33 protein-coding genes are annotated in these 42,833 nt (G+C 48.7%); 22 read left to right on the top strand and 11 right to left on the bottom strand.

What is annotated here, in order from left to right; translation table 11 throughout:
• On the bottom strand, window positions 1–919 hold a 919-nt coding region (locus KDD36_04855), incomplete at its 3' end, for a T9SS C-terminal target domain-containing protein (GenBank protein ID MCB0395956.1).
• A 693-nt stretch (window positions 920–1,612) separates the two neighbouring features.
• Between KDD36_04855 and KDD36_04850 the strand changes: the two genes are divergently transcribed.
• The 4 genes from KDD36_04850 (at window position 1,613) to KDD36_04835 (ending at window position 4,598) form a co-directional block, all read left to right on the top strand.
• Entirely contained in the window at window positions 1,613–2,251 is a 639-nt protein-coding gene (locus tag KDD36_04850; GenBank protein ID MCB0395955.1) for a hypothetical protein, read from the top strand.
• A gap of 507 nt (window positions 2,252–2,758) precedes the next feature.
• A complete protein-coding gene (locus tag KDD36_04845; protein ID MCB0395954.1) occupies window positions 2,759–3,361 on the top strand; it encodes a LemA family protein in 603 nt (200 codons plus the stop codon).
• Window positions 3,362–3,363: 2 nt separating this feature from the next.
• Window positions 3,364–3,807 (top strand): TPM domain-containing protein, encoded by a 444-nt coding sequence (locus KDD36_04840; protein MCB0395953.1) that lies wholly within the window; start codon window positions 3,364–3,366, stop codon window positions 3,805–3,807.
• A complete protein-coding gene (locus KDD36_04835) occupies window positions 3,804–4,598 on the top strand; it encodes a TPM domain-containing protein (GenBank protein MCB0395952.1) in 795 nt (264 codons plus the stop codon). The genes KDD36_04840 and KDD36_04835 overlap by 4 nt, the downstream gene beginning before the upstream one ends.
• A gap of 43 nt (window positions 4,599–4,641) precedes the next feature.
• Here KDD36_04835 and KDD36_04830 read toward each other — a convergent pair whose 3' ends face one another.
• Together KDD36_04830 and KDD36_04825 are read right to left on the bottom strand one after the other, a co-directional pair.
• Window positions 4,642–5,169, bottom strand: coding sequence for a hypothetical protein (locus KDD36_04830; GenBank protein MCB0395951.1), 528 nt, complete (start codon window positions 5,167–5,169; stop codon window positions 4,642–4,644).
• 6 nt (window positions 5,170–5,175) lie between these two features.
• Complete coding sequence (locus tag KDD36_04825) at window positions 5,176–6,072, bottom strand: DUF2279 domain-containing protein (GenBank protein ID MCB0395950.1); 897 nt, start codon at window positions 6,070–6,072, stop codon at window positions 5,176–5,178.
• 127 nt (window positions 6,073–6,199) lie between these two features.
• On the opposite strand from KDD36_04825, the gene KDD36_04820 reads away from it, so the two are divergent.
• Both KDD36_04820 and KDD36_04815 read left to right on the top strand, forming a co-directional pair.
• Window positions 6,200–8,254: a SpoIIE family protein phosphatase gene (locus KDD36_04820; GenBank protein ID MCB0395949.1), complete on the top strand. Its 2,055-nt coding sequence runs from the start codon at window positions 6,200–6,202 to the stop codon at window positions 8,252–8,254.
• A gap of 137 nt (window positions 8,255–8,391) precedes the next feature.
• Entirely contained in the window at window positions 8,392–8,862 is a 471-nt protein-coding gene (locus tag KDD36_04815) for an NUDIX domain-containing protein (GenBank protein ID MCB0395948.1), read from the top strand.
• 8 nt (window positions 8,863–8,870) lie between these two features.
• On the opposite strand, the gene KDD36_04810 is transcribed toward KDD36_04815, so the two are convergent.
• Both KDD36_04810 and KDD36_04805 read right to left on the bottom strand, forming a co-directional pair.
• The gene (locus KDD36_04810; GenBank protein ID MCB0395947.1) at window positions 8,871–9,389 is read right to left on the bottom strand and encodes a DUF4382 domain-containing protein; all 519 of its coding nucleotides are present in this window, start codon (window positions 9,387–9,389) and stop codon (window positions 8,871–8,873) included.
• A gap of 59 nt (window positions 9,390–9,448) precedes the next feature.
• Window positions 9,449–10,738 carry an aminopeptidase P family protein gene (locus KDD36_04805; GenBank protein MCB0395946.1) on the bottom strand — a complete coding sequence of 430 codons (1,290 nt, stop codon included), beginning with the start codon at window positions 10,736–10,738 and terminating at the stop codon, window positions 9,449–9,451.
• 106 nt (window positions 10,739–10,844) lie between these two features.
• On the opposite strand from KDD36_04805, the gene KDD36_04800 reads away from it, so the two are divergent.
• The 5 genes from KDD36_04800 to KDD36_04780 all read left to right on the top strand — a co-directional run bounded on the left by KDD36_04800 (window position 10,845) and on the right by KDD36_04780 (window position 24,314).
• Complete coding sequence (locus KDD36_04800; GenBank protein ID MCB0395945.1) at window positions 10,845–11,621, top strand: succinate dehydrogenase cytochrome b subunit; 777 nt, start codon at window positions 10,845–10,847, stop codon at window positions 11,619–11,621.
• A gap of 22 nt (window positions 11,622–11,643) precedes the next feature.
• Entirely contained in the window at window positions 11,644–13,644 is a 2,001-nt protein-coding gene (locus KDD36_04795) for a fumarate reductase/succinate dehydrogenase flavoprotein subunit (GenBank protein ID MCB0395944.1), read from the top strand.
• Between the two features lie 19 nt (window positions 13,645–13,663).
• Window positions 13,664–14,416: a succinate dehydrogenase/fumarate reductase iron-sulfur subunit gene (locus KDD36_04790; protein ID MCB0395943.1), complete on the top strand. Its 753-nt coding sequence runs from the start codon at window positions 13,664–13,666 to the stop codon at window positions 14,414–14,416.
• Between the two features lie 146 nt (window positions 14,417–14,562).
• Complete coding sequence (locus KDD36_04785; GenBank protein MCB0395942.1) at window positions 14,563–17,043, top strand: T9SS type A sorting domain-containing protein; 2,481 nt, start codon at window positions 14,563–14,565, stop codon at window positions 17,041–17,043.
• A 560-nt stretch (window positions 17,044–17,603) separates the two neighbouring features.
• A complete protein-coding gene (locus KDD36_04780; GenBank protein ID MCB0395941.1) occupies window positions 17,604–24,314 on the top strand; it encodes a T9SS type A sorting domain-containing protein in 6,711 nt (2,236 codons plus the stop codon).
• A 96-nt stretch (window positions 24,315–24,410) separates the two neighbouring features.
• Here the strand turns inward: KDD36_04780 and ispG are convergent, their stop codons facing one another.
• Both ispG and KDD36_04770 read right to left on the bottom strand, forming a co-directional pair.
• Window positions 24,411–26,267, bottom strand: coding sequence for a (E)-4-hydroxy-3-methylbut-2-enyl-diphosphate synthase (gene ispG, locus KDD36_04775; protein ID MCB0395940.1), 1,857 nt, complete (start codon window positions 26,265–26,267; stop codon window positions 24,411–24,413).
• Between the two features lie 152 nt (window positions 26,268–26,419).
• Window positions 26,420–27,601 carry an acyl-CoA dehydrogenase family protein gene (locus tag KDD36_04770; protein ID MCB0395939.1) on the bottom strand — a complete coding sequence of 394 codons (1,182 nt, stop codon included), beginning with the start codon at window positions 27,599–27,601 and terminating at the stop codon, window positions 26,420–26,422.
• Window positions 27,602–27,772: 171 nt separating this feature from the next.
• Between KDD36_04770 and KDD36_04765 the strand changes: the two genes are divergently transcribed.
• The 10 genes from KDD36_04765 to KDD36_04720 all read left to right on the top strand — a co-directional run bounded on the left by KDD36_04765 (window position 27,773) and on the right by KDD36_04720 (window position 35,975).
• A complete protein-coding gene (locus KDD36_04765) occupies window positions 27,773–27,970 on the top strand; it encodes a hypothetical protein (protein MCB0395938.1) in 198 nt (65 codons plus the stop codon).
• A 24-nt stretch (window positions 27,971–27,994) separates the two neighbouring features.
• Entirely contained in the window at window positions 27,995–28,633 is a 639-nt protein-coding gene (locus KDD36_04760) for a T9SS type A sorting domain-containing protein (protein ID MCB0395937.1), read from the top strand.
• 41 nt (window positions 28,634–28,674) lie between these two features.
• Window positions 28,675–29,022, top strand: coding sequence for a hypothetical protein (locus KDD36_04755; protein MCB0395936.1), 348 nt, complete (start codon window positions 28,675–28,677; stop codon window positions 29,020–29,022).
• 41 nt (window positions 29,023–29,063) lie between these two features.
• The gene (locus tag KDD36_04750) at window positions 29,064–29,615 is read left to right on the top strand and encodes a YceI family protein (protein MCB0395935.1); all 552 of its coding nucleotides are present in this window, start codon (window positions 29,064–29,066) and stop codon (window positions 29,613–29,615) included.
• Window positions 29,602–30,534 (top strand): hypothetical protein, encoded by a 933-nt coding sequence (locus KDD36_04745; GenBank protein ID MCB0395934.1) that lies wholly within the window; start codon window positions 29,602–29,604, stop codon window positions 30,532–30,534. Before KDD36_04750 ends, KDD36_04745 begins: the two co-directional genes overlap by 14 nt.
• 12 nt (window positions 30,535–30,546) lie before the next feature.
• Window positions 30,547–31,371 (top strand): DUF4271 domain-containing protein, encoded by an 825-nt coding sequence (locus KDD36_04740; protein ID MCB0395933.1) that lies wholly within the window; start codon window positions 30,547–30,549, stop codon window positions 31,369–31,371.
• Window positions 31,372–31,415: 44 nt separating this feature from the next.
• The gene (locus KDD36_04735) at window positions 31,416–32,159 is read left to right on the top strand and encodes a uroporphyrinogen-III synthase (GenBank protein ID MCB0395932.1); all 744 of its coding nucleotides are present in this window, start codon (window positions 31,416–31,418) and stop codon (window positions 32,157–32,159) included.
• A gap of 78 nt (window positions 32,160–32,237) precedes the next feature.
• Entirely contained in the window at window positions 32,238–32,624 is a 387-nt protein-coding gene (gene rnpA / locus KDD36_04730) for a ribonuclease P protein component (GenBank protein MCB0395931.1), read from the top strand.
• An 18-nt stretch (window positions 32,625–32,642) separates the two neighbouring features.
• On the top strand, window positions 32,643–34,331 hold the full coding sequence (locus tag KDD36_04725) for a PDZ domain-containing protein (GenBank protein MCB0395930.1): 1,689 nt from the start codon (window positions 32,643–32,645) through the stop codon (window positions 34,329–34,331).
• A 33-nt stretch (window positions 34,332–34,364) separates the two neighbouring features.
• The gene (locus KDD36_04720; protein MCB0395929.1) at window positions 34,365–35,975 is read left to right on the top strand and encodes an O-antigen ligase family protein; all 1,611 of its coding nucleotides are present in this window, start codon (window positions 34,365–34,367) and stop codon (window positions 35,973–35,975) included.
• Here the strand turns inward: KDD36_04720 and KDD36_04715 are convergent.
• Together KDD36_04715 and KDD36_04710 are read right to left on the bottom strand one after the other, a co-directional pair.
• Window positions 35,899–37,074: a glycosyltransferase gene (locus KDD36_04715; protein ID MCB0395928.1), complete on the bottom strand. Its 1,176-nt coding sequence runs from the start codon at window positions 37,072–37,074 to the stop codon at window positions 35,899–35,901. The genes KDD36_04720 and KDD36_04715 overlap by 77 nt on opposite strands.
• On the bottom strand, window positions 37,052–37,807 hold the full coding sequence (locus KDD36_04710) for a glycosyltransferase family 2 protein (GenBank protein MCB0395927.1): 756 nt from the start codon (window positions 37,805–37,807) through the stop codon (window positions 37,052–37,054). The genes KDD36_04715 and KDD36_04710 overlap by 23 nt, the downstream gene beginning before the upstream one ends.
• Window positions 37,808–38,295: 488 nt before the next feature.
• On the opposite strand from KDD36_04710, the gene meaB reads away from it, so the two are divergent.
• Window positions 38,296–39,219 (top strand): methylmalonyl Co-A mutase-associated GTPase MeaB, encoded by a 924-nt coding sequence (gene meaB, locus KDD36_04705; GenBank protein ID MCB0395926.1) that lies wholly within the window; start codon window positions 38,296–38,298, stop codon window positions 39,217–39,219.
• Between the two features lie 20 nt (window positions 39,220–39,239).
• Here the strand turns inward: meaB and KDD36_04700 are convergent, their stop codons facing one another.
• Window positions 39,240–41,723 (bottom strand): bifunctional UDP-N-acetylmuramoyl-tripeptide:D-alanyl-D-alanine ligase/alanine racemase, encoded by a 2,484-nt coding sequence (locus tag KDD36_04700; GenBank protein MCB0395925.1) that lies wholly within the window; start codon window positions 41,721–41,723, stop codon window positions 39,240–39,242.
• Window positions 41,724–42,073: 350 nt separating this feature from the next.
• Window positions 42,074–42,833, bottom strand: a 760-nt coding sequence (locus KDD36_04695) for an OmpA family protein (protein ID MCB0395924.1), incomplete at its 5' end; no start/stop codon positions are given.

Here is a 42,833-nt window from a genome sequence, read left to right as displayed (position 1 = left end):
CCAGTCCACGACCCACATCACACCCTACATAGTCATCCAGGCGGTTGCCCAGGTCAGGGTCCGCCCATTGCCCGAAGTAGGTGCTGTCTAACCGGAAGGAAGAACGGTTAATAATTTTATAGCGGTAAAAGGTCATGTTGTTGATCTCATCGTTGGTGGCAAAACCGAAAGCTTGCGCGTGAATCTCCAGTCCGATAGGTTCTGCGCCGGTCTCCGTGTGGATGTTCCCCCGATCGTTGAAGACCCACCAGATGGCCTGGTCGCCGAAAAGACCTGCATCACATCCCTGTGTTCCGTCAATATCGAAGCCCGGGTAATCTCCGGCGGAGGGATCGTAGCTGCCGTTGCCATCCACATCCGTAAAGGGAGCCATATAGTAATCCTCGCCGTTGGCGGTATTCCCGTGGGCAGGCCAGTTGGCGATCACATCCGGAATGGAGGTCCCCGGGCTGTTATTGTAATCCTCCACGAACTGCTCCACCACACTCCGGTTGATCTTGAAGTGCGTATCCCATTCTTTACACGTCGCCTGATCTGTAGAACCGTTCGCCGATAGCGGTCCGGGCCAGAAGTCCGTACCATTCTGACGGTAGGTCTGCGCAGCCACCTTGAGCTGTTTACCCGAATCAAACCCACCGATCCATAGTGAACCTGCAAACATGCTGTGCTTATTGGAATTTTTAGGAATCTCGTATCGTTCCACATTCAAATCCCACCACATATCGCCGCCATTCATCAAGCGGGTGCGCACATTGTTTACATCTAGGTCGGTCTGTGCGGTTGGCGGATCACAATCGGCAGACGATGTTTTTTGTTGGGTGGTTGTGTTGACTAAGGTACGCCCCGGGCTTTTACCGGCAAATACAGGTGTGACGGAAAGGAGGAAAAAGGCAAGCAGCAGTCGGTCGGTTCTCATCATGTGGTGTGTTCGTAATAAAAAACCCCGGTATAGAACACTCGGAAGCTCTATATCGGGGAATTCAGGTGTATGAAAAAGGATACACACAATGATACGTCGCCGTATGGCACCTTACAACCGGTAATGAGAGTACGGAAGTTAACCGGTGATAAACGGTGGATAATATGATGTGAGCGATATTTCCGGGTATGTGGAGGTAAGGAAATAATGCGTTGACCACTTTCCAAGATGTACTGATTTGTCTTGTTTTCAGATTTAGATATCCTTGTTGTACATCGGGATGACAAGGTTACTATGCGTAATGGTTAGAATGATAAGAGTGCTTGAATGCTGTCATTCCTAAGTAAGGTGAATTTCGGTGGTTAGGCGAAGGTTCCCGGATCATTGCGATACCGGGACAGGTGCACCTTCGTCTGTCTATCCCGTAGCTTTAAGCTACTTGCTTCATCTTAGCTTACAGTGCTGGTAACTGAGGAAGAACTCTCAGTAGAAAATACCAATGGGGAACGCTTTGAAGATAACAGGACGAAGGTGCAACCTTCGCCCAACACCTCGGTATTGCCATTTACAGACTCGATATAACTTCCCATGCAAAGTGGTCAATGCGTAATGAAATGCAAAAAAGGTTTGTGGAAATTCGGAATAAGCAGACCTTTACGTTTACCGCACCGTTATGAAATAAAACCAATCCAAATGAAACAATATCCAGGAAAAACATCCCGCATGAAGGGATATCTGATAGGATTAACCGCTTGCATAAGCCTTTGCGCATCTTCTTCAAAAGCTCAGGATTCAACAGACCATAATGTCCGGTGGACTTTTGTTCACAGTCCCTTATACTTTGCCACGAATACTTTCATGGTGGGTGCGGAACGCCTGAACGTCTCAGGAGCGAACAGTTGGATGGCTAATCTGGGCGTTACACTGAACGACGCCGATGGCAATGACAGGACCGGTGTGTTCCTGGAGCTTCAAAGAAGGATGTATTTCGGAATGGAAGATGGCAGGATCAAGAAGGCCGGTGCATTTTTCGCGCCTTACCTGGTGTCCGGTTATGTTCAGCGGGACGTGACGCGTTACTCATATACCAACGATCTGGGCTACGTGGATTATTTCGAGTATGATGTAAATGAGAAGATCAAGACATTCAACGGCGGCATCACCTTTGGCGCCCGATTTGTCATTTCCCAAAGGGTGATCTCAGATGTGTCCGTCGGGGGAGGAATAAAGTACAGCGATGTGAACGGACACAGAGGTAAAGGTGATCTGTGGGATTTCAGTTATACCGGCGTCACACCCAGGGTGGCCATCCAGCTGGGTATATTTCTTTAATTATTTTATTAATGCATTGACCACTTATTAAAATGAATCGGTGGAATGCATGATGCGCTTTGGTTGTAGATTTGACTTCCCTGTCAGGGCGGTAAGGCAAACTCGGTGGTTAGGCGAAGGTTCCCGGATCATTGCGATACCGGGACAGGTGCACCTTCGTCTGTCTATCTTGTAGCTTTAAGCTACTTTCTGCACTCAGCTCAAGGACAGGTATCGTTCAAAGTACAAAATACTAAAGCGGAACGCTTTGAATATAATAGGACGAAGGTGCAACCTTCGCCCAACACATCAGTTTCCCAATTCGGTAATCGTACCATGAATGCGGAAAGTAAGTGGTCAACGCGTCCATTTAACATGCCATGACAGACCGTCCGGTAACAGGCAGCTGTGGCAAAAGTAGAGTCGTCGGACTCGCCGGCAGGACAGAAACCCTGACACTATGTCGCTTTCCCGGGGTTCGGAATGGCCTTTGTACAGGTGTGTCCGAACTAATCTATCAACAAATACATGAGAACACTTTGGATTGTTTTGGGAGTTGTTGGCATTATCGTTGTCTACTTCCTGTTTAAAATACCAGGTACATATAATAAGGCAGTTGGGCTGCAAGAGAATGTGAAGGCGAAATGGTCAAATGTTGAAGCCACCTACCAGCGCCGTGCCGACCTGATCCCTAACCTGGTGAGTACGGTCAAGGGATATGCGGCACATGAAGAGCAAGTGCTGACGGCAGTGACCGAGGCACGCGCAAAAGCCACCAGTACCACCATCCAGGCAGGTGATTTGAATGCAGAATCCCTTGCAAAATTCCAACAGGCACAAGCCGGACTTTCTTCTGCCCTGTCCCGCTTATTGGTGACCGTAGAGAAATATCCCGACCTGAAGGCCAACCAGAATTTCCTGGAATTACAGGCTCAACTCGAAGGAACGGAAAACCGGATCGCTGTGGCGCGTGAACGCTTCAACGAAGAGGTAAAAGTTTACAACACCTATCTGCGTAAATTCCCGAACAACATATTCATCGGCTGGGCATCCTCCGACGGTGAGTTTGAAGTGATGACACCCTTTGAAGCAGAGCCAACCAGCGCCAAAGCGCCGGAAGTGAAATTCTAAATATGGACATCCGCGACTTTCTCACCCAACAGGAAAAGGACGGCATACTGAGAGCCATACGTGACGCTGAAAACCGTACGTCCGGAGAAATACGTCTGCACCTCGAGAATCATTGTAAGGCAGATGTGCTTAACCGGGCGGCGGTGGTGTTTCACAAGCTGGACATGGATGCGTCCGCCTTACGGAATGGCGTTCTGTTTTACGTAGCCGTGAAAGATCACAAGTTTGCCATCCTGGGTGACAAGGGCATCAACGATATCGTGCCGCCGGATTTCTGGGATAACATCAAAGAGCATATGCTGGCGCATTTCAAAGAGAACCGTTATGCGCAGGGCATCACCGAAGGCATTGGCATGGCCGGGGAGCAGTTGAGAAAACATTTTCCGGTACAGGAAGATGATGTGAATGAACTGCCGGATGACATATCTTACGGAGGGACGACATGAAGAAATACGTCTTTCTTTCTCTCCTCATTGCATTTTTTCTTTCCGTTTCAGCCGGTGGCAAAAAAGGTATCCCGCCACGTCCTGATCCGCCACATCTGGTCAATGATTTTACCGGTACATTAACGCAGGCACAGGCACAGTCACTTGAGAACAGCCTGGTTGCTTTTGACGATTCCACGTCCAACCAGATCGTAGTGCTGATCACGAATGACCTCGCCGGCTACGATCCTTCGGAGTATGCGATCGCAGTGGGGCATGAGTGGGGCGTGGGACAAAAGGAGTTCGACAACGGCATTGTGGTGCTGGTGAGTCCGCGGGAACGAAAGATGTTCATCGCTACGGGCTATGGACTGGAAGGTGCCATTCCCGATGCCATCTGCAAGCGTATCATTGAAAGAACGATGATCCCAAAGTTTAAAGCAGAAGACTATTATGGAGGGATTGTAGATGGTGTAGAAGTGCTAAAGCAACTGGCTGCGGGAGAGATTACGGCAGCTCAGTATGGTAACAGGAAACAAAAAAGTTGGCTGGACAAACGTGAACTCATCTTCGGCTTTCTGGGTATTTTTATGGTAATACTGCTTAGCTCTGTAGGCAGTATTTGGCGTGCACGACATTATTCAAGGATAAATGATATCCCTTTTTGGACGGCCTTCTGGTTGTTGAATTCATCGGGTAGACATAGCGGTGGCGGCTTCGGTGGTGGAAGCGGCTTTGGCGGAGGAGGCGGTGGCTTCGGCGGTTTCGGTGGTGGTGGTTTCGGCGGCGGCGGTGCAGGAGGTAGCTGGTGATTTGAAGAACAATGGCATCACGGCCTTTACCATTGCTCTTTTTTTACAGCACCCAGAGCAATTGAAGTATCAGCGAAAGGACCATGGCCAGCAAGCTGAACAGGACCAATACCCCGGACATATCCTGGCGGCCGTTCTTCGTCAGGCGAAGAGGATGTAAAAAGAAATTTCGTGCATCCGTCAGCAGGCGGCCATAAAAGTTCACCGGCTTTTCTTCCATGCGCATTCTTTTATGGGTGATAAGAAGAATGGCCAGGCTGATCAGAAAGAGGCCGATGAAAAAACCGCTCATGATGCGGTGTCCTTTCAATAATTTCCGGTCCTTCGAAGCAAATGCCCGCTCTCTCTCCAATGTCTCGTTCATGCTGGCGAGAAGCAATTCATCAATATGGATGATTTCGGCTTGCAAAAGCATAAGAGAATCCGGATATCCACCAATCTTCACCCTTTCTATTTTATCCATAAGGGCCTTTCTCTGAATATTCAGGTCATGTGTTTCACCTACGTCGGCCTTCAGTATGGCAGGAACCAGCAGCATCAAACACAGTATATGGATAGCAAATGTTCTCATACCTGACTACATGAAAGCACCATAAGCTTTGAATTCCGGAGTGAAACGGAGGGTTGGTGCGGGTAGCTTAATATAGTTTACAAAATGCGCGATGGTACGCCATACTTTTCGTTCTTTCGGGAACAGGGAAGGCAGGTCGTAGTCGAGCGCCAGATACGTTTCTATATTTCCGGCTCCCTTGCCATCCACTTCTTCATCTACCCCCACGCCGGCAGCAATGCCCAGAAACGCCGGCCACCACTTCATGCGGTCTTCCCCGAAGTAGTCCTTCAGTCGGAAAGACAACCAATAGGTCTGGTTGATGTAATCATCGTTCCACGCATTTTTCCGTGCATGGGGATTTACGGTGTCAAAGTAACGGTTGGTACGTTTGTAATAACTCAACTTCGGTTGTGTGGCTGCCAGGAATGGAAAGTAGTGTTGTCCCACCGGGTAGAGGCTTCCCACACTACCGCTGATCACATCCCAGTAACTGAACCCCCAGCGAGGCGCAAAGGCATCCTTCACTTCTATGGCCATTTGCACAAATACGCCGAAACCCGCGCCGTACCACAAACACTTGCGTTCGGAAAAATGACACCATTTCAATGAGCGACTGTAGATATCCGAAGCAATAACACCTCCGAAAAAGTGTCCGAACTTATCCAGATTCACCGCGTACTTCAGGTCAGCTCCGGTATCAAAATGGAAGCCCTGCTGCGTTTCTTTCCACCACGTGTTTTGGAGATGGATATACGATGCACCAAGGGTAGATGCTGCAGCCACACACACGCCGCCGAACCGGATGTAGTTCACACGCACGGTATCCTGCGCAACAATGCTATCGGAAGGCCATGTGGCTGCCGAGACGGGCTGAATCACCAGCAATGCACAGATCACAAATAAGACCCTGATCGGTTTCATCCGGGCAAAGGTAATAAAGTTGAACCCAGATTATGCATTTGCCTGATTGGGGATGAATCCGAATTTATGCCAGGCAGGGTAATGGATTTCCTACCGTTGTATTTTCACAATTGTCTATATCTTAGACATGACTTGTTTCATTGTGTCCGTCAAATCCATCATAAGGCCTTTGCTTCTCTTCTTTCTCCTGCCTATAACAGGTTGGGGGATCAATATTTCCGGGGCGTTCACTTCCCGTGCAGTTGAAGGCAAGGATATCCGCTATCTGATGGATGAAGATCGGAAATTCACCGCCGACAGTCTTCCCTGGGGTGATTTCAAACCCTATGAAAAGACCATTCCCAATTTTGGTTTTTATGACGGTGCGGTTTGGATACGCATCCGGGTCACCTCCCGGACACCACGTGAACTTATCCTTGAATTAAAGAACCCGAACCTGGATCTGGTGGAACGCTACGAGTTTTATAAAGGGAAGCCTGTGTTGATGGAAAGCACCGGGGATTATTTCCCCTTCAGTCACCGCCCGGTTGATCACCGCTTTTATCAATTCAGCATCTGGAGTCCGACGGATATTCTGCTGCGTATCGATAACCACGGGGACCAGTTTTATTTGCCCATGGCACTGTGGACCAAAACATCAGTCGCCAAACGTGATTATGATGAACAGTACATTTTCGGGATCTACTATGGGATCGTGTTTTTTGTATTTCTGCTCAACCTGTTCATCTACCTGATCATCCGGGAGCGGGCCAATCTGTACTATCTGCTTTACCTGCTGGGACTGGTCTTTCTGCAAATGGGACTGGGTGGTCATGGTTTTCAATACCTGTGGCCCGATCATCCCTATGTGGCCAATCATTCTTTGCCGTTCCTGGCATCTCTGACCGTATTCTTCCTGATCCGGTTTACACAATGGTTCCTGAATACTGCCTCGGTCATGCCAGGTGCGGACCGCTTCTTCAGGTGGGTAGGTGTGCTGGTTTTACTGAATGCATTGCTGGCTTGTGTTAATGTTCAGGCGGCATACCAGGCATCCATCCTTGCCATCAACATCCTCACTTTCCTGCTCAATATTGCCATCATCCCTACCGCCATCGTGGCTGTGAGAAGAAAGTTCAAGGCGGCCCGGTTCTTCCTGATTGCATTCATCGCGCTGATCATTTCCGTATTCGCATTTATCCTCAGGAATTTCGGGGCGGCACCGAGTCACTTCCTCACCGATTACAGTCTGCAGATCGGTTCATCCATCGAAGTCGTGCTGTTGTCTTTTGCCATTGTGGATAAATTCAAGATGTTCAAGGATGAGGCGGTGCAACGTCTGGAAGAGATGAACGCTTTGAAAAGTCAGCAGAATATCCGGCTCGAAGAACAGGTAAGGGAACGCACCAGCGAGATCGCCAGTCAGAAATCGGAGATCGAATTCAAGAACAAGGAGATACTTGACTCCATTGCTTATGCCAGGAGAATCCAGCAGGCCATTCTCCCGCCTTCAAAGCAGATGCGCGCATTGCTTCCGCAAAGTTTTGTGATGTACCTGCCAAAAGATATCGTGGCCGGGGATTTTTATTGGGTGGAGGAGTCCGGTGATCATCTTCTTTTTGCCGCTGCAGATTGTACGGGCCATGGGGTGCCCGGAGCCATGGTGAGCGTGGTATGCAACAATGCATTGAACCGGGCGGTCCGTGAATTCGGGATGACCGATCCGGGACAGGTCCTGGATAAAGTCACCGACCTGGTGATCGACACTTTCGCGCGCAGTGAAGATGAAGTGAGGGACGGCATGGACATCGCACTTTGTGCCTGGGATAAGAAGAAGCGCGTGCTGTCCTTTGCCGGAGCGAATAATCCTCTTTATCTCGTGAATGAAAATGGTCTTAAAGAGATCAAGGGAGATCGCCAGCCGGTAGGAAAATATGCCGACCGGAAACCATTTACCACGCATTCATTCACCCCGGAGAAAGGAGACCATGTTTACATTTTTACCGATGGTTTTCCGGATCAGTTCGGTGGCCCGAAGGGGAAGAAATTCAAGTACACACCGTTCAAAGAGTTGTTGATACAAGTAAGTCGATTGCCGATAAATGAACAACTTCAAACGCTGGAAAAAACGTTTGTTAATTGGAAAGGTTCCATGGAGCAGGTGGATGACGTGTGTGGGATAGGAGTGAAGTTTGTTGAATGAATACCATGCGGATCAGAAAGCCTGAAAAACCGCCGGGAGATCCGGTAAAGATCAATAAAGTGCTTTTTGTGCTGCTGATCGTCGCCTGGATCATTGTCATCTTGTATCTTGCGACGTTTTACTTTTAACCTGACCTGATGGCCATCCCTCCATACATTGCTCAACTCAGAAAACACATCGGGCACGACCTGCTGATGTATGTCGCTACCGCTGGAATTATACATAATGAAGAAGGGAAGTTGTTGCTGCAATACAAGGGTGAAGGCATCGGATGGAGCTTGCCGTCCGGAATTATGGAACCCGGGGAGACGCCCGCTGAATCCCTGTTCCGGGAAGTGCTGGAAGAGACCGGTCTCGAAGTACGCCCCCTGAAACTTGTGGGCGTTGCAGGTGGGCCAAAGTACCGCCACACCTATTCCAACGGAGATCTGGGTGAACCCACCATTCTCTTCTTTACATGTGAAGTCACAGGAGGGACCTACGGTGCCTACACCGATCCTGAAACAAAAGACCTCGGATATTTCGGAGAAAACGAATTACCGGAACTCGTCGTGCCTTACAACATGGACATGTTGTTCGGACGTGAGGACTCCTTCTTCGACAGGTAGTCCCTGACTTACTCCAGAACCTTGATGACGGGTTTGAGGTGGTATTCACCCGAACCCTGATCCACCACGGAAGCACCGGCATCGAAGTCCAACCTCACCACCAGGGTCTGATTGGGATCCAGTTCCATTTTTCCAACCACCTTGATACCGGTCTGGGAGCCACTGGGGACTTTCATCGGTGTTAAGGTGCCGTTGATGTCGAGTTCGTTATTGCTGCCCAGGATCATCCGAAGCTGGGTGATCTTTCCGGCGGGCAGGTTGCTCACATCCACCAGCGGCGTATCGATGCCGTTCTGAAGTTCAAGCAGGTCGTATTTCCCGCTTTCTGTCGGAAGTTCAATCCATTCTCCGCCGTTCTGATCGGAGACCAGGTGGATATCCACCCGCTCGATCTCTACCCATACCGCATCGTAGTTAACCGGTGCGTCGGTCAGGCGGATTTGCAGTCTGCCTGAGGATTCGTCTTTCTTACAGGCTGCCAGCACTGTCAGGCCGGCCATCAGGCCAATCAACATTATCTTCTTCATAGTATGGGGTGTTTAGAAACACATCGTGATCCAAAGATCATACGAAAGGTAAGAAATACCTAGCGATTCATCAAATTTTCGATCTCTTCGATCTCAATGGGGATATTGGCCATGAGGTCCACCGGTCCCTTTTCGGTGATCACCAGATCGTTTTCAAGACGGATGCCGAGATTCTCTTCCCGGATGTAGATACCCGGTTCGCAGGTGAAGACCATGCCCGGTGCGAAAGGCGCGTCAGCTGTAGAAACGTCATGCACATCCAGGCCCATGTGATGGGAGGTGCCATGCATGAAGTATTTTTTATACAAAGGTTTTTCCGGATCCTGTGCTTTGACGGCCTGTGCGTCCAGTAGTCCCAGCTTGATCAGCTCCTCTTCCATTAGGGCGCCAACCGCCTTGTGATACTCTTTGATATTGTTTCCGGGTACCAGCATGGCGATGGCTTGCTTCATCACCCTGAGCACGGCGTTGTATACATCCTTTTGCCTGTCTGTGTATCTTCCATTAACCGGAACTGAGCGTGTCAGGTCGGAGGCATAGTTGGCATATTCCGCCGCCACATCCAGAAGGATCACATCTCCATCCATGCACACGTGGTGGTTCTCTATATAATGTAAAACGCACGCATTTGCACCTGAGGCAACGATGGGGGTATAAGCGAATCCGCGTGAACCCTGACGGATAAATTCATAAGCAAGTTCCGCCTCGATCTCATATTCCATCACCCCCGGCCTTATAAAGTTGAGTATCCGCCGGAAACCGCTTTCGGTGATGTTGCATGCTTTCTGGATAATGGCGATCTCCGTGTCGTTCTTGATCATGCGCAGGGCGTGCATGATGGGCGCACTCTTTTCAAAGGTCTCGATGCCGTATTTGGTTTTCATCCATTTGATGAACCTGGCATCGCGGGTTTCTACTTCGATCTTGGCCCTGGGGTGTTCGTTGGTGTTCAGATAAAGGCAGGAAGCCTCGGCCACCAACGTATCCAATACCGCCTGTAATTCGGACAACCAGTATACCGTTTTGATACCTGAAAGATTGGAAGCGGCGGCCTTGGTCAATTTCTCGCCTTCCCATATCGCAATCTCCTCGCTGGTTTCTTTTACAAAAAGAATTTCGCGGTGTTCTTCTTTTTTGGCGTCAGGAAAGATTACAAGAACGGTTTCTTCCTGATCAATTCCGCACAAATAGAACAGATCATTGTTTTGACGAAAAGCCATGATGCCATCAGCATTGGTGGGCATCACATCGTTGGAATTGAAAATGGCCATTCCGCCTTTTTTTAGTTTTTCGCGGAATCGTTCCCTGTTTTTAATGAATAACAGTTGATTGATAGCTTGGTATCTCATTTACTAATATTCGTCTAAATCGGATTTTATTTATTGGAACCGTCTGTTAAATTTGCATCAGCTAATATAGTTTTTTTAGCATAGCGTTTCACGAAATCCCATCTCCATGAGCGGTTCTTCTGCCATTTTGAAATCATCCCTGGCGAAAAAGTACTGGATGGCCTTTACCGGTCTCTTCTTGTGTTTGTTCCTGATCGGACACCTTGCAGGTAATCTCCAATTGTTTATGTCAGGATATGAAGGCCGTTTGCAATTCAATGAATATGCGGTTTTCATGACCACCAATCCGGCGGTAAAGCTTCTGTCTTACCTGACCTACCTCAGTATTATTTTTCATGCGATCGACGGCATTATGCTCACGGTTGCAAACAAGAAAGCCAGACCGGTCGCCTATGCCAGCAACAACGCCGGAGCCAACAGCGCCTGGGCTTCCAGGAACATGGCGGTGCTCGGACTGATCCTCCTGATCTACATTGTGGTGCACATGTCGGACTTCTGGTACGAGTACAAATTCGGCGCGCTACCTTATATGACTGCACAGGACATGACCACGCCGCTGCTTAAGTCCGGAGAGGCAGTTGCCGGAGGTCAGGTGGTGAATGGAATAGTGATGGTGAACGGCCAAAGTGCCGGACCGGTGATGAAGGATTTATATACGGAAGTCATGAAGGCTTTTCAGGTACCCTGGATCGTGATCCTTTATGTCTTCAGTATGCTGGCGATGGCCTTTCATTTGTCTCACGGTTTTCAGAGTGCTTTCCAATCTCTGGGCCTCAGACATCATAAGTATACCCCACTGATCAAGAAAACCGGAACTGCGTTTGCAGTCATCGTATCCCTGCTGTTCGCAGCCATTCCGGTTTATATATTTTTCATGCACTGAATTCATTAAGATTCCATATACCATGGCATTGAACTCAAGAATTCCCGAAGGTCCGCTGGAAACAAAGTGGAAAGATCACAAGAGCCACGTTCCGCTTGTAAGCCCGGCCAATAAACGACTCATTGATGTGATCGTTGTGGGTACCGGCCTTGCAGGTGCTTCAGCAGCCGCCTCATTGGCGGAGTTGGGCTATAATGTAAAAGCCTTCTGCTTTCAGGATAGCCCCAGGCGTGCTCACTCCATTGCTGCCCAGGGAGGAATCAATGCCGCAAAAAATTACCAGAACGATGGGGATAGCGTATTCAGACTCTTTTATGATACGGTAAAAGGGGGCGACTACCGTTCCCGGGAAGCCAACGTGTACCGGCTGGCCGAAGTGTCCGCCAGTATCATCGACCAGTGTGTGGCTCAGGGGGTGCCTTTCGCAAGAGAATACGGTGGATTGCTCGACAACCGCTCTTTCGGTGGTGTACAGGTTTCCAGAACTTTTTATGCAAAAGGTCAGACCGGACAGCAGTTGTTATTGGGTGCGTACTCTGCATTAAGCCGTCAGATAGGTAAGGGAAAGGTGAAGATGTATAACCGCCATGAGATGCTGGACCTTGTCATCGTTGATGGAAAGGCCCGAGGCATTATCGCACGTAACCTGATCACCGGCGAGATCGAGCGCCACTCAGCACATGCCGTACTGATCTGTAGCGGTGGATATGGAAATGTATTCTTCTTGTCTACCAATGCCATGGGTTCCAACTGCACCGCGGCATGGAAGGCACATAGGAAGGGCGCCTACTTTGCCAATCCGTGCTATACACAGATCCATCCGACCTGTATTCCGGTTTCAGGTGAATACCAATCGAAACTGACCCTGATGTCCGAGTCATTGAGGAACGACGGAAGAATCTGGGTGCCGAAGAAAAAGGAAGATGCTGAAGCCATCCGCGCCGGCAGCAAGAAACCTACGGAGATCGCCGAAGAAGATCGTGACTATTACCTGGAACGGAGATACCCTTCCTTCGGAAATCTCGTGCCTCGGGACGTAGCTTCCAGAGCAGCCAAGGAAAGGTGTGATGCCGGATTCGGAGTGAATGCCACTGGTGAGGCGGTCTATCTTGACTTCACATCAGCTATTGAGCGCTACGGAAAAACAGCTGCCAATACAGGCGGTATCCACAACCCGACGAAAGAGCAAATCCTTGAAATGGGCCGTAAAGTGGTGGAAACCAAATACGGCAACCTTTTCCAGATGTATGAAAAGATCACGGATGACAATCCGTATTTCACACCGATGAAAATATATCCCGCCGTGCATTACACGATGGGGGGAATCTGGGTGGATTATAACCTGATGACTTCCATTCCGGGTTGCTATGCCTTAGGTGAAGCGAACTTCTCCGATCACGGCGCCAACCGCCTGGGGGCCTCTGCGCTCATGCAGGGACTGGCAGATGGCTATTTCGTGATCCCTTACACCATCGGCGAATACCTGTCCAACGATATCCGTACCGGACCGATCTCTACAGATAGCCCTGAATTTGTGGAAGCCGAAAAGCAGGTGCGCGAAAAGATCAACCATTTCCTTTCGAACAATGGCAAACATTCTGTAGACTATTTCCACAAACGCCTTGGAAAGGTGATGTGGGATAAATGCGGAATGGCAAGGAATGCCGCAGGACTGAAAGAGGCCATGGAAGAGATCAAAGCCATCCGTGAAGAGTTCTGGAAGGATGTGAAAGTTCCCGGTAAGGCAGAAGAGTTCAACCAGGAACTGGAGAAAGCCGGACGTGTGGCAGACTTCCTGGAGCTGGGTGAATTGATGTGCAAGGACGCACTTCAACGTGAAGAATCCTGCGGAGGACATTTCCGGGAAGAACATCAAACAGAAGAAGGTGAAGCAAAAAGGGATGATGCCAGTTTTACCTATGTGGCCGCCTGGGAACACAAGGGTGAACCCGCCGATGCAGTGCTTCACAAGGAAGAACTGAAGTATGAAAACATTGAGCTGAAACAACGCTCCTATAAATAACCTAAAGCACAGAGACAAGATGAACCTTAACCTCAGGATCTGGCGCCAGAACGGCCCCAACGACAAAGGCAGGATCGAAGAATACAAGGTCACCGATATTTCACCTGACCAGTCTTTCCTCGAAATGATCGACGTGCTGAATAATAAATTGATCGAAAGCGGTCAGGATCCGGTAGCCTTCGACCATGATTGCAGGGAAGGTATCTGCGGGATGTGCAGCATGTTCATCAACGGTGAAGCGCACGGCCCGGGTCGCGGAATCACGACTTGCCAACTGCATATGCGCTCCTTCAAAGATGGTGACACCATCACCATTGAACCCTGGAGGGCACAAGCATTTCCGGTGGTCAAAGACTTGGTGGTTGACCGCTCGGCCTTCGATCGCATCATGTCGGTGGGTGGCTTTGTATCCGTCAATACATCCGGTAACACCATCGATGCGAATGCCATTCCTGTCCCAAAGGAGAATGCGGATAAAGCATTTGATGCCGCTACCTGTATCGGTTGTGGTGCGTGTGTGGCTACATGTAAAAATGCGTCTGCCATGTTGTTTGTTTCAGCCAAGGTGAGCCAATTGGCCTTGTTGCCTCAGGGTAAAGCCGAAGCCCGCCAGAGGGTATTGAACATGGTGAAACAGATGGATGAAGAAGGCTTTGGAAACTGCACCAATACCGGTGCCTGTGAAGTGGAATGCCCCAAGGAGATCTCCTTGGAAAACATTGCACGTATGAACAGGGAATACCTTAGCGCAGCCATTACCTCAGAATCCTGAATGTGATTCAAAGGCCTTCCGGGCCGATTTTATCTTCGTTTCTTTCATAAGGAATGTCAGGCATTTGAATGGTTCTTAATGAAGAGAAGAACTTTTTGAGGATTGCCACGTAGAATAGTTCTCCGTAACCATGATCGTGCATTCTTATGAAACAGAATTTACCCACCTCCGGATTTTCTTTTCTTTTATTTTTTCTGCTCATTTCTTCCCTTGTCGCTACGGCCAATACCTATTATTGGGTAGGGGGCAAAGGCCAATGGATGGCCGGCTCGGCTACGTTCTGGTCCAATGCTTCCGGTGGCGCACCGGGTGCAGGTCCCCCCACCGCGGCTGATACGGTTGTGTTTGATGCGGGCTCCTTTGCCCAGGCCGGTGATACCATATTTATCAGTGGAAACGTGCATGCCGCCAAAGTCATATGGAGCGGTGTTTCCAATTTTCCTGTATTCAGTCAGGCGGTGACGGATACCCTTTTTATTGGAGGAAGCTTTTTTATCGACCCCAACATGGCACTGGATATGCACGGGACCATCGTGTTCAACGGCCTCTCCGGAACCAATTTCATACATACCAACGGGAAGTTGCTGGATGCGGATATCCTCTTTGCCGGTGATGCACAATGGCATCTCTCGAGCGATCTGGAATCCCAGAAAACCATCATCCTGAGGCAGGGAGGTTTTCATACCAAAGGGTATTATCTGCGATGTAATGTTTTTGATGGCCACGGTTTACAAAGTTTGATCCGAACCCTTACCCTCGACACATCTCTGGTGCGCATTACGGAAACCTGGGATATGACGCAAACAGCCGGATTGACTTTCGATCCGGGTACATCCCTTATCGAGGTGGTCAGGATTCCCGGCCAAGGGAATTTCCGCGGGGGCGGATTGGCTTACCACGATGTGACCTTTTACGCCACACAGCTTACCGTAACCGGAAGTAACCAATACCATTTCCTTAAGCTAGATACAGGTACGGTCACCATCCCGGCATCCGCGGCACAAAGCTTCAGCACACTTGAATCACAGAATCCCGGTGTAAAAACAACCATACAATCAAGCTCGAGTACAAAGGCACAGTTAGTCTCTTTGTCAGGAAAACGCACATGTCTATTGGGAATGAACTTCAGCAACATTGCTTTTTCCGGTGGATCATGTTATGCCAAGAATTCAGGGCAGTCGAATTGTACCGGAGTAACGATCGCACCATGCCCGGCTCCGCTTAGTGCTACCATTTCCAATAAGGTGAATGTAACATGCAACGGAGGCAATAACGGTTCTGTAACGGTGAGTGCCAGTGGTGGCACAATGCCCTATTCCTATCTGTGGGATGATGCCCAGCAACAGACGACCAATAAGGCCACAGGATTAACTGCAGGCACTTACACCGTGCGCGTGATCGATGTCGATAAAGATACGGTCTGGGCCACCGCAACATTAAATGAGCCCACGGCGATAGCTCACATTTTCGCTGAAACACAGGCCAGTTGTCAGAGCAGTTGCAACGGTTCTTTGATGGTGAACGTTACCGGCGGTTCGGTTCCCTATACTTATATGTGGAGTGACCCTGACGGACAAACCACCCAAACCGCTTCCAATCTTTGTGCTGGCGATTATACGGTTTCTGTAACTGACGCCATCGGATGTATGGTGAGCTTTAATTATGGCCTCACCAGTACGGGTGCAGATCCGAAGTTATCAGGCCAGGTGAACTATTCCGGTGGCGGGGCCTCCGGATTGAAAGTAAGACTGTTGAAATTCAAGACTGGTGGCGTCATGCCTGCCGTGGATTCTGTTTACACGGACGGCTCGGGAAATTACAGTTTCCCCGCTGTGCCCTCCGGTAACTATATCCTTCATGTTCGTACCGATACAACCCTATACCCGCAAACGGTAAGTACTTTCCATGACACGGTATTCAGATGGAGCGACGCCATACAGTTTACCGTAGATTGTGATGACAGTACCTCTAAAGACATCACCCTGGTGGAGTTTCCGCCGCAGAACGGCGATGGAAAGTTGTCCGGAACAGTTGTCAGACGTGGCCCCAACAAGAAGGGTGAAACCAATGTGATCTTCGGTGACCCCATTCCCGATGTGGACATCGTCATCCGCTCCAAGCCGGCCGGAATGATGAAAGGAGAAACCAAAACGAATGGATCAGGATATTATGAATTCTCCAACATCGAACCGGGTGACTACGACCTATGGGTGGATATTCCCGGTCTGCCGATGGACAGTACCTGGGAGGTATCCGTAACGGCCAGTGATACCATTTTTACGCAGATGGATTTCGTGGTGGATTCCAATGCCATCGATATCCCGGATGATATCACCACCAGTCTGCCTCCAATGCCTTCATCCGGTGTGGTACTTCAGGCATTCCCCAACCCGTTCAGTTCGAACACCACACTCATATACAGACTGCCGGAAAGTGCACAGGTCAGGCTGGAGATCGTGGACATGGTCGGAAGAACGGTATCTCTGGTTGATGAAGGATTCAGGCAAAAAGGAGACCATAAGCAAACCATCAACTCCGGACAAGCAGGTATGATCCCCGGTGTGTATTTCGCCAGGATCACGGTTGACGGAAATGTTTCGGTCACCAGGCTTCTTTTGATAGAATAGAAAAGATGAATGAAGAGTTAAGAATGAAGAATTAAGAATTAAGACGTTGACTATATAGGTCGCCGAATCATATTGGCTTCGTTTGAGAAACGAGTATGTTTTAGACAAATTCCCTGCCTCGCCGGACAGGCAGGGGATCTGTAATCTGATGTTAGGCGAAGGTTGCACCTTCGTCTGTCTATCCTGTAGCTTTAAGCTACTTCCTTTATCTTAGCTTTCAGTGCTGGTAGCTGAAGAAGAGTTCTCAGTAGAAAATACCAAAGTGGAACGCTTTGAAGATAACAAGACAAAGGTACACCTGTCCCGGGAGTAGAGCTATCCGGGAACCTTCACCCAACATCAGGCCCGGTACAGATTAATATGGTCATCTGCCTTCTGCCCTCTCACCTTCTGCCTTCCCATTAAGTCCTGAATCACATGGAAGCGAAATGCTTTCATCCTCACTTTTTTTCACTTCGTCGCTCCGGAATATGTGGTCATTGGCGTTATATATGCATTAATACGTAAACCTTTTCATTGATGCGACGTACATAAGGGTCTCCGTAACCAACGTGCAGCATATGAAACAGAGTGTACCCGCATTTAAGCTCCCCCTTGTCCTCTTTTTTCTCCTGTTCTCTTCCATGATCGCCTCGGCCGCTACCTATTATTGGGTTGGTGGTAATGGTACATGGGATGGCGTATCCCCAACTTTCTGGTCCAACGCCTCAGGCGGTGCACCAGGCGCAGGACCACCCACTGCGGGTGATACTGCGATATTCGATGTGAACTCGTTTACACAGGCTGGTGATACCGTATACCTTTCAGGCAATGTCTTTGCCGCTAAGGTGGAGTGGAATGGTGTAGCTAACTTTCCGACATTCAGTCAGGCCTATGGCGATACCCTTTTATTAGGAGGTTCCCTGATCATTGATCCGAACATGGCCCTCGACCTGCATGGCACGATAAAGTTCAACGGGTCATCGGGAAATCACATCATCGATACACACAGCAAACTCCTTGATGCCGATATCCGGTTCAACGGTACGGCGCAATGGGAGCTGGCAAGTGACCTGGAGACACTGAAGAACATCATCCTTAATCAAGGAAACTTCAACACCAAAGGATATTACCTGCGGTGTTTTGTTTTTGACGGACATGCGTCTCAATCTCTTACGCGTAGTCTGACCCTGGATTCGTCGTATGTGCGCATCAATGATACCTGGGATATGTCATCCACCACAGGCCTGACCTTTGATGCAGAACAATCCGTTATTGAGATCAACAAGATACCCGGACAGGGGAACTTCTTCGGTGGAGACCTCACCTATAATGAAGTCACATTCTATTCAGGACAGGTTGTGGCAACCGGAGACAATCAGTTTAATAAACTTGAAATAGATTCTGGATATATCACTTTCCCTGCCGGTGCTACACAATCATTTAATGATTTCGCTACAAATAACGTCGGATTTCAGGTGACGATCAATTCAGATAGCCCCGGCACTCAAACAAACCTGACCTCATTGTCCGGAAAGAGAGTGTGCATGGATAACATGTACCTGAGCGATATTGCCTTTTCCGGCGCTTCATGTTATTCTTCCGCCAGTACGGATGGAGGTAATAATGCAGGCATTACGTTTGCATCATGTCCTCCGGCATTGTCCGCGACTATCACCGATACGGTTCATGTAACTTGTAACGGCGCTTCCGATGGATGGGCTGTAGTGTACCCGAGTGGTGGAACACCACCATATAGTTATCATTGGGATGACCCTTCCATCCAAACCACAGATACGGCCGTCGGACTAGCTGGTGGGTTTTTCAACGTACTGGTAACTGATGCCGACAATGATTCTGCCTGGGCTTCTGTAAATATCAATGAACCTGGTTTGTTGAATGCAGGTCCAATCGTAAATAATCTCACTTGTGTTGGGTCATGCGATGGCGATGCGAATATCAATCCAACCGGTGGCGTACCTCCTTATAGTTATCTCTGGGATGCCAATGCCGGTAATGCAACCACGGTATCTGTCAATAGTCTTTGCCTTGGTTTCTATCTTTATACAGTTACCGATAACAACGGTTGTTCTTTCAGCGATACGGTCTTTATCAATGATCCTCCCAGTCCGCTTGCTTTGGGAATGGACAAAGGCGACGTGCTTTGCAACGGATCCTGCGACGGATTCGGTGTGGCCCAGCCAACCGCCGGAACACCACCTTACAGCTTTCAATGGGATATCAATGCCGGTTACCAAACCAACGACACAGCTACCGGTCTTTGTGCCGGACATTACCTGGTGACCGTAACCGACAACAACGGCTGTATTGCAGTTGATTCTGTTGATGTTGGTGAACCGTCAGCACTATCCATTGGATTTAACTCCGGTGATGCACTGTGTTCCGGAGCTTGTGATGGTTTTGCAAAAGCAAACCCAAGTGGAGGAGTGCCTCCGTATTCCTTCCAATGGGATTCCAACGCAGGAAGCCAGACAGTAGACTCCGTGGGCAGCCTTTGTTCCGGAACTTATTTTGTCACGGTAACCGACAACAATGGTTGCCAGTCTTCAAACAGTATTATCATCACCGAACCTTCCGTTCTGACGAACGCCATGACGCCTGTCAATGGTGCCATGTGTCCCGGATCCTGCGATGGCAGTGCAAAGGCAAATCCTACCGGTGGTGTTGCACCCTATACCTTCCAGTGGGATTCCAATGCAGGCAGTCAAACCGTAGACTCGGTGGGCGGACTTTGTGCAGGAACGTATCTATTGACTATCACTGACAACAACGGTTGTATGATCGTTGATTCTGCAATGATCAATGAACCCACGCCGATGTATCCGATCTTTAATAAGGGTGATGCATTGTGCGCCGGTGCATGCGATGGTTTTGCAAAGGTAAATCCCACAGGAGGAGTGCCTCCGTATTCCTTCCAATGGGATGCCAATGCAGGGAACCAAACCGTGGATTCTGTCTTCGGTCTTTGCGCAGGATGGTATTTTATTTCGGTGACTGATAACAATGGATGTTTTGTAGTTGATTCCGTAGAGATCATGGAACCATCTGCAGTGATGACCAGCTTCGGTGCGGTGATGGGCCCTCAATGTAACGGTGGATGTGATGGCTATGCCAAAGTGCTTCCAACCGGCGGTGTTGCTCCGTACTCTTTCCAATGGGATATCAACGCAGGTTATCAAACTGTTGACAGTGCATCCGGTCTTTGTGCAGGCATGTATTACGTCACCGTCACCGATAACAACGGTTGTACGGCGGTTGACTCAATCACGATCAATGAACCCGGATTGCTCAATGCATCCTTCAACAAAGGAGATGTGTTGTGCGCCGGCGCTTGTAACGGTTTTGCAAAAGTAAATCCTGCAGGTGGTGTAGCACCATACACTTTCCAATGGGACTCAAATGCAGGATCAGCCACGGTTGATTCCGTAGGTGGCCTTTGCATCGGCTGGTACCATGTGACCGTGACTGATAACAACGGCTGCTTCATGGCGGACTCCGTGGAGATCATGGAACCATCTGCGGTCATCACCAGCTTCGGCGCGGTAATGGGCCCTCAGTGTAATGGTGGATGCGATGGCTATGCCAAGGTGCTTCCTACCGGCGGTGTAGCCCCATACTCTTTCCAATGGGATATCAACGCAGGTTACCAAACAGTAGATAGTGCATCTGGCCTTTGCGCAGGCATGTACTATGTCACCGTAACCGATAACAACGGTTGTACTGCGGTTGACTCAATCAGCATCAATGAGCCCGGATTGCTTAATGCATCTTTCAACAAAGGAGATGTGCTGTGTGCCGGAGCATGTGACGGTTTTGCAAGAGTGAACCCGGCAGGTGGTGTAGCACCATACACTTTCCAATGGGACTCCAATGCAGGATCAGCCACTGTTGACTCCGTAGGTGGTCTTTGCATCGGCTGGTACCATGTGACCATCACCGACAACAATGGTTGCTTCATGGCAGACTCCGTTGAGATCATGGAACCACCGGTAATCACCAATGCATTTACTCCGGTTAACGCGGCTGCTTGTGCCGGAAGCTGTGATGGAAGTGCGATGGCGAATCCTTCAGGCGGCGTTGCTCCCTATTCTTTCCAATGGGATATCAACGCAGGTTATCAAACCACCCAAACGGCAACCAATCTGTGCACAGGAAATTATCTTGTGACTATCTCCGATAACAATGGCTGTACTTATGTAGATAGCGTATTCATCGGAGAACCTGCAGCCGTCATGACAACCTTTAACAAAGGTGATGTGTTGTGTGCCGGTTCATGCAATGGTTTTGCAAAAGTGAACCCAACCGGTGGTACCCCACCATACAGCTTCTTGTGGGACTCCAATGCCGGTTCAGCCACGGTTGATTCCGTAGGTGGCCTTTGCATCGGTTGGTACCATGTGACCGTCACCGATAACAACGGTTGCTACATGGCAGACTCCGTGGAGATCATGGAGCCATCTGCGGTCATCACCAGCTTTGGTGCTGTGATGGGACCTCAATGTAATGGTGGATGCGATGGCTATGCCAAGGTGCTTCCTACCGGCGGTGTAGCCCCATACTCTTTCCAATGGGATGCCAATGCCGGTAACCAAACAGTGGATAGTGCCTTCGGTCTTTGCACAGGCATGTACTATGTCACGGTGACCGACAATAACGGTTGCATGGCGGTTGACTCGATCAGCATTGCCGAACCAGGATTGCTCACCACAGCATTTAACAAAGGTGATCTGCTCTGCAACGGCACCTGTAACGGTTTTGCAAAAGTGAACCCGACCGGTGGTGTGCCGCCATTCAGCTACCAATGGGATGCCGCTGCCGGCTCTGCGACGGTTGATTCCGTAGGTGGTCTTTGCATGGGATGGTATCATGTAACAGTAACGGATAACAACGGTTGCTTTACCGAAGACTCAGTGCAGATCATGCAACCAAACCCGATTGTTATTAATACCAATAAAGGAGATGAACTGTGTGCCGGCGCCTGCAATGGCTTTGCCAGGGCAATGGTTTCCGGTGGCGCTGCTCCATATCTGTACAGCTGGGATGATCCGCAGGGGCAAACCACAGATTCAGCATTTGGACTGTGCCCTGGTAATTATCATGTCACTGTCACCGACAACAATGGTTGTATGGCTATAGACAGTGTTCTGATCAGCGGGGCAACCTCGATCATCACCACTGTCAATGGCAATGACCCGAATTGTTCCGGTGCTTGTGATGGTGATGCGAATGTAAATGCCACTGGTGGTGTGCCGCCATATACCTTCCAATGGGATGCCAATGCAGGTAATCAGAACACTCAACTGGCAACCGGTTTGTGTGCTGGCATGTACTATGTGACGGTCACCGGCAGTAACGGTTGTAGTGTGGTGGATTCGATTACCCTGAATGATCCTCCGGGAATGGTGATCACGTCCATTAACAAAACAGATGTGCTTTGTCATGCATCATGCAACGGTACAGCCACGGTTAACTTCTCCGGTGGTACCGCACCTCACACGATTCTGTGGGATGATCTGAGCAACAGCACATCTGCAAGTGTCAACGCCCTTTGCGCTGGCTGGTACCACGTCACGGTAACTGATAACAACGGATGTTTCATAACAGACTCTGTTGAGATCACCGAGCCTTCGGATATCGTCCTTACCCCGTCCACCAGCAACGCAACTTGTGGTGGTGCGAACGGATCAGGTACGATATCTGTCACCGGTGGCGTATCTCCATACACCTTCCAATGGCCGGCTAATGCTGCTTCCCAAACCACAGCCACAGCTAATAATCTGACCAGTGGTAATTACCTGGTGATGGTTAGTGATGCCAATGGCTGCATGGATAGCGTAGTGGTGATCATCAATGAAACCGGTGGTCCGTCACTGACAGTTGGCAAAACAGATGCATCTTGTTTTGGTGCCTGCGACGGAACAGCTACCGCAAACCCGTCGGGTGGAACTACTCCGTATGCTTATCAATGGGGTCCGTTGACCGGTAATCAAACGACACAAACAGCTACGAACCTGTGCAAAGGTTTGTACTACGTGACGGTAACGGACGGTTCAGGTTGTAGTTCGGTGGATACAGTGTCCATTATGGAACCAGGAGAGATCACCATGACCTTCAGTGAGACACCAGCGTCTTGCCAAAGCTACTGTGATGGTACCCTTATGGTAACTCCGGTAGGTGGCGCCACGCCTTACGGTTTCTTGTGGGATGATCCGTCTGCACAAACAACGCAGACTGCTATTAACCTTTGCCCCGGAGCCCATAATGTGACAGTTACCGATGCGAACGGTTGTTCGGCTACCATGGGTCAGGCCGTATCATTCACCGGATCTGATCCGATCTTAACCGGACAAGTGAAGTATTCAGGTGGTGGTGCTTCCGGACTGAAGGTGAAGGTGCTGAAGTACATGTCGGGTGGTGTGATGCCGGCGGTTGACTCCACCTATACGGATGGTTCAGGAAACTATAGCTTCCCGAACCTGCCTGCCGGAACGTACATTCTGCATGCACGCACCGATACCATTCTGTATCCGCGCACCATGAATACGTTCCACGATTCTACCTTCCAGTGGAATACGGCCACGCAATTCACACTGTCTTGCGATGACAGTACCTCCAAGGATATTACCCTGGTGGAAGTGCCTCTCCAGAATGGTCAGGGTAGATTGGCGGGAACCATTGTCAAAGGTGGTACCAATAAAGCGGGTGTCTTTGATGTGATCACCGGCGATCCGATCCCGGATGTGGACATCACCCTGAGATCCAAACCTGCCGGTATGGTGAAAGGAAACACCAAGACCGATGGTTCAGGTCGCTACGAGTTCTTTAACATCGAACCCGGTGATTATGATCTGTGGGTTGATATTCCCGGTCTGCCAATGGATAGTACCTATGAAGTGAATGTAAGTGCAAACGACAGCGATTTCACAGAGCTTGACTTCATGGTGGATTCCAACAGCATCTATATTCCGGATGATATTACCACAGGGCGTCCGACAATTCCTAACGTGGTCACCGACCTGAAAGCGTGGCCGAACCCGTTCAGATCAAATGCCATGTTGATCTACGGCCTGAAGGAAGATGCCCGGGTAAGACTGGAACTGGTAGATCTGGTTGGTAAGACCGTCTCCGTGGTAGAAGATGGATTCCGGAAGAAAGGTGAACATCGTCAGGTGATCACTCCGGATGAACATGGACTGATACCAGGGGTGTATCTCGCCAGACTGACAGTCAATGGAAATGTATCAACGATCCGGCTCGTGTTGATGGAATAGGAAGTAAACGCTGTGAGCCTAAGAAAAAGCCTCCCGGAAACGGGGGGCTTTTTTAATTAAGATTTAAGAATGCAGAGTTAAGAATTAAGAGGAACGTTATGCATTCAGGGCGAGGCTCTCGGCTTCGATCCAGTCGCCGTGCTCTTTGATGAGATTGATGAGCGCATCCACTGCTTCTTCTGAAGGAATGTTGCGTTTTACCACCTGTTGTCCTTTGTATAGGGTAATGACACCGGGACCCGTTCCTACATATCCGTAGTCGGCATCAGCCATTTCTCCAGGCCCGTTCACGATACATCCCATGATGCCGATCTTCACACCTTTGAGATGACTGGTACGTTCTCTGATCCGGGCTGTGGTTTCCTGCAGGTCGAACAGCGTGCGTCCGCACGAAGGACACGAGATGTACTCGGTTTTTGAGATGCGAGTCCGTGTTGATTGAAGAATACCAAAGGAGGTCCGGTTCAGCAGGGAAGATGAACATTCCGGGTGTCGTATCCAGATGCCTTCAATAAGACCGTCGAGTAAAAGTGCTCCCAGATCCGTTGCAGCATATAACGGCCATGTCTGGTCGTCTTCGGTGTAATAGACCTCAGCAAACACGGGGTTTGTCACTTCCTGCCGGATGAATTCGATGACTGTATTCCTCAGGTCGGCCATGATGAGGGAATGAGTACTTCTCAGGATGATCGATGCTTTTGGGTGGGCTTTCAACTTTTCAATGAAGTCATCATTCACATCCTGCGTGAGTACCCTTACCATGAATGGTTGTTCCGCAGGCCATGAAGTTTCCGTAGCATCCATAACCTTCATGTTATGACTGCCGGTGGTGTCTGCGTTCTCCAGAAGATGCAATGTTCCGGGAAGTTCGAAAGAGGGTGGATGATCACCTACGTATAGGAAATCACAGGCCTGATCATCAATCCGCCACTTGTCCAGTTTCTCGGAATACCTGTAGCCCAGTGGGGTCAGATCGGCAGGCTGCAGGTCTTTGCCGGCACTCAAATCCATAATGATCCTCGGTACCTGTTCACCACCTGTAAAGCCGATAGCATGGCTTGTTTTTTTGCTGTGCTCGTATGGATTGTATGGCAGGTCCCTGCGCTCGGGCAAAGGGGGCTGACTGGATCTTAATGCGTACCTGTCTGCCAATGCCTGTGCGACAGGAATCTCAGCCTCGGGTTCTTCCGTCAGGGAAACCCGGATGGTATCTCCCAGTCCATCTTCAAGCAATGTTCCGATGCCTACAGCTGACTTGATCCGGCCATCTTCACCGTCTCCCGCCTCGGTCACACCCAGATGCAGGGGGTAATTTCTTCCTGTTACCCTCATGTGAGATACCAATAACCGGTATGCCTGTACCATCACCTGGGTATTGCTGGCCTTCATGGAAAGCACGATGTTGTGGTATCCCATGTCCTCGCAAATATTTACGAATTCCATGGCTGATTCCACCATTCCTTGAGGGGTGTCACCGTAACGACTTAGGATGCGATCAGAGAGTGATCCGTGATTGGTGCCGATACGCATGGCTGTGCCGTATTCCTTGCAGATGGATACCAGGGGAGCGAAACGTTTCCGGATGCGTTCCAGTTCCGCCGCATACTCCTCGTGGGTGTATTCAATGTTGGCAAATTTCTTTTTATCGGCATAGTTGCCCGGGTTGACCCTGACCTTTTCTACAATCCGTGCGGCCAGTTCTGCTGCGTTGGGAGTGAAGTGGATGTCGGCAACAAGGGGAGTGTCAAATCCTGCGGCGTGGAGCTGTCGTCTGATATCTTTGAGGTTCTCCGCTTCTTTCAGACTGGGTGCGGTGACCCTCACCAGTTCGCAGCCTGCTTCTATCATCCGGATGCTTTGCGCAACCGTAGCAGCGGTGTCCATGGTATCCGTGGTGGTCATGGATTGTACACGAATGGGGTGATCCCCGCCGATGCCCACGGACCCTACCATGACTTCCCGGGTGCGCCAGCGCTCATAGCGTGTAAGGCTTACGCAATAGGGATTGTCTTTATGAACATGCACTTGTTCCACAGCCGCAAAGTTACAAACAATTGCAGGTTATGCGATGTAGTGTATACAGGCTTTTTAAAGAAGGTAATTTTTTATCCGCCAAAAGCATTTTCACCGGTGACATCCATTCCAGTGATCAGGAGGTGAATGTCATGGGTACCTTCATAGGTGATGACCGATTCAAGATTCATCATATGCCTCATGATCGGGTATTCACCGGTGATACCCATTCCACCATGAATCTGTCGTGCTTCCCTGGCGATCTGGAGTGCCATATTTACATTGTTGCGTTTGGCCATGGATATCTGGGCAGGGGTGGCGCGATCTTCGTTGCGCAACTGACCGAGTCGCCATACCAGCAGTTGGGCCTTGGTAATCTCGGTGATCATTTCCGCCAGTTTCTTTTGCTGCAACTGAAATCCTCCGATGGGCCTGCCGAACTGGATCCTTTCTTTCGAATAACGCAATGCCGAATCATAACAATCCAATGCCGCACCAATGGCGCCCCAGGCAATACCATAGCGTGCGGAATTCAGACAGCTGAGCGGGCCTTTCAAACCTTTGATGTCAGGAAAAATATTCTCCTTCGGTACCTTCACATTGTCGAACACCAACTCTCCGGTGGCCGAAGCACGGAGCGACCATTTGCCATGGGTTTCCGGTGTGGTGAAGCCGTCCATGCCACGCTCAACAACCAGTCCGCGAATCTCATCCTGGTCGTCTTTCGCCCAGACCACGGCGATATCCGCAAAGGGAGCATTGGATATCCACATCTTGGCGCCATTGAGGATATAATGATTTCCTTTGTCTTCGATGCGGGTAATCATCCCTCCCGGATTTGAACCATGGTCGGGTTCGGTGAGTCCGAAACAACCCATCATTTCTCCGGTGGCAAGTTTCGGGAGTAATGCCTTTTTCAAATCTTCCGTGGCATATTTCCAAATGGGATACATCACCAGTGAGGTTTGAACGGATGCAGTGGACCGGATACCGGAATCACCTCTTTCAAGTTCCTGCATGATGAGACCGTAGGCAATCTGGTCCAGGCCATGGCCACCGTATTCCTGCGGGATATAAGACCCGAAAGCGCCGATTTCTCCCAATCCTTTTAGCAGGTGCATGGGAAAGGTGCAGGTTTGTGCCGCATCTTCAATAATTGGTGTCACTTCTTTTTTTACCCATGCCCTGGCAGATTCACGGATCAGCCGATGTTCCTCGGTGAGCAGTTCGTCAGCAAGGTAATAGTCGTGTGGTTGGTATCTATCGTCAGCCATGGTCAGCGAATAATTTAATTTACGACATGCAAATGTACATGTGGTCTCTGTTAAATTTGAAGGGATGAGAATAGGACAAAATTAGAAGAATTTGTAATTTGTCCCTATTAAGTTTGACTTTCCCTCCAAATCCTTTCTGCATCGTATGTTAAGCAACAAAAAACCAACACTATGAAAAAGTTTGCTTTGTTAAGCATCTCCCTGATGTGTACATTAATCGTTTTTGACGCATTACTGAATCCTGCCTGGACACGTTCAACCGGCGCACCAGGCGGTCATACGGGTAATCCTTCTGATAATGGTGGCAATACCTGCACCGAATGCCACACCGGAAGCAGTGCTACCCCGGTCACCGGCTGGATAACATAGGATGGCCCGTCGGATAATAAATACGTGCCCGGAGCCACTTATACCATTACCTGCACGGCAACCGAGGCCGGGCTTACAAAGTATGGTTTCCAGGCTTCATCCTTCGATCTCAATGGTGATATGGTTGGGACCCTGGTGCCTACAAATACCTCGGAAACTCAAATTGTAACATTCAACTCAAAAAGCTATATCACTCACAAAAGTGCGGGAACGGCCGGGTCGGGTTCCAGAACATGGACCTTTGATTGGACCGCACCTTCAAACGGAGCGGGCATCGTAAGTATTTACGCCGCATTTAACTGTACAAATTCCAGTAATACATCCTCCGGTGATCATATCTATAATTCTGTACTTGTGTTGCAGGAAAGCACAACCGGAGTGGAGAATCCTTTATCAGGGAAAGAGGTAAACCTTGCATTGCATCCGCAACCGGTCACGGAATTGATGAATGTGTCCTTCGATGTTCTTTCCGGTGATAATGTGCAGATTCTTATTTATGACATGACCGGTAAAAAGGTAAGCAGCCTGCTCAACGAGACCCTTCCGGCAGGGGCTTTCTCAAGAACTTTCAACAGGAGTGAGCTACTGATCGGCGACGGACTATACTTCATCCATGTTATGATGGGAGATAAGCATTATGTGCAGAAACTGATGTTCCTGTAATTTGGTCGGATTTTTGTGTAGATCAAATGACCAATCTCCAGATGATGCGAAGTACACTGTTCATTTTCCTGTTTGCCGGTTTATTTGTGTCCTGTACCAGTGACAGGGAAGAGGTGCCGCAGATTGAAGTGTGTGATACCCTGAGTAGCGGGTATAACGCAAATGTCAAACCGATTATTCAATCTAATTGCGCGGTCTCCGGATGCCATCAGGGAAGTTTCCAATATGGTGATTTCACCAAATACAGTGTAGTGAAATCCAAAGTGGATCAGGGAACCTTCAGGCAAAAGGTTCTTATAACAAAGGAAATGCCACCTTCAGGAACACTTAATGATATTGATCTTCAGATATTGACCTGCTGGGTAAATAAAGGCGCACCAAATAATTGAACAATTCCGGCCTCCCAATTTCAAATATCAATCCTCAGGTAATGAAACAAAAACTTTTAATAGCGGTAGCCCTTCTGCTTGTCTTTCAGACGACCATGGCTCAACTTTATATTTTCAGGGAAAGTAAAATCACATTCTTTTCAGAGGCTCCTCTTGAGAATATAGAGGCGGAAAATAAAACGGCAAGTAGTCGCATCAACAGTGTAAACAATGATATAGCCGTAAAGGTTCCTGTCAAGGGATTTACATTTGAAAAGAAACTGATGCAGGAACACTTCAACGAAAATTACATGGAGAGTGAGAAGTTTCCCTATGCAACATTTGCCGGAAAGATCCAGGAACAGATCGATTATTCAAAAGATGGAACTTCCCAGGTATCGGCTATCGGCACTATGAAGATCCATGGTGTGGAAAAGGAGGTGACATTGAAGGGAACGCTCACTGTCAAGGGAAAAAATCTGGTGCTTCATGCTGAATTTACTGTTCGTTTGGAAGATTATAATATCAAGATCCCCAACCTTGTGGTACAGAATATCGCAGAAGAGGTTCTGGTGAAAGTGGACATAGATTATATTCCTTATGAGAAAAAATAATAGGAGGGCCTTGCTGCTGGCAGGTGCCTTGCTGTGCATGTTCGGTATGGATACCTATGCACAGGATGACCTGTTAAACATGATGGATGAGGAGGATGGAGATCTAAAGACGCCGGTTACCGCTACCTTTAAAACCACCAGGGTCATCAGTGCGCATTCGGTGGAATGCCTTGACAAAGGCGTACTGGATTTTCGCATTACCCACCGTTTTGGCAATATAGGTGGTGCCAGCGGAGGTGGTATTCACACGTTGTACGGTCTGGACAATGCAAGCAATATTCGCCTGGCACTTGAGTTGGGCATCAATGACCGGTTGATGGTGGGGGTTGGGCGAAGCAAGATGAATGAACACATCGATGGTTTTCTAAAGTGGAGTTGGCTGCAACAGATGGAAGGGAAGGGTATGCCGGTAAGCGTTGTGCTGTTGTCTACTGCTGCATTGAACCCATCCGCTGATCCCCAGGCCATCTGGAAGGTTTTTGCACATCGCTTGTCTTATGTACATCAGTTGATCATCGCCAGAAAGTTTAACCCGTCATTTTCCGCTGAAGTACTCCCTTCATTTATACACAGGAACTTTGTTCGTGCCTGGGATCATCCTGATAATGGCGGTCAGGATGAAAATGACATGTGGTCGCTTGGTGCCGCGTTCCGGTTAAAAATATCCAAGCGATCCGCCGTGGTTGCCGAATACCATCAGGTGTTTTCGCAATTCAGACAAGGCAATAGTGTATATCCTTTTTATCAACCCCTGGCGATAGGCTATGAGATTGAAACCGGAGGCCATGTGTTTCACGTGAATTTTTCCAATACCGGAGGTATCATTGAGAATGATTTTTTGGTAAGTTCGCCGGATAGCTGGGCAAAGGGAGGCATAAAACTCGGCTTCACGATTTCCCGGGTATTCCAGGTATATTGATTTACAGGAAAAGTGCAGGATACCAAAGATTCGGTTATTTATGAATGGTTCGGTGGTGCGGCATTTCTGGGTATGCAAGCCGAAAACCAACCGGAAAGTAACCATGTTTTGTCTCCTGAGATGCGCAAGGCTTATGGGAGTCATTTGTTGCCTGCAGACAATAGGGAGCCCCAGCCGATTCTCCATAACCGGGAAGACTGGATATTTCCGTTACTTCTGATCATGTTCACCATCGTGGCATGGATACGTATTTTTCATTTCAGAGGCATTCAGTTTCTGGTTAAGTCGTTTATCGCCAATAAACCGTCTAACCAGACCATGCTGGATGAGAACCTGTTGATGAAAAGGGCCGCGGTTTTCTTAAATGTCCTTTTCATACTTAGCCTGACCTTGTTTATTGATCGCGCTATGAATGTGGTTCACGCCGGATATCCCGGAAGAAGCACCGGATTGATGGGCTTCGGTGAACTGCTTCTTATCATATCCGCATTGTACCTGGTCAAAGCAGCTGTGGTCAAGGCCAGCGGATTTGTTTTTGAATTGAATAAGGTGGCCTCTGATTACCTGTTTAATTCGTTCCTCTGGCTTAAGTGGTTAGGCATTTTTTTATTACCTCTGTTGGTATTGCTGGTGTATATGCCGGCAGGGATAGACAAATTGCTGATATACATAGGATTGTTGGTCGCCACACTGCTATTTGCTTTTCGCTTGATCAGGGGTTATCAAGTGGTGGGTACGGCAGCAGGATTTTCCAGATTGCATATGATTCTTTATCTTTGCACGCTTGAAATTTTGCCTTTGGTCGTTATATTAAAACTGTTCGTCAGTTCTAATTGATAAATGACGCCCCGGGCTGAATTCGCGTCCATCAAAGATAAGGTATGAGTGTCAACAGAATTTTGATTTCACAGCCGAAACCGGAAGGGGATAAGTCTCCTTACCATGAACTGGCCAAACGTTGTAAAGTTGAAGTGGATTTCCGACCCTTCATTCACGTCGAAGCAGTCGATGCCAAAGAATTCCGGAAAGAAAGAATCAATATGCTTGACCATACGGCGGTCATCTTCACCAGCCGTAATGCGGTCGATCATTTCTTTCGCATCGCCAAGGATCTGAGGACACCGATCCCGGATACCATGAAGTATTTTTGCATATCCGAATCCACGGCTTTTTATCTGCAGAAGTATGTGGTATATAGAAAACGTAAGATATTCTATGGAAGTCAGACGTTCAAAGATTTGATGGAGATCATCAAAAAGCATAAGGATGAGAAGTTCCTTCTTCCATGCTCCGATATCCATAAGCAAGAAATTCCGGAGATGCTGGATGAGGCAGGGATCAAATACAGCAAGGCGATCATTTACAGAACCGTATGCAGTGATCTTTCTGACCTGTCCTCGCTGAACTATGATATGCTTGTGTTCTTCAGTCCGTCAGGTTTGAAATCCCTTCTGCAGAACTTTCCGAAGTTCAAACAAAACACAACCAAGATCGCTGCCTTTGGTCCCACTACTGCCAAGGCGGTTCGTGAAGCCAAACTAAGACTGGATGTGGAAGCCCCTTCCCCACAGGCTCCTTCCATGTCCATGGCCATTGAACAGTTTCTTAAGAAGAGCCGCAAATAATCCATAGGATTACTTGGGCATTCAGTCGTTCTGTGGTACATTTCCGTTTCATTACAGAAACCGGGATGCAACAGGTCATTGAAAACGGCGTCATTAAATAAGAAGCAAAGGCTTAAAAGCAGAAAAAGCATTGCCGAACTTTTCGATTCCGGCAGGACCATCCATGGCAAACCATTGAGAATCTTATGGAAGCCATTGGAACAAAAGCAATTGGCCTTCGTACAAATGGCGGTGTCTGTTCCGAAACGTCACTTTAAGAGAGCCGTGGATCGCAATGTTCTCAAGCGACGTATCCGGGAAGCCTTCAGAAGAAACAAAGGACTGTTGAAACTTTCCGCTTCAGAGACTGGACAAAGCGTAAACCTGATGATTATCTTTACAGATACGCAGATCGTATCATATCAGGTTATCGAAGACAAACTAAAGGAATTATTGCTTCGTTTGAATAAAGAGATATCTCCATAGAAGACATAGCGCAAAGGCATGAAAAACATAAAAAGAAAACTGATCGTTCTGGTTGCCGTCCTGGGTATAGGAAGTGCCTCATTCCTGTCCCTCGGCTTTTCAGAAAACTATTTCGAGGTTTCCAAGAACCTTGAAATCTTCGTAACGCTTTTCAAAGAACTGAATATCTATTACGTCGATGAAGCCAATCCGGGTGATCTGATTAAGAAGGCCATCGACTCAATGCTGGAATCCCTCGATCCGTACACGAATTTTATTCCTGAGTCCGAAATGGAGGATTATCGTTTTATGACGACCGGACAGTACGGGGGTATCGGGGCAGTGATACGAAAAGACGGCGATTATGTCGTCATTGCAGAACCTTATGAAACATTTCCCGCACACAAAGCGGGCCTGAAGGCAGGTGATAAAATTGTGGATATCGATGGCAAACCTGCCAAAGGAAAGGATACGCAGGACGTAAGTAAAGTGCTAAAAGGTGAACCCGGTACCACGGTGAACATTCGCATCGAACGCCCGGGAGAAAAGAAGCTTCTGGACATTCAACTGGTGCGTGAAGAGATCAAGATTAACAGTGTTCCATACTACGGAATGCTGGATAACGAAGTCGGATACATCAAACTCAACGGCTTTACCAGAAATGCTGCTGGTGAAGTGAAAGATGCACTGCTGGCACTGAAGGATCAGAACGCTACTTCCATCGTATTTGATCTTCGAGGAAACCCGGGTGGTCTTCTGAATGAGGCCATAGACATCGTAAACATTTTTGTGGATAAAGGCCAGCTTGTGGTCAGTACAAAAGGCAAGGTGAAAGAATGGGAAAAGGAATACCGTGCCCTGAATCTTCCGGTAGATACTGAAATACCGGTTGCAGTTCTGGTGAGCAGAGGCTCCGCATCCGCATCAGAGATTGTCAGCGGTACCTTGCAGGACCTGGATCGTGGGGTGGTCATCGGTCAACGCACTTTTGGAAAAGGACTGGTACAAACAACCCGCCCGCTTACCTACAATACCCAGTTGAAAGTAACCACCGCCAAATATTATATCCCCAGTGGCAGATGCATCCAGGCACTGGATTACTCCAACAGAAATGAAGATGGAAGTGTGGGCAAGGTTCCGGATTCCCTGATGACCGATTTTATGACTGCCAATGGAAGAACCGTGAAAGACGGAGGTGGCGTGCTCCCTGATATCCAGATGACGCCAGAACCGATTAGCAAGATCGCGGCAAGCCTCTACGGGAAGCTGCACATCTTTAACTTTATCACGGATTACATCATCGAACATCCTGAAGTCGCAAATAATACAAACTACGATATTGATGATGCGGCGTATGAAGAGTTCATTGCTTATCTGAAGGGTAAGGATTATGATTATACCACCCAAAGTGAAAGTCTTCTTGATGACCTGAAAGAGGCAGCTGAGCAGGAAAAGTACTTTGATTCCTTCGAGAGTGAGTATCTCGCGCTCAAGGAAAAGATGATGCACGACAAGACCACCGACCTCAAAACATACAAGGAACAGATCGTAGAACTTCTGGAATTGGAACTGTCAAACCGTTTCGGGTATCAGAAGGGCAAGATCAAGAAAAGTCTGACCATGGATAAAGAGGTATTGAAAGCCCAGGAAGTATTGAAAGATCAGGTGCAATACAAAGCGTTGCTTACCGTAGCTTCCGCCGAGAATACCGTTGAACCGAAAAACTAGCCGTTCCGGTCAATACTTCAGCACCTCAGCCGCATGAATGAAAAATCCCCGAGCGGGTATCTTTCTCACCGGAACGTTCATTTCTTTGGTTTGGTCTTGCTTGCGGTCGGACTGCCGTTTTCCCTTTTCCTGATTAGTCTGTCACAAATTATTCTTCTGGCCAACTGGATGGTGGCTGGGAACTGGCGTCACATCAAGGGTCGCTTCTTCGGTGATCCGCTGGCGCTGATCATGGTTTCCGTGTATGTCGCTTATGTTATCGGATTGATTCATACGCAGGATTTCCCTTATGCCTGGGAAGATCTCCGTATCAAACTTCCGTTGCTGATCCTGCCCCTTATCATCGCTACCACCGATCCTTTAACCGAAACGGAATTCATTCGAATACTCCGCATGTTTGTGGCTGCCGTCTTTACAGCCACACTGGTAAGTGTTGTGGTAAAAGCGAACCTCACCCCGATCTCCGTGGTGGATAACAGAGACATTTCCATATTCATTTCTCATATCCGGTTCAGTCTGATGGTGTGTCTTGCTGTGTTCTTTCTGGCCTGGATGCACATCAGGGATCGCGCTTCCAGGCGTTGGGTGTACATGATACTGATGGCATATTTCTTATGGTTCCTCTTTTTATTGAAAGCCATGACAGGTATTGTGATCGCCGGTGTGGTGGGTTGGTTGATGCTTTTGTTGCATGTTCAGAATAACCGCACACTGGCTGGGCGTCGGATATACCTTTTTCTGCTTTATTTGCTCCCGGTTATACCTGCACTTCTGATTGCCAATATTGTTCGTAATTACAATCTGCGCATCAAGAGCCGCATTCCCCTTAAGATGGAGGTCCTCACCCCTTACGGAAACCGATATGTTCATCAGCCGCATGATCCGACAACCGAGTCCGGCTACCTTGTATATCGCCACGTGGCATGGGAAGAACTCAAGGAAGCATGGGAAGAAAGATCGGGCATTGGGATAGACGGTAGTGACAAGAAAGGCAACCGGTTGTCTAACACCCTTATCCGATTCTTAACCTCAAAGGGATTGAAAAAAGACAGGGATGGACTTATGGCCCTTTCCGATGATGAGATCAGGGCCATTGAGAATGGGATAGCCAATGCCCGATACATGGAGGCGGATATGATCACGGCGCGTGTTGAACAAATATGTTGGGAACTGGATCGCTACCGCAGTACCGGTAACCCGGGAGGGCATTCGGTTTCGTTAAGGTTGGAGATATGGAGAACAGCTGGTTATATCATAGCTGGTCATCCCTGGTTTGGTGTGGGTACCGGTGATGTGGATGTGGCATTCAAAGAGGCATATGACCTCATGGATTCCCCGCTTTCCCCGCAATGGAGATTGTCAAGATCCCACAATCAGTTTATTTCGGTGGCCGTGAGCATTTGTGTCTTTGGTCTGCTTGTTTTTGTCTTCTCCCTCTGCTATCCGTGGATATCCGGCCGCATTCCGCACCCCGCCCTTTATCTGTCTTTCTTTACGATTGTCCTGATTTCCATGATCAACGAGGACACCCTGGAAAATCAGGTGGGGTTGACATTCTTCGCTTTTTTTAATTCGCTTCTGTTGTTTGGTCGTGGAGACCGTCGGGCCAGCAAATCTTCCGGTACACTTCCAGCGTCCGTTTAGCAGTTGCTTCACGGCTGAAGTTCTGAAGGTGTTTTCGGGCTGCACCCACCATGCTTTGCCGCAGCCCGGGCTCTTGCAGCATACGGATCACCTGTTCTGCCAATGCTTCCGCATCTCCTACCGGTGCGGACAACCCGGTTTGATTATCGATAACAATCTCCGGAATACCACCGGCGCGGGTGGCCACAACAGGAACGTCACAGGCGAAAGCATCCAGAATTGAAGTGCCCAGGCCCTCGGTCGAAGAGGTTATGAGAAATACATCTATGCCCGGTAGGATAAGCGGTATGTCTTCCCGGAAACCTGTCAGGGTAATCACATGTTCCAATGCCTTGTGCTCAATATACTCCTGGATGTTCTCCCTTAATTTTCCCTCTCCGATGATGAAGTAATGCGCTTTGATGTCTCTGGATTGAAGCACTTCCACGGTGTCAATGAATGTAAAATAGTCCTTGTGCGGAGCCAGGGCTGCCACGTTGGCGATCATGAACTCATCATCCGGAATGTTGAACTGTTGCCGGAGCTTGTTCTGTACAGGCTTTGTATCAAATCTGGTCAGATCAATGCCCGAATAAACGGTGAACAGTTTGGTTTTGTCTTTGATTCTCGGTGAGATGATGCTTCGGATCTTTTCAGATACACACAGGATACCACATATGGATTTGTGGTTGTACTTGAAGGAGGAGAAGAAGCCTCTGCGGATCCTGAAATCTACCCTCCGGCTGATCACAATGGGTACGGGGTTTCGGAAAAGGGTGGCAGACCAGACAGCAAAGCTGTGCGCATGGGCATCATGACAATGCATGATGGATATGTTCAACGATCTGCAGAGACGACTCAGCTGGAATGCAAAACCCCAATCCACCGAGCTTCTCTTTTTTAATGCAACATGCGGGATGGACATACGGTTGCAGTGTTGCTCGAGCGCAGAGCCTTTGGCACATACCACCGTTTGTGTGATGTACTCTTGTTGTTCCAGTTCACCTACGAGATATGCCAGTTGCTGCTCTCCGCCTCTCCATGATGAAGCCGTGGAAACATGCAGAATGTTGAGTGTGCGTGTACCACTCCGGATATCAGGCTTCCTTGCTGAGCGCATAGAGCATTTTGTATTTACGGTAGGTGGTGAGAGAAGATATCAGGCATATCCGCAGACCGTTGTACCCATCGAGAAAACCGGCTTTCAAAAAATAATTTCGGATAAATTTAGCGGGAGGGTGAATGAATATGGACCACCAGCCAGCCTTTCTTCCTTGCTTGTGCATGGCATGTGCGGCAATGGAAGCGAACTTCCTTGCCTGTTCCTTGTGTTGTGCTACGGTATAAAAGGAAAAGTGAAGCAGGTCTCCTTTTAATTTTCCCATATGTGATCCGGGTTGCACCAGAATTTTATCGTGGGGGTTCACACCGCCCCATGTTCCGGAACCTTTTTTGAATAACCGGATCTTTGTGTCGGGGTACCATCCGCCATGTTTAATCCATTGTCCGCAATAATTGGTCAGACGGTTCATGGCATACACATCCTGTTGCATGGTATTTTTCTCGTGTAGAATGGATGCTTTCAGGGTATCGGAGAGCGCCTCATCAGCATCCAGCGAAAGAATATATTCGTAATTCGTTTGGGTTACCGCATAGTTTTTCTGCTCGATATGGCCTTCGAATTTATGTTGTACAAATGTCACACCACGCTCTTTGCATATGGCTTCCGTATCATCTGTGGAATATGAATCCACCACAATGATCTCATCAGCCACTCCCTGCAGGGAATCGATGCAGCGACCTATGTTGCGCTCTTCGTTAAATGTGATGATAGCAGCCGATATCATGGCCATAGTGGCGCAAAGGTAGGAATCCCGTGTCTAACTACTAAGGCGTTGACCACTTTGCATGGGAAATTATATTGAGTCTGTAAACGTAATACCGAGGCGTTGGGCGAAGGTTCCCGGATCATTGCGATACCGGGACAGGTGCACCTTCGTCCTATTATCTTCAAAGCGTTCCGCTTTGGTATTTTCTACTGAGAATTCGTCCTTAGCTACCAGCACTGTAAGGTAAGATGAAGCAAGTAGCTTAAAGCTACGGGATAGACAGACGAAGGTGCAACCTTCGCCTAACCACCGAAATTCACCTTACTTAGGAATGACGGCATTCAAGCACTCTTATCATTCTAACCATTACGCATGGTAACCTTGTCATCCCGATGTACAACAAGGGATATCCAAATCTGAAAATAAGACAAATCAGTATATCTTGGAAAGTGGTCAACGCGTTAACTACTAAGGACTACCTACTATCTACTTTTATACTTACTTTGTACTACATGGATGCTGTACAATTATTAAAGGGAATTTCCGGGGGAGAACCCAAAGCACTGGCCAGGGCGATTTCCGTTGTTGAGAATGACGGGGACGCGGCTGATATGATCCTTCGTTCTCTTTCACTGGACCGGAATGTACCGGTGGTTGGTTTCACCGGTCCTCCGGGAGCTGGGAAGAGCACCCTTATTAATGAGGTGGTGAAGCAGCTTACCGGTGCCGGAAAGAGGATAGGGGTTGTAGCCATTGATCCGTCGTCACCCTTTAATATGGGAGCACTACTCGGCGATAGGATACGTATGTCCGAGCATTTTGAGAATGACCTGGTCTTTATCCGTTCACTTGCCAGCCGCCGTTCGCTGGGAGGGTTATCTGCAAAGACGATGGAAGTGGTGGATGTAATGCGTGGATACCCGTTTGATTATATCCTTATAGAAACGGTTGGTGTGGGTCAGTCTGAAGTAGAGATCGCTGGTTTGGCGGATACCACCGTACTTGTACTTGTGCCTGAAGCGGGCGATGAGATACAAACGCTTAAATCGGGTGTGATGGAGATCGCGGATATTTTTGTAGTGAATAAGGCGGATCGTCCCGGCGCCGAGGAATGGGTCAAGAACCTGGTGACCATGACCGGCGAACGTTATCATGATGCGTGGCAACCACCTGTTGTCAAAACGGTCGCCATGAAAGGAGATGGTGTGGAGGATCTGGTGGGTGCAATAAATGATCATCATGCCCACCTCTCCTCGCATGATGTCCGTAAAGCGGCCTTGTATACCGAGAAAGCCTGGAATCTGATTCAGGTATCCAGGATGAACGATGTAGACAAAGCCCAACTTGAACAACGTATTCTGGAAGGGCTTCAGAAAGGTCCCGTCAACCTTTACGCGGAACTGCGCAAGTGGGGGTATATTAACGATACGCACTGATCCGGCCGGATCAGTTTTAATTATTCCTGATAGTAAACGCGTTTCACCCGTTGGGAGATCGCTGCAAGGATTTCATACGGGATTGTTTCTGCGGCTTGTGCGAGTATGCTGATGGGCAAGCCATCGCCGAATGCAATAACCTCATCGCCTTCACGCGCAATCATCCCGGTAACGTCAAGCATACACATGTCCATGCAAATGTTTCCGATGGTGGGTGCAGGCTTTCCGTTCACCAGCATATGGCAGCGGCCGTTTCCCAAACGCCGGTTGTAGCCGTCTGCATATCCTATTGGAACGGTGGCGATGTCCATTGGTTTTTCTGCCCTGTCCGTTCGTCCGTAACCGATGCTATCTCCCGGTTGAACCTTCTTGATCTGTGTTATCGTGGTTTTTAATGTTCCCGCCGGATGAAGGTCAAGGCCGCCCACAGGGGTCAGTCCGTATAAACCGATCCCCAACCGTACCATGTCAAATTGTGCTTCCGGAAAGCGTTGAATGCCGGAAGTGTTCAGGACGTGCCGCATGATAGGATAGGCGAAATGAGGCTGCACGGCATCGGCGCAACGTTTGAAGCGCTGTATCTGCTCGTGCGAAAAATCGTCGTGAACCGGTTCGTCACTGGCTGCCAGGTGGGTGAAGATGGATTTGATCTGAAGGATGCGGCTGTTTCTGATCTTCACAATCATCTGGTTCAGCTCTTCCTCGAGAAAACCCAGACGGTGCATGCCCGTGTCTATCTTGATGTGGATGGGTACTCTGGTGGTCAGATCGGGATGTCGTCTTTGTGCCGCTTCGATAAAAGTATCGAGCATTGATAAACTGTAGATCTCCGCTTCCAGCGTATGCATGAACATGGTATCGAACGAGGCCGGTTGCGGACTCATGACCATGATAGGTAAAGTGATCCCGGCCTTGCGCAGGGCCATGCCTTCGTCAGCGTATGCCACTGCCAGGTAATCCACCCGGTGGAATTGCAAGGCGTTGGCTACTTCGTAAGTGCCACTGCCGTATGAGAAAGCTTTCACCATGGCCATGATCCGGGTACCCGGTTCCAGCTTGCTGCGGAAAATATTCAGATTGCGTATCAAAGCCCCCAGGTTCACCTCCAGCACAGTATCATGGGCTTTTTGCTGCAACAGGCGGCTGATCCGTTCAAAGCCGAAGCTTCTCGCTCCCTTCAACAGGATGGTTTCTTCATGGAATGGCAGACCAGGTAATGCGGCGAGGAAAGCATCCGTATCCGGATAAAATTGTTTTTCTCCTTTGAACAGTCCGGACTGGCTGGAAATATCCGGCCCGACTCCGATCAGGCGATCAACCTGCCTTCTTTCCAGGCGTTGTGCGATTTCCCTATACAACTGCTCTTTTCCCAAACCACTCTGCAGCAGGTCTGAAAGGATAACCGTGCGTTTGGCATGTTGTTGCTGCTGGTTCAGGAAATCCAGGGCAATGGTCAGGGATTCCAGATCGGAATTGTAGAAGTCGTTGATCACCGAACATTGGTGAATTCCTTCTTTTAACTCCAGCCGCATGGCTACCGCATTCAAAAACCGCATCCGGTTGTTAATGGTTTCGGGATCATATCCCAGATGCAGCATCACCAGCCAACAGTGAATGGCATTCTCAACGGATGCCTCGTCGGTAAAAGGTATGGTGATATTGATGAATTTATTGTGGTAGGTTGCCTGGATAGATGTTGACGGCCCGTCCTGTTTTGTTTTTCCGATGATCAGATCGGCTTTGGTGACACGCGACCAGGTCAGCAATATGACCTCTTTCAATGCCGGGTCCGCCATCACCTGTTCATGAATCAGGGAATGATCCCTGCAATAGATGAGGGATTTACATCCATGAAAGAGTTTAAGCTTTTCGGTGGTTTTCTGGATATGGTCCTTGAAATGCTCGTCGTGCGCGTGTCCGATGTTGGTGATCAGTCCGATGGTTGGCGCGATCATACGGGACAGGGCCTGCATCTCACCTGGTTGTGAGATGCCTGCTTCAAAGATCGCCAGCTCATCCTGGGGCGCCATCATCCATACCGATAGGGCAACGCCAAGTTGTGAATTATAGCTTCGTGGACTTCGCACAATGGCCTTGTCTTCCTGCATCAATTGATAAAGCCATTCTTTCACAATCGTTTTTCCATTGCTGCCGGTGATTCCGATAACGGGACAGGAAAATTGGTCGCGGTGACGTTTGGCCAGCTTCTGAAGGGCTGCCATGGTATCCGGAACCCGAATAAAGTTCGCCTGATCAAGCAGACGTTGATCGTCCGGCATATGTTCCACCACAAAATGACGGTACCCTTTTCCAAACAGCTCAGGGATAAATCCGTGTCCGTCATGTGCGCTGCCCTTCAGTGCAAAAAAAAGCGAGTGAGACAGGTCAGCCCCTTTCCGGCTGTCCGTCATCAGGTATCGGATCCGGCCGGGGATTTTAAGTGATGCTTCCCCCTGAAGCCAGTCCGCAATCTGCGTCATTTCATATCCATCCTCAATACTCATGGGGTGTTGATCAAAGATAAAAGAATGCGGTTATGCATTTGTAACCATAGCAGGATACATTGGCACTTCCGCACTAACTTTAATATTCAAAGGACTCATTTGTGTCAATGGCTTATTTGCTTTTTTATAGATCCCTCGCTGCGCTTCGGGATGACAAAACCGTTTTATCTAAATGGTAAGAAAGGCGAAAGTGCGCAACCGAATCGTCGAAATATAAAAATGTAAGCCGCGCACTTTTGCCTTTCCGTTAGCCCTATGAATACTGTCATCCCGAAGCGCAGCGAGGAATCTCTCAAGTATAAATTCACGTCTTATACTAAGTGACCATTTAAGTGGTCAAAGTGTTAAAACTAATCTTCGTAGATGATACCGGAAATGTTGTCGATGCGACCGATGACCTTGAATTCGGTCCTTCGGTTTTTTGCCCTTCCCTCCGGATCATCACTGCCATCTTCCTTTTCGTTAGGGGCAATGGGCTTGGATTCGCCGTATCCTTTGGCCACCAGGCGGCTTTCCTTAATCCCTTTTTCAATAAGATATTTCACTACGCTTTCGGCTCTTTTCTGAGACAAGCGTTCGTTGTATTTATCGGTTCCGTGACTGTCCGTATGCGAACTGATCTCTGCAATGATGTTGGGGTTTTCTTTCATGATCACATAGATCGTGGTATCGATGGTGGTCTTTGCAGAGTCGGTGAGGTAGTATTTATCGAAGGGATAATAAATATTTTTAATGATGATCGGCTCGGGTGGGATGGGTGCGACCCCGGCATTACGTTGTATGGTGTCCGATCGGTTTATATTATGTGTGGATAGGTCAAAACTCCGGTTAAAGTAACCTTCTTTGTTGATAACGACCTGGTAGTTATTTCCACGTTCCATCATCAGGAAGTATTCTCCGGCATCTCCCGTGGTATCAGTTTTTATAAGAAGAGGTTCTTCCGGGTTGTCCTTGTCTATAAGGTAGAGGGAGACCGTTGCGCTGGCCAGCGGTTTGTATTTCATGTCGTCCTCCTGGCTTTTCGAGTGGAAGTCGATCATTTCTTCCATTGATCCCACCTTGCTGCTGTCTTCTACTTCGAAGACCTTACCCGTGATTGCCACGTGCACG

The organism is Flavobacteriales bacterium, from assembly GCA_020435415.1.
Lineage (GTDB): Bacteria > Bacteroidota > Bacteroidia > JACJYZ01 > JACJYZ01 > JACJYZ01.
Note: the sequence above shows the minus strand (reverse complement) of the source record. Positions and strands in the feature narration are given on the sequence as shown.

Coding starts and splice junctions, on each gene's coding strand:
- KDD36_04745 (MCB0395934.1), top strand. CDS start 29,602: ATGAGAAAAAATAATAGGAGGGCCTTGCTGCTGGCAGGTGCCTTGCTG.
- KDD36_04700 (MCB0395925.1), bottom strand. CDS start 41,723: ATGAGTATTGAGGATGGATATGAAATGACGCAGATTGCGGACTGGCTT.
- KDD36_04780 (MCB0395941.1), top strand. CDS start 17,604: ATGAAACAGAGTGTACCCGCATTTAAGCTCCCCCTTGTCCTCTTTTTT.
- KDD36_04790 (MCB0395943.1), top strand. CDS start 13,664: ATGAACCTTAACCTCAGGATCTGGCGCCAGAACGGCCCCAACGACAAA.
- KDD36_04810 (MCB0395947.1), bottom strand. CDS start 9,389: ATGAAGAAGATAATGTTGATTGGCCTGATGGCCGGCCTGACAGTGCTG.
- KDD36_04820 (MCB0395949.1), top strand. CDS start 6,200: ATGACTTGTTTCATTGTGTCCGTCAAATCCATCATAAGGCCTTTGCTT.
- KDD36_04835 (MCB0395952.1), top strand. CDS start 3,804: ATGAAGAAATACGTCTTTCTTTCTCTCCTCATTGCATTTTTTCTTTCC.
- KDD36_04770 (MCB0395939.1), bottom strand. CDS start 27,601: ATGGCTGACGATAGATACCAACCACACGACTATTACCTTGCTGACGAA.
- KDD36_04800 (MCB0395945.1), top strand. CDS start 10,845: ATGAGCGGTTCTTCTGCCATTTTGAAATCATCCCTGGCGAAAAAGTAC.
- ispG (MCB0395940.1), bottom strand. CDS start 26,267: ATGGTAGGGTCCGTGGGCATCGGCGGGGATCACCCCATTCGTGTACAA.
- KDD36_04755 (MCB0395936.1), top strand. CDS start 28,675: ATGATGCGAAGTACACTGTTCATTTTCCTGTTTGCCGGTTTATTTGTG.
- KDD36_04765 (MCB0395938.1), top strand. CDS start 27,773: ATGAAAAAGTTTGCTTTGTTAAGCATCTCCCTGATGTGTACATTAATC.
- KDD36_04850 (MCB0395955.1), top strand. CDS start 1,613: ATGAAACAATATCCAGGAAAAACATCCCGCATGAAGGGATATCTGATA.
- KDD36_04750 (MCB0395935.1), top strand. CDS start 29,064: ATGAAACAAAAACTTTTAATAGCGGTAGCCCTTCTGCTTGTCTTTCAG.
- KDD36_04715 (MCB0395928.1), bottom strand. CDS start 37,074: ATGCGCTCAGCAAGGAAGCCTGATATCCGGAGTGGTACACGCACACTC.
- KDD36_04735 (MCB0395932.1), top strand. CDS start 31,416: ATGAGTGTCAACAGAATTTTGATTTCACAGCCGAAACCGGAAGGGGAT.
- KDD36_04825 (MCB0395950.1), bottom strand. CDS start 6,072: ATGAAACCGATCAGGGTCTTATTTGTGATCTGTGCATTGCTGGTGATT.
- KDD36_04710 (MCB0395927.1), bottom strand. CDS start 37,807: ATGGCCATGATATCGGCTGCTATCATCACATTTAACGAAGAGCGCAAC.
- KDD36_04840 (MCB0395953.1), top strand. CDS start 3,364: ATGGACATCCGCGACTTTCTCACCCAACAGGAAAAGGACGGCATACTG.
- KDD36_04720 (MCB0395929.1), top strand. CDS start 34,365: ATGAATGAAAAATCCCCGAGCGGGTATCTTTCTCACCGGAACGTTCAT.
- meaB (MCB0395926.1), top strand. CDS start 38,296: ATGGATGCTGTACAATTATTAAAGGGAATTTCCGGGGGAGAACCCAAA.
- KDD36_04805 (MCB0395946.1), bottom strand. CDS start 10,738: ATGAGATACCAAGCTATCAATCAACTGTTATTCATTAAAAACAGGGAA.
- KDD36_04830 (MCB0395951.1), bottom strand. CDS start 5,169: ATGAGAACATTTGCTATCCATATACTGTGTTTGATGCTGCTGGTTCCT.
- KDD36_04815 (MCB0395948.1), top strand. CDS start 8,392: ATGGCCATCCCTCCATACATTGCTCAACTCAGAAAACACATCGGGCAC.
- KDD36_04725 (MCB0395930.1), top strand. CDS start 32,643: ATGAAAAACATAAAAAGAAAACTGATCGTTCTGGTTGCCGTCCTGGGT.
- KDD36_04785 (MCB0395942.1), top strand. CDS start 14,563: ATGAAACAGAATTTACCCACCTCCGGATTTTCTTTTCTTTTATTTTTT.
- KDD36_04795 (MCB0395944.1), top strand. CDS start 11,644: ATGGCATTGAACTCAAGAATTCCCGAAGGTCCGCTGGAAACAAAGTGG.
- KDD36_04845 (MCB0395954.1), top strand. CDS start 2,759: ATGAGAACACTTTGGATTGTTTTGGGAGTTGTTGGCATTATCGTTGTC.